Source organism: Nocardia sp. NPDC050175 (assembly GCF_044459885.1).
Taxonomy (GTDB): Bacteria; Actinomycetota; Actinomycetes; order Mycobacteriales; family Mycobacteriaceae; genus Nocardia.
The window spans coordinates 82,363-125,618 of the sequence record NZ_JBITJI010000022.1 but is presented as its reverse complement, the minus strand read 5'-3'; the positions used below and the strand labels follow the sequence as shown (position 1 = coordinate 125,618).

Genomic DNA, 43,256 nt, shown 5'->3' with positions numbered 1-43,256 from the left:
GTCAACGCCTTCGCGATCACCTTCGCTGACCGCTGGCCCAACGCCCAAACCTACTGAGAGAAACCGCCGGAAACACCGTTAGCGAGATAGTCCCGGACATCATGGCGGGCTCACTCGCGATCTGGCACCGCCATGTCCCCCGCTCGACGCAGGCGATGCGGGTTTGCGGCGAGTGCCAGGTCGGGAGGTGTTGGCGGGGTGGGGAATTCGTTGACCGACTACAGCGGGAAGGTGAGGCGGTCGGGGCGGATGTAGTCGGCCGGGTCGTGCAGAGAGCGGAGTTCCGGGCGGTGGAGGCTGGGGATGCGGGTGAGTTCGTCACGCAGGGGTGGGTCGTAGTTGGCGGCGCCTGCGGTGATGCCGGGGAGCCAATTGTCGTGGTGGGCGGGGACGAACAGAGCAGGGCCGATGGCTTCGATGTAGCGGCGGGGGTCGCGCAGACCGTTGGTGATTTGGTTGAAGCCCTGGACCGCGCCGATCTGGAGGTCGGTCGGAGGCAGCGCGGCGAAGATGTCGAAGACGTTCGGCGCCTTCTCGGTGAGCGGGCCGGTGGAGTCGTGCCAGACCAACGAGAAACCGGGGACGCGGAACTGGTAGAGCAGCGATCCACCCTCCGGGTCGTTCAAGCGCGGAACGCTTTGCAAGAAACCGGCCAGGGTCGGCGGATGTTGGACGAGGGCACAGAGCTCCGGCATCGGGAAGAACGGGGCCGAGCCGCCGGGTCGTTCCGGTGCGGTGGGCGCGGAGTGCACGTGCCGGATCGCGGTCACCTCGACCGCACCGACGGTGAAATCGTGTCGCTCCCCCGGCAGCGAGTTCGCGTCACCGAGGGCGACGGTCCGGAACTCCGGATCACTCACCTGCGCACGGATACTCACCCCATGATCGGCCGTCCCGTAGACCACCGCGCCGGACGCCTGCGCGATCCGCCCCGCATCACCGGCGTGATCGAAATGCCCGTGCCCGATGAAGATCGCCTCGGGCGCAAGGTCGGCCAGATCCTGCGGCGTAGCAGGAACATATCCGGTACTGGTGAGCCGAGGCACCCACGCGTCCAGCAGAAACACCGACCCGCCGATGGCCATCGCATACGTCGTACACCCCACCCACGCCAGCACCACCCGATCCGCCCGCACCGCACCGGTCGCCGCATCGACAGTCTCGACTCCGAAGAACCGCTGCCGAGCGGCGACAGTCTGCGGCGCGCCCGGCTCAGCTGCGGCCGTCAACCGCCCCGCCGCCAACAGCACCCCGGCACCGAGCACACCACCCAGCATCGTCCGCCGCCCGATCAAGCCCCGTCCAGGAATGTTGCACACCGCAGTACCACATCACGGAACCCCGAGCCCGGCAACCATTTCAGCCGATCCAGTCGGTGCCCTGGGTAACTACCGGCTGATGCCGAGGAGGGCGTCGATGGCGTCGGCGATTTCGGCGGGGGCTTCGGGGGCGGAGCCGCCGTAGTCGAGGGCCTGGCGGGCCCAATTGTCCAGCGCGTCCAGGGCTTTCGGGGTGTCCAGGTCGTCGGACAGGTGCTGGCGGAGGCGGGCGATGGTGTCGGTGGCGGTGGGGCCGGACGACAGGGCGGTGGCCCGGCGCCACAGCTCGAGGCGGGACTTGGCCTGTTCGAGGACCGCGTCGGTCCACATGCGGTCTTGGCGGTAGTGGCCGGACAGCAGGCCGAGGCGGATGGCGGCCGGGTCGACGCCGCTGCGGCGCAGGGTGGAGACCAGCACGAGGTTGCCTCTGGACTTCGACATTTTCTCGCCGTCCAGGCCGATCAGGCCGGCGTGCACGTAGTGGCGGGCGAAGCGGCGGCCCGCGATGATCGACTCGGCGTGTGCGGCGGAGTATTCGTGGTGCGGGTAGATCAGGTCGCTGCCGCCACCCTGGATATCGAACTCGGGGCCGATGCGGTTGAGCGCGATCGCCGAACACTCGATGTGCCAGCCGGGACGGCCGGCGCCGAACGGGGCGGGCCAGGACGGCTCGCCGGGACGCTCGGCGCGCCAGAGCAGCGCGTCGATGGCGTCACGCTTGCCGGGACGGTCGGGGTCGCCGCCGCGTTCGGCGAACAAGCGCTCCATGGTGGCGCGGTCGTAGCCGGATTCGTAGCCGAACTGCTCGGTGGCGTCGGCCCGGAAGTACACGTCGGGGAACTCGGCATCGTCGACAACGTACGCCGCACCCGACGCCAGCAGCTTCTGCACGAATTCGACGACCTCGTCGACGGATTCGATCGCGCCGACGTACTCGCGCGGCGGCACGATGCGCAGCGCCGTCATGTCCTCGCGGAACAGATTGATCTCACGGGTGCCCAGGTCGCGCCAATCCAGGCCGTCGCGCTCGGCCCGCTCGAACAGCGGGTCGTCCACGTCGGTCACGTTTTGCACGTAGTGCACCTCGTGCCCTGCGTCGCGCAGCACCCGGTTGACCAGATCGAAGGTCAGGTAGGTGGCGGCGTGACCGAGATGGGTCGCGTCATAGGGGGTGATCCCGCAGACGTACATGGTGGCGGTGGCACCGGGTGTCACCGGCCGCACCTGACGGTCGGCGGTGTCGTACAACCGCAACGGTGGCCCTGCTCCGGGGATGGTGGGTAGGGCGGTATCGGACCAGGACTGCATGATTCGAGGGTAAAGGTGTGGTCGAGATCATCGCCCCCCGCCCCGGTCCAGCGGGCGCCTTACGCCCCTGACCAGCCGCTCCCGACCTGCGATTTTCAGCAAATCATGGGATGTCAACATTTTCGCTCTCGCAGAATCAGCTGTCGGCGGATCCGCGCGCACGGACATCCGGACCCCCTGCTCCGGCACCGAGCGCCACCCGGCCAACCGCTGACGGTAGCGGCCGGGCCGCCCGAGGGCAACGAGAAATCCCGGCCCGATCAAGGGTGCCAACGCCCGCGATCGGCACAGTGTGCAGTCCTGCACTCGGTGCCGACTCGGCCGCGAGCGACCCAGTGAACCAGTACCGCAACGGCATTCGTCGACACCGTTCGTGGCGCTGTCTATGGCGTACGTCACGGAGGCGGGGTGTCACAAGGGCCGGGGTGTGGGCGTCTTATGCGGACCGGTTATCCGATCAGGACTACTTCTCGAGGAGAAATCATGAACATCACGCTGTGGATTGCTGCCGGACTGCTGGCGGTCGTCGCCTTGGCCGGAGGTATCAGCAAGACGTTCGTACCGAAGGAGAAACTGGCCGCAGTGCCTGGTGGGGAATGGACCGAACCGATCAGTGGTGGATTCATCAAGGCTCTTGGGGTGCTCGAGCTTCTCGCCGCGGTGGGCCTGATTTTGCCCGCAGCGCTCGATATCGTGCCGGTTCTGGTGCCGGTGACGGCCGCCTGCTGGGTTTTGTTGATGGTGGGCGCGATGATCACTCATCTCCGGGATGGTGGATACAAGTTCGTGGTGCTGAATGTCGCCTATCTCGCGTTGGCCGTCTTCATCGCCTGGGGACGCTTCGGCCCGCAGTCCTTCAGCTGACCTCGCCGGAGGGCCGACGGTGTCGGTACGGCAAGGGAATTCGCGAGGGTGGGTGATCGTCACACCGCACGTCTGGATAGTCGACATCGCGGGCGCAGCCGAATCGAGGTTGCGCCCCTCTCGAGTTATTGGAACTCGGCAGCGAATTGTGCCGAGCGACCCCTCAGTTCGGCACAGCACGCAGCTTCGCATTCACTGCCAAAACCCGCCCAACGCCAGCAGAATTCAGAACGCAGGCCACGGAATCGGCCGGGCCGTGCGCGGGATAGGCATCACCGGATCATCGACCAATTCCTGCGTACGGTCGACCAATGCCTCGATTTCGGCCTCGGTGATGTGCTCGGCGAGCTGATCGGCAACAGCACCCGGCAGTTCCTTCGCGAACGCGGTGATATCGGCAACGAGTGCATCACTGAGCGGTTGTCCGGCCCACCCCCACAGCACAGTGCGCAATTTATGCTCACTGTGCAAACAGATACCGTGGTCCACCCCGTATACCTGCCCGTCGGTTCCCTCCAACGCATGCCCACCCTTGCGGTCAGCGTTGTTCAGCAACACATCGAGCACCGCCATCCGCTGCAACCGCGGATCGTCGGCATGAATGAGCGACACCTCGTTCCCCGCCGGATCCTGCGCCCGCAGCACCTCGTAAAAACCATTCGGCACCGCACCGGCCGGACACAGATCGACCAGGTCGAGCCGATCCCCCTGCTCGGTGTGGTTGTCGACGCCCTCGACCCACCGCTGCACCATGCCGACCCCGTACGGCCCGTCGCGCAGGATCGTCTCGGGAATCACACCCCAGCCCACCGCAGCCGAAATCTGATACGACGCCACCTCGCGCCCAGCGAGCGTGCCGTCGGGAAAGTCCCACAGCGGCCGCTCACCACGCACCGGCTTATAGACCACCCGCAGCGGCGGTTCCGTCTCATCGAGAATGTCGCAAACCAGGGTCACGTTACTGGCAGTACTGATCCGCCCGATCACCGTCAGCTCGCCGCTGTGGAACCGGTCCCCGGCCCGCGTCACCGATCACTCCTCTAGTTCGGCCGCGCCGAAGATATCGCCGCGCTTGTACCCGTTGGTGCGCACGCACATGTGCCCTCGCGACGACAGCGGCTCCCCGCACAGCGGGCACGGCGGCCGACCCGCCGCGATCACCCTGGTGGACCGCAGCGCGAACTCCCGCGCCTGGATCGGGGTGAGAAACACCCGAACCGCGTCCGGCCCCTCCTCGGTGTCGTCGAGCACCACCGACTCGTCGACCTCGGTCTCGGTAATCGCCAGCAACTCGACCACCACGGCATTCGCATCGGCGTCCCAGCCGAGCCCCATGGTGCCGACCCGGAACTCCGCGTCGACCGGCGTCACCAGCGGCGCCGTGTCGCCGATGTCCTCGGCCTGCGGCGGCACCTCGGCGCCGAACCGGCGAGCTACCTCGTCCAACAGCAAACCCATCCGGTCGGCGAGCACCTTCACCTGCTGCTTCTCCAGCAGCACACTGACAACCCGCGGTTCCTCTATGGCCTGCAGATAGAACGAACGATCGCCCGGCTCACCGACGGTCCCGGCGACGAAACGATCGGGGGTGCGAAATACATGGATTGCGCGTGACACATGCACCTCCTGATACGTGACCCTGATCGACTACCCACGGCGCTGGGATACAACGCCCACTATCCGTGTACAAGGAATCTCAGCGCTCCGCATTCCCATTATCCCCACTCCCGGCACTACCTAGCTCACCGCCGGGAACGGGCCCGGAGGTATCGGGCGCGGCGTCTTGTTTATCGGCACCGGAATCGGGAACGGGGCGTGGCGGATTCGACAACGCGGACAGGTCGGTACCGGTGTCGTTGAGCCGCCACACATAGGGCGCGGTCGGCGTGTATCGGACGACGCTGATCGACGCGGGCTCCACCACGATCCGCTGGAATCCGTCCAAATGGATGCCCAACGCGTCGGCCAGCACGGATTTGATGACGTCACCGTGGGTGCAGGCCACCCACAGCACGTCGTGCCCGTGCTGTTCGGCCAGCGCCCGATCGTGCTCGCGCAGCGCGGCGACCGCGCGGGTCTGCACCTGCGCGAGCCCCTCGCCGCCCGGAAATACCGCGCCGGAAGCGTGCCGCTGCACCACTTTCCACAACGGTTCCTGCAGCAGTTCGCCGATCGGCCGCCCGGTCCATTCGCCGTAATCGACCTCGATCAGCCGGTCGTCGAAGACCGGTTCCAGCCCTAATTTCTCCGCAAGCGGCGCCACCGTTCGCTGACAGCGCAATAGCGGAGAGTGCACGATGCGTTCGATCGGCAGCCCGGCGAGCCGGTCGGCGACGGCCTTGGCTTGGTCGTTGCCGCGTTCGGTCAGCTCGACGCCGGTACTGCGACCGGCCAGCGTGTGGGCGGTGTTCGAGGTCGAGACTCCGTGTCGGAGCAGAATCACCGTCATACAGTCAGCCTAAGCCCGCCCGCCGCCCGGCCGCCGCCCCCCATGGAACCGCTACGCGATGCTGTATTCATGTGGCCGACACGACACCCGTCGCGAGCAGTCCCATAACGGTCAGCCCGAGCACAATGCGGTAGCCGACGAACCAGTCCAGCGAATGCTTCGCGACAAACTTCAACAGCCACGCCACCGACGCATATCCGACCACGAACGCCAGCAACGTCGCCACGATCAACTGCGCACCGCTGGCATTGAGTCCCTCACCGGCCGGCTTGAACGCATCCGGAATACTGAACAACCCCGACGCGGTCACCGCGGGAATCGCGAGCAGGAACGAAAACCGCACGGACGCTTCACGAGTCAGCCCGAGGAACAGACCCGCCGACGACGTGGCTCCCGAGCGCGACACACCGGGAATCAGCGCGAGGCACTGGGCGAAACCCATCACCAACCCGTCCCGGGTGGTCAGCTGCTCGATCGGACGCAGCTTGCGTCCGTAGTACTCGGCCGCCGCGATGACCAGCGCGAACGCGATCAGCATGAACGAGATCAGCCACAGATTGCGGGCCGCGGTGCGGATCACGTCCTTGAGCAGGTAACCGAGCACGCCGATCGGGATGGTGGCGATGATCACATACCAGCCGACCCGGTAGTCCAGCTCGCGCTGGCGCTCCGCGTCGAAGTAGCGGTCGGCCTGCCCCATGGTCACCACGGGCAGCCGCGTCGTCACCTGATCGGTGATCGGCACCGTCTCCCGCTGCGTCAGCTTGCGCGCCACCGTGCTGAACCACGCCTGCAGGATCCGCCAGATGTCCTTGGCGAAATACACCAGGACGGCGGCCTCGGTGCCGAGCTGGGTCACCGCGGTGAACGAGGCGCCAGCGTCGTCGCCGAAGAACACCCCCGACACGATCCGCAGATGCGCCGACGAGGAGATCGGCAGGAACTCCGTGAGGCCCTGCACCAGGCCGAGGACGAGCGCCTGTATCCAGGTCATCGATTCGCCCGTCACACGGTCTCCTGGTGTCTCATGCCGCCTCCATGTGTGCTTGCCCGAAAGAACTGTTCCGACTGGGCAATTGGTCAACAGATGGGTCGCACGCGAGCGAGGTCCGGCGCAATCCCGCAGCGACAGTACAGTGTCGCGGCCATCGTGGCATGCCCGCACCGCTATCGCGAACGACGCGCGAGCCACTGTGCGGGTAGGCGCCCGGACGACCCCACACGCTCTAGGCTTGGCGCCGTGACGATTGCGCGGACACGGTGATGGAGCAACGGACGGTTGGCCGCAGCGGCCTACGGGTGTCCCGGATAGGGCTTGCGACCCATACCTGGGGTTCGCATACGGATGCCGACGAGGCGGCCGTGCAGTTGGTGGCGTTCATCGAGGCGGGCGGCACGCTCGTCGACACCTCCCCCGCGTACGTCGGTGGTGGCGCGCAACGCATCCTGGCCGAGCTGCTCGGCGATCTCGTCTCGCGCGACGATCTGGTGCTCAGCGGGTGTGCGGGTCTCGCGCCGCGGGTCACGCCCGCGCCCGCCGGACCGGCCGTGCCGGACGCGACGACCAAGACCGCGGTCGATACCTCGCGTCGCGCGCTGCTGCGTCAGCTCGATCGGACGTTGCTCGAATTCGGCACCGATCACCTCGACATCTGGAATGTCGCGGTGTGGGATCCGCGGACCCCGCTCGACGAGGTCGCGGCCACCCTCGAACAGGTGGTGCGGGCCGGGAAGGTGCGGTACGCGGGTGTGCGTGGATTCGGCGCGTGGCAGGTGGCGAGTCTCGCCGCGGTCACCCCGATCAGCGTCGCGCAGACGCCGTACTCGCTGCTGGCCCGCGAGGCGGAAACCGATTTCGTGCCCGCCGCGCTGCATCACGGTGTCGGCGTGATCGCGTCCGCGCCGCTGGCCGGTGGGATTCTCACCGGTAAGTATCGGGACGGGGTTCCCGCGGACTCGCGCGGCGCGGACGAGGCCACCGCGGCCGATATCCGCAGCAGTCTCGACGAACGCGCGACCAGGGTGGTCGACGCGCTGGTCACCGCCGCGGACGGGTTGGGTACTTCACCGTTGGCCGTCGCGCTGGCCTGGATTCGGGACCGGCCCGGCATCGCGAGCATGATCGTCGGCGCCCGCGATATCGGACAGCTCACCGGCGTGCTCGCCGCGGAAACCCTGGAACTGCCGCGCGCCATCGCGGCCGCACTCGACGATGTCAGTGCTCGTACCGAGTGAGCGATGCCGCCGGTCGCAGCACCGGATGTTCCCTGCGGCCGGCACATCTGCGGGCACTCACGGGATCTCGCAGTCCGGCAAGTTCCCGGCGACCACCTGTTCGATCGGCACCGACCCGATGCCGGTCGTCTCGCGGCACGTCTTAGGCTTACCTACATGAGGCATGCGACGTCCGGCGACCCGTCCGTCCGAACCCAGCGGATCGCCGGTGTCCGGTCGGGCTGGTCGCGCTGTGTGCTCGCGGTGCTCGCGCTCACCCTGGTCGCCGCGTCCGCCGCATGCGGAACGGATACCTCGGCGACGAGTTCCGGACAGCGCGGACCAGCCACGGCGACGCTGACCGACCTCGATCCGGTGCCGATCGGACCGGAACCGACGCCGGTGCTCCCGGTCACCGTGCGCTCGTTCGACGGCGCGGACGTCACCGTCACCGATGCGAGCCGCATCATCGCGGTCGATCGCTACGGCACGCTCTCGCAGATCGTGTATGCGCTCGGCTTGGGCGGCAAGCTGATCGGCCGCAGCACCGTCGCGATACCCGCCATTCGCGATGTGCCGAACGTAGCGGGCGGCAACGGTTCACTGAACCTCGAAGCCCTTCTGGCGCTGCGTCCTTCGGTGTTCCTGACCGATGACGTGACGGTGACCCCGCAGTTGCGTGAGCAGTTGCGCGCGGCAGGCGTGAACGTCGTCTTCGCCGATCCGAAGCGCACCATGGACGGCGTCGTCCCCCAAATCGAGGCTGTGGCAAACGCTTTGGGCGTACCCGAGCAAGGGAAGGCGCTCGGGCAGCGCACCCGCGGCGAGATCGACGCCGCCATCGCCGCTGTGCCCAAGCAGGATCCGCAGCTGAAGATGGCGTTCCTGTATCTGCGCAGCACCGCCATCACCATGCTGGCCGGGCCGGGATCCGGTGCGGATTCGCTGATTGCCGCACTCGGCGGGCAAGACGCGGGTGCCGCCCTGTCCGAACCGTTCATCACGATCACCAGCGAGGCCATGATCGCCGCCGCGCCCGATCTGCTGCTCGTGATGTCGGACGGGTTGAAATCCGTTGGCGGAGTGGACGGACTGGAGAAGGTGCCGGGTATCGCGCAGACCCCGGCCGGGCGGAACAAGCGGGTCGTCGACATGTCGGACCAGGTGATCCTGAGCTACGGACCCAACACCGGCCGGGTCATCACCGCCCTCAGCGAGGCCGTGTACGGCACCAAGCCCGCATGACCGGGCGGCTCGCATGACCGAATCCGCCGTGGCCAAGACCGAACCAGCTGTCGAACCGGCTGTGCCACCCGCTCCGAAATCGCGCGGCCGTTCGCGCACCACGCTGGTGTTCGCGGTGGCGATCATCGGGCTGATCGCACTGGCCCTGGCCTCCGCCGCGATCGGACAGGTGCCGACCACACCCGCCGAGGTGGCCGGCAGCGTGCTGCACCGGATCGGACTCGACTGGGGGCCGATGCCCGCGCATCCCGCCGGTGAGGTGACGTTGTGGCAGGTGCGGTTCCCGCGGGTGTTGCTGGCCATGCTGGTCGGGGCGGCACTCGCGACGGCGGGCGGGTTGTTGCAGGGGGTGTTCGCGAATCCGCTTGCCGAGCCTGGTGTTATCGGTGTTTCCGCCGGTGCCGCGGTCGGTGCGGGCACCATGATCGTGGTCGGCGGCGCGTTCGTCGCCGCCTGGTCGGTGGCCGCGGCCGCGTTCGCCGCGGGGCTGGCCACCACACTGCTGGTGTATCTGCTCGCCCGCTCCAACGGGCGGACCGAGGTGGTCACCTTGGTGCTCACCGGAGTCGCGATCAATGCGTTCGCGGGCGGGTTGCTCGCGTTCCTGCTGTTCGTCGCCAACCCCGCCGCGCGCGATCAGATCGTGTTCTGGCAGTTGGGTTCGCTCAACGGCGCCACCTGGGATTCGGTCACCATCGTCGCCATCCTCACCGCCCTCGGTGTCACCGCCGCCATTCTCATCGCGCCGCGCCTGGACCTGCTCGCGCTCGGCGAAGCCTCCGCCCGCCACCTCGGCGTCGACGTGGAACGCTTGCGCCGCAACGTCATTCTGGTCGTCGCCATCCTCGCCACCGCGGGCGTCGCGTTCACCGGCATCGTGATGTTCGTCGGCCTGATCGTCCCCCACCTCGTCCGCATGCTCGTCGGCCCCGCCCACCGCGTGCTCATCCCGCTGAGCGCCATCCTCGGCGCCGTCGTCCTGCTCGCCGCCGACGTCGCCGCCCGCTCCCTGGTCCACAACGCCGACCTCCCCCTCGGCATGCTCACCTCCCTCATCGGCGGCCCCTTCTTCTTCTGGCTCCTCCGCCGCACCCGCGCCCGCGCGGGAGGATGGGCATGACGCGCCTCCGCAGCCAAAGGTCCTGGCGCTCTTCGAGTTTCGCCCACTGGCGCACCAGGCCTTCTGCGGCACATGGCGGCTCCGCGAGTACGGCCCGACCTGCGCGCCCCACGGGTGCCGACCGCGCTTGGGGTTCACCGAGTTTCAACCCGGCCGTTCGAAGCACCGACTCCCACGAGAACTCCCTGAGCCCCGCACCGAGGGCCGTCAGAACCAGCCAAGGTGCAGCCCGACCTACGAGTACGACGATGGCCGACCAAACTTGGAGCTCACCGAGTTTCAACCCGGCCGTTCGAAGCACCGACTCCCACGAGAACTCCCTGAGCCCCGCACCGAGGGCCGTCAGAACCAGCCAGGGTGCAGCTCGACCTACGAGTACGACGATGGCCGACCAAACTGGGAGCTCACCGAGTGTCGGCTGGGCCCGTCAATACATTCAGTCGCGGGGACTCTCGATGAGCCCGGTGCCAACGTGTGCCGAAAGGGGCCGGTGCACAGCTCTGCCTGCGTGCACGACCATTTCCGACCTGGCTTGGGGCTCACCTAGTTTCGTTGTGCTGGTCGACCTCCCGAGCTGCGGGGGTGGCGCGTGAGTGGGGTTCGGCAGGTGTTTGCGCGGACGCATGAGTTGCCTGTTGCGCCGGAGAAGGGGGCGGTTACGTTGCGGGCGCGGGGGGTGAGTGTGGATCGGCGGGGGGCGAAGAGTGCGCAGCGGCGGGTGCTCGAGGGGGTGGACTTCGATGTTGTCGGGGGTGAGGTTGTTGCGCTGGTCGGGCCCAATGGGGCAGGGAAGTCCACGTTGCTTGCTGCGCTGGCCGGGGAGTTGACGCCGAGCGAGGGGGCGGTCGAGCTCGAGGGGCAGGCGTTGACGCATTGGTCGCCGTTGGATATGGCGCGCCGTCGTGCTGTGCTCCCGCAAACCCATACCGTCGGTTTCCCGTTCACGGCTCGCGAGGTCGTGGCGATGGGTCGTGCGCCGTGGTTGCGGACCGAGCGGCGCGAACTCGATGACGAGCGCATCGCCGCCGCGATGACCGCCGCCGACGTGGAACACCTTGGCGCCCGGTCCTTTCCGACCCTCTCCGGCGGTGAACGCGCCCGCGTCGCCCTGGCCCGCGTGCTGGCCCAGGACACCGGCACCCTGCTCCTCGACGAGCCCACCGCCGCCCTCGACCTCGGCCACCAGGAAGCCGTCCTCCACCTGGCCACCGCCCGCGCCCAAGCGGGTGCCGCGGTCGTCGTCGTCCTGCACGACCTCGGCATCGCCGCCGCCTACGCCGACCGCGTCGCCGTCCTCGAGTCCGGCCGCATCGCCGCCGACGGCCCGCCCCGCGAAGTCCTCACCACCGACCTCCTCACCCGCGTCTACCAACACCCCATCGAAGTCCTGAACCACCCCCTCACCGGCGCCCAGCTAGTCCTCCCCGTCCGCCGCTGACCCTCCCCCGCGCACCTCCTCGCCCGCTGCGCCCAAAATAGCCAGCAATCCCATACGCACCACACTGATTCATGCGCAGCAAGCGGTCGGCGCAGCGCAGCCGCATCGGCAGGGCGCCCGCCGCCGATCTCGCCAGGAGCGCCGCCGCGCACCTCCTCGCGCGCCGCGTCCAGAATCGCCAGCAATCCCATACGCACCACACTGACTCATACGCGGCAGGCGGTCGACCGTAGCTCAGACACCTCGGCAGGGTGCCGCTGATCTCCATACCCGCCGCTGATCGCGACCAGACCGCGTGCCGCGCACCTCCTCGCGCACTGCGACCAAAATAGCCAGCAATCCCATACGCACCACACTGATTCATGCGCAGCAAGCGGTGCGACACGCCTCCGGCACCCCGGAGTATGCGTGCACCGGAGGTCCGCCCGGCCCCAACGACTGGACCACCGCTGATCGCGCAGGAGCGCCTCCCGCGCACCCTTTCGCCCGCCGCGGTCAGAATTGCCAGCAATTCCGTGCGCACCACGCTGATTCATACGCAGCAAGCGGTCCGCCCGAAGACTGGACCTCCACTCCGGGCACGACGGCACCCCTGAAGGTTGGCCGCCGCTGATCTCGCGCCGACCGCGTGCCGCGCATCTTTTCGCGCTCTGCGAGCAAGATTGCCTACAATTCCTTGCGCGCCAGGCTGATTCATGCGCGGCCAGCGGACGTGCGGGCGTCCAGTGACGGCGAGTGTCACTTGGTGGCGCGGTCGACAATTGCTACGACATGCCGCTCAACGCCATCGACCGAAGGTCAGAGGGGTTGGGGTGCGTCTGTTGGGGCGTTGTCGAGCAGCAGGCCACCTTGGAGAAGGACGCGTAGGAGGGCGTTGATTGCCCAGAGGGCGGAGAAGATCAGGCCGATGGGAGGGGTTGTGGCGGTGGACCAGGCTAGGGCGCCGCCGCCGAACCAGATGAGTTCCAGGGCGGCTCGCCATGGGCCGCGGAGAGGGAAGCGTGGGGTGGAGCCTGCGCCGAACAAGGCCCACATGAGGGCGAAGAGGGCGGGGGTGCCGACTCCGGCGATTATGCGCACGAGGACATCGGCGGGCAGGGTGAAGCCCCAGACTGCTGCTCCCGCGAGTACTCCCAGTTCCAGTAGGAATGTACCGAACAGGTTGGCGCCCTTGAGAATCTGCATGGTGAAGGCTCCTCAGCGCCAGATCAGCTTCAACACCGCTGGAGTCAGCAGCATGCGGATGACGGTGGCGTCGAGGATGAGAGCGGCGATCATTCCGTAGGCGATGTACTTCATCAGGACCAGGTCGGAGAAGCCGAAGGCGCCGGTGACGACTATCAGAATGGCTGCGGCGGAGGTGATTACGCCGCCGGTGTGGGCGATGCCGTAGCGGATCGCCTCGCGTGGTTCGGCCCCGTTCACCCGCGCCTCGGACACCCGGGACAGCAGGAACACCTCATAGTCGGTGGACAGCCCGAATACCACGGTCACGATCAACGCGAGTACCGCGAACATCAGTGGGCCGGGTGTGAAGTGGAAGAACCCCGCACCATGCCCCTCGACGAACACCCAGGTGAGCACGCCCAGCGTTGACACCAAACTCAGCGCGCTCATCGCAACAGCCTTGACCGCCAACACAATCGACCGGAATGCCGCATACATCAGCGTCAACGCCGCTGCCGCGAGAATCGCCACCAGCAGCGGCAACCCATGCAACAGTCCATTGATGCTGTCGCGTTCCAGCGCGGGCACCCCCGCCACCATCACATCCACACCGGGCGGTTCCGGAATCGCACGCAACGCCGAGATCACCCGATCGGAATCCTGCTTGTCCGTCAGCCCGGCCTGCAACACATTGATGCCGTCCTTGGTCGGCACCGACGGCTCGAATCGTCCAGTGAGCCCTGGAATTTGACTCGCCTCGTAACGAATATCACTGAGCTGCTGCGGATCCGCACCGCGGATAACAAGCTTCAGCGGCTCGGTACGGAAACTCGGGAACAGCTCATCGAACCGTTCCTGCGCCACCCTGGCCGGGTTCTCGGCACCGAGATATTTCTCACTGATCCCACCGAACTCGATGTGCCGGAACGGAATACTCAACGCGAGCAAAGCGAGCACGATCGGCACCGCCACCGCCCACGGCCGCCGCATCGACCACTGCGCGAGCCGCGAGAAGAATCCGGCATCGATCTGCGCCTCGGTCTTACTGCGCGAGAACCGTTTCCAGCCCAGCAGATCGATCCGCCGCCCAGCAATACTCAACGCCGCGGGCAACGCGGTCACCGACAGCAACGCGGCGAGCAGCACCGAACTGATGCCGCCGTACGGCACCGACCGCAGCACCCCGTTCGGAAAGATGAACAGCGCACCGAGACTGACCGCGATGATCGCCGCCGAGAACAGCACGGTGCGTCCCGCGGTCGCGACCGTGCGCGCGGTCGCCTCCTCCACACTGCGCCCCGCGGCAAGCTCCTCCCGGAACCGGGTGACGGTGAACAACCCATAGTCGATCGCCAACCCGAGACTCACCAAAGTCATGACGGTACTGGCGAATACGTTCACATCGATGAGCCCGGTGAGTACCCGCATGATGCCCGCGGTCCCCAAGATCGTCATCCCACCGATCAACACCGGAAGCAGCGCACCGATCACCCCGCCGAACACGAAGTACAGCAGAATCGCCACCAACGGCATGGCGATGAGCTCCGCCCGATGGATGTCGTTCTGCATCCCGGTATTGAGTCCGGCCAGCACCGGCTGCAAACCGGCCAACTGCACCGTGGTGCCACCGGGTCCACCGCCGGCACTCCCGGCACCGAGGTGATCCTTGATCGCGGAGTAGTTCTCGACAGTCGCGGTGCCCTCACCCCGCAAGCCGACGCTGGCGAACGCGTGCGTCCGGGAAGCGTCGGTGGCGTTCGCCGCGAACGGACTATCCCAGTAGCTGTCGATCTTCAGGATGTTCTCCGGATAACGCGCAAGCAATCCGTTCAACGCACCCGTCACCGCGGACCGCACCGCCGGATCGTCGACGGTCGCCCCCGCCGGCGCGGTGTACAGCAGGATCAGATCACTGTCGGTATCCCGCCCGAACGTCGCGTCCGCGATCTTCGACGCCGCCACCGACTCGCTGGACTCGTCGAACCACCCCTCCTGCGTCAACCGCCCGGCCAGATCGCGCCCGTAAAAACCGGACGCCAGCACCACCAGCACGAACACACCGAGCACCAGCACCCGATGCCGGTAGACGAACCGCCCCCACCACAACAACCCCGAATGCAACTTCGAATCGTCCTGCGGTGCCCGCGATCCGCGAACGCGCGTCATCCGCAAGTCCGACACGGTCAGCCGCAGGCCGGCGTGCGGTAATCGGCGGAACGCAGAATCCCGCAGAGGTCGGTCCGCGAGATCTTCCACTTACCGTCGAGCAGCACGAAATGCACGACGGTCGTGCGCACCGCGGTCCCGCTACCGTCCTTGTCCAGCCGCATCGTCGCGGTCAGCGTGCCGTCGTGATTGTCGAAGACCGGATCGGTGACCCCATAAACGGCGCGCGGATTGTCCTGCAGCGCCTTGTACATATCGGGAATCGCGGTCCGGAACGCGTCACCGTCCTCGATGAGGTCGGTGCGCTCGCTGTCCGGCAGCCCGGGATCCAGTGCCCGCTTGATCTGGGAGTCCAACTGCGCGGCCGACGGCAGCGGCGGATGCGCGGCGATCGAAGAAGTGGTGATCGAGGCGGACAGCGACGCGTTGGCCGACGAACGAGCGGCGTCGACGGCCGCCTCGTCCGATCCGGTGCTGCACGCCGCGGCGGCGGCCACCAGCAGGAGGCCGGACGCGGTCAGCACGGTGCGGGCGAGAAATGTGTATGGCATCACCATCTACATACCATCAATTACGGAGCTGATGCGTCCCAGCAGTGCCCGAACGGTCGTCACTTCCCGATCCGGCGCCGCGTCGACGGGCACCGCATCTGGAATCATGTCGCGCACCAACGCGACGACGCTGCGTTCGTCATCGAGGTCGATGTCGGTGACCCTGGCCTCGGCGACCGCGACCACGTCCTCCGGCCCTGGCACATCGCTGGCCAGATCGGCCCGGTAGATCTCCAGCGTCAAGCTGGCCCGGACCGTGCGAAACGCATACGGCCTGCCGTCGCCGGTCGTCCCGAACCCATGCGCGAACGGGCCAACGGTTATGTCATCGATGGCAAATCCCGACGAGTGGTCGGCTTTCAACCGGATCTCCCTGATTTGGACACTGTTTCAGCTCAACCGTAACCCGCATCACCGACATTCTCCCCCAGCCGCCACCCCGGTACGCCGTGATGTTGCGCCATCATGGTCAGATGGTGGAGTTGCGGTGAATCGTCGGTAGCAGTCGGTAGAAGGAGTTCGGTGGATGCGCCCTCGCGGCTGGGTTCGATTGGCGGCGTTCGCGGGTTCCGCTGTGGTTACGCCCCGCAACCAAAGATTCCGAGTCTCGACGGCGCTCGTCGGAGTCGCGGCACTGGCCCTGCTGACCGGCTGCTCCAACAGCCCCGACAGTGACAACCTGCCCACCAGAGATCCGGCCACCGCGGCGGTGTCACCCACCGACACGCCGCGTCCCGCGGGCGACGTCGCGAGACTGTCCAGCCCCGTCCGCGCACTGCTGACCGAGGCAAGCACCGGCGAGATCGCCGCCCTCGACGCCAGCACCGACACCAGCACGGTCCTGTTCCTCATCGACCCGACGACACTCGGCCACACCGACCCCAACGGCGTTCCGGACGCCGGCGTCCGCGCCCTGTCACTGTCCGCCCGCGGCGCGAGCCTCACCCAGGGCAAGCCAGGCGAACTGCTGGTCGCCGCGCCCAACCGGATCTTCCGCATCAACATCACGGCCCACTCGGTCAGCGAAATCCCGTTCGACGGCGACGCAAGGTCGGTGCAGCGACGCGACGACGGCACCCTGCTCGTCGGCACCGCCGACGGCAAGGTCCGCACCCTGGCAACCGACGGCAAAGTCACGCACACGATCACCGGCCTTGCCTCCGCCGACGCGCTCGCCCTCACCGAGGGTCACGTGTCCGTCCTGGACCGCCGGCAAACCTCCGTCACCGAGATCGAGCTGGGCAAAGACGACCTCGGCCTGGCCCTGCGCGCGGGCGACGGCGCCACCAACATGATCGCTGACCACTTCGGCCGGATCATCGTCACCGACAGCACCGGCGGCGAACTCTTGGTCTTCAGCGCCGGACCTCTCGTCCTGCGTCAGCGGTTCCCGGTAAACTCTTCGCCTTACGCGCTTGCCTACGATCAGCGGTCCGACACCGTGTGGGTGACGTGCACGCAGAGCAACGAAGTCGTCGGATTCGATCTGTCGACAGGTATACCGACAGAAGTGGGCCGCTACCCGACGGTGCGGCAGCCGAACTCGGTAACCATCGATCAGCGCACCGGGGACATGTTCGTAGGATCCGCGACCGGCGACGGCCTGCAGCGGATCCGCGCGGACGATCGGAAGAGAGGCCAATGATGACTCCGGCAACGCGCGCAGACGACGAACCCGCATCGCCACGCGAGCAGCGAGCGCGGCGCAACGCACTGCCCGCCGGGTGGGAAACCACCAGCGACGATTACGAATACGTGCCGCTGCGGCTGCCACCCGAGGTGACCAGGGTGACCGCGTCCATGCGGCTGGCCATCCAGGCCGAGTTCGGCGGCTGGGAACTGTCCCGCGTGCGGGCCTATACCGACGGTAGCCGCCGGGTGCTGCTGCGCCGCCGAAAAACCGCACTACCCCAGCCCGAACCGGGAATGTGAGCTGATGTACGCCCTGTTATTACGCCTGATGTTTCTGGTCCCGCCGGAACGCATCCACCACCTGGCCTTCGCGACGATGCGCTTGGCCGCTCGCTTCGCGCCCACCCGCTGGGTGATGACCAAGCTACTCGTCACCGACGACCCCATCCTGCGCAACACCGCGTTCGGCATCGACTTCCCGGCGCCGGTCGGCCTGGCCGCCGGTTTCGACAAGAACGCCGACGGCGTCGACGCCTGGGCGCCACTGGGTTTCGGTTTCGCCGAGATCGGCACCGTCACCGCCCAGGCCCAGCCCGGCAATCCCGCGCCGCGACTGTTCCGGCTGCCCGCCGACCACGCCCTGATCAACCGCATGGGCTTCAACAACTTCGGTGCCGCGGCCGCCGCCGAATATCTGCGCGATCGCCGCGGTGACGTGCCGATCGGCGCCAATATCGGCAAGACCAAAATCGTCGAACCCGCCGACGCCGCAGGCGATTACGCGATCAGCGCGGCCCTGCTCGGCCCGCTCGCCGACTTCGTCGTCGTCAACGTCAGCTCCCCCAACACCCCCGGCCTGCGCGACCTGCAGGCCGTCGAATCACTGCGCCCGCTGCTGCAGGCCGTGCTCGACAGCGTCCAGGTGCCCGTCCTGGTGAAGATCGCCCCCGACCTGTCCGACGACGATATCGACGCCGTCGCCGACCTCGCCGTCGAACTCGGCCTCGCCGGAATCGTCGCCACCAACACCACCATTCGCCGCGACGGCCTGCGCACGCCCGCCGACGAGGTCACCGCCATGGGTGCGGGCGGCCTCTCCGGCGCCCCCGTCGCCGACCGCTCCCTCGACGTGCTGCGCCGCCTCTACCGCCGCGTCGGCGACCGCCTCGTCCTCATCTCCGTCGGCGGCATCGAAACCGCCGACCAGGCCTGGGAACGCGTCCGCGCCGGCGCCACCCTGCTGCAGGGCTACACCGGCTTCATCTACGGCGGCCCCTTCTGGACCCGCAAGATCCACCGCGGCCTCGCACAACGCCTGCGCGCCAACGGATACCAGAGCATCGCCGACGCCATCGGCGCCGAGCACACCGCCAACGCCTGAGCCCGTGCTACCCCACCCGCGAATGCTGTAGTAACGCGGTCGAACTCGCGCACCGCGGCTTATTCTGATTGGGCACAACCACCCAACCCACGCGAGGGGGGCGGCGCATGGTCTCGCGGGATCACGGCGTGCTCACCATCGTGGGTGACGCCGTCATCGATCACATCTATCGCACCGACAAGCTGCCCGCCGAGGGTGACACGGTGCATGGACGTTACGAGGAACACTTCGGTGGCAAGGGTCTCAATCGTGCCGTCGCCGCCGCGCGGCTGGGATTGCGGGTGCGGTTGATCAGTGCGGTCGGTGGTGATATCGCGGGTCGGCGCATCATCCGATATCTGAAACGCCAAGGCGTCGACACCGAGCTGGTCAAGACGGTGGATGGCGAATCCACCCCGGTGGTTGCCGTTATCATCGCGAGCAGCGGTGCGACCGGCATCATCGGCGACAGCGATAACGCCGTGCGATTGAGCCGCGACGACCTGCGCACCGCCGCCGCCCGATCGGCGCTGACCTCGGCCGATGCGGTGCTGCTTACCTTCGAGCCACCGATCGCCGTCATCGATCAGGCATTGGGCGTGATCCGCAGAGGACGTACCCGTCCGCGTTTACTGGTGCACGCCACACCGCCGACGAACTCACCGCAGTACATCTCCAAGTACTTCGGCAGGATCGACTATCTGATCGGAAAACATAGAGAGCTGGCCGGATTGGTGGCCGATCCGGCGCGCACACCGCAAACACCGGCCACCGACCTCGACTTCGATGTCGACGTCGCGCCGCAGCTGCTCGCTCAGGGCGTCGGAAGTGTCTGCGCCGTCGAACGATTCGAATGCAGCGTCCGATCGGCGGCGCTGAATCTCGACGTGCCCCGTTCCTTCGCGGCAGTACTGGTGGACTCGCCAGGATCCTCTGCGGCGTTCAGCGCCGCCTTCGCCTACCGGCTCTTGACCGCCGGTCGCCCGGCCGACCGCGCGGACTTCGAATGGGCTACCGCCGCCATGGCGGCCACCCAGTCCTTCAGCGACGTGTCCGGCGCCATGCCGTCCGTCAGTGAAATCGATCGGATCGCCCGCCTCCCAACGTCATCCGACGACCACAGCTGATCCCGCCGATCGTCAGCTAAGCGCGTACGGCGGCTCGACGACGTGCCCCCGCATCGACTGCGAGCGGGGAGTCCGCCCCGGCGGCGCGGCCTCCCCCTCGGCGCGCTGGCCGCGCTGCAGTCGTTGCGCCATCCGATTGGCCAGCAGCAGCAGCGCCTCTTCCCAGGACACACCCAGCAGCTCGGCGCAGGTATCGGCACGGGCCTGAGCCCGTTGGTCGTACACGGCGTGCGGGTTGCTCAGCAACTCGTCGAGTTCCATGCCTAGCCGGGCCTGCGCCTGGCTCACCAGGCGATCCGGCAGCCAGCTCAACCGCCACGCATTCGTGTCTCCGGCTTCGCGGTATGCCGACTCCGGGGTGATATCGCTGGTCATCGTCCATGCGGTGGTGTGCACAGTCATAGCTGCCTCCGGTGCAACAGATGGAGCTTCGTCACGAATGCCGCCTGTCGTGCATTCGCTGGTGCAGTAGAAGGGTGGCCTGCTGCACCGTGGTTCCCAGGATGTCGGCCAGCGCTTCGGCCTGTTCCTGCGTCGTGGGGTCGGTGGCGAGATCTCGACGGCTCAGCAGCTCGTCCAATTCCATTCCCGCCCTGGCCTGTTCGCGGCTGAGCCGGTGCGGTAACCAACTCAGGCGCCATGCCGGTTCCTCGTGTCTCGCCACCCGCCATGCCCATTCCGGGGTGGTGCTACTCGTCATCGATCGGCTGTTCTCGTAGATCGTCACGGCTGTCTCCACCGGGGAGGAGTCGTCGCCGACCCGCATTCGGGTGTGCTGAGCTCGGCCGACCGGCGAAGCGCGGTCGGACCGGTGCGGCGCTTCCTCGGTGAAGCGGTGCGAGCGACGGCTGAGGCTGGCTTGGGGCGGAATGGCCGGCGAACGTACGGGTTCGCCTAGGCCGCAACCAAGTTCGGCTCGAGGTCGGCGTCAGATCCGATGTGCCGATGCGGCCTTCGCCGCCGGCCCTGCCTGATCAGGAGAACAACTTTCATCTCCGAGTCCCCTCCGAGGTGGCTGGGAGGCGGGTATCCCGCTGAACCCAGTGTGGCATTTGCCGTATCTGACCGTCAATTGCCGTTGTAGTTTGGTAATTGACAGTTCGTCGGCTGGCTAAACGCCGTTTTCGGCTATCGTCAGCGCGGCCCTCGATAACGACGATCAGAGAGGTTGACACCGGTCATGGTCCCGCAGGACTCGGGCGTGGTTGCCGTGCGCAATATCCTCACCCGACTGTGCAAGCGCTCCGGTCTCAGCTCGGATCGCCTGCGCACCACCGAGATCGACGTCGCGCCGCTGCTCGATCTGCTGGCCGTGCGCCAGCATGCGCGCCGCCATGGCATCGCACCGGAGGAGGCCGTCCTACCGGTGGTCAAGGAACTCGCGGCACAGCTGGAGCCGACCAACCGATTGATCGCCGACGCCGAGCTGTCACTAGGCCTGCTGCGCGAGAGCGCCACCGACGCACTGGATCTCGATCGCCTGTACGCCGCGGACCTCGGCGAACGACGGGAATACCTCACCGAGCACTGGCGGTTGCTGCACGAAACGCTACGCGCCGAACGGATCCCGATCACGCCCTCCGTCCGGTCGTTGCGGGCCACGCCCGAACGGCGCGCGTTCACCGCCCTGGCCGGCCTGCTGGTGAACGAGTCGGTCTACGACGCGGGATCGGTGCACCCGGCGACCACAATCGAGCCGAACTTGTCGGAACCCCGTGCCGTACCAACGGTTCCGGGTGTGGTGACGGTCTTCGGCGACGCCGTCATCGACCACATCTACTTCGTCGATCACATTCCCACGGCGGGCACCTCCACCCCGGGAAACAGCTTCGAAAAACATCCGGGTGGCAAGGGGCTCAACCGCGCGGTCGCCGCCGCCAGACTCGGACTGCAGGTCCGGCTGATCTCGGCGGTCGGCGACGACGACGAGGGCCGCCACGTCCTCGACTACCTGCGCTCGGAAAACGTCGACACCGACCTGGTCAAGGTCGTTCCCGAGGCACCAACCCCGGTGACCGCGGTGATGATCACCAGCACCGGCGCGGCCGGTCTCATCGGCTGCCGTGACGACCGAATCCGGTTGAGCGCGAGAGACTTACGCAGCGCGCCGATCCGCGCGTCCATCGCCGCCTCGGACGCCGTGCTGCTGACCTTCGAGCAGCCGATCACCGTCATCGAGCAAGTCATGGCCCTGGTCCGGCGACTGGATTCGCGGCCACTGCTCGTTGTCAATCCGTCACCGCCGATCGATCTGCCGCAATACCTGTATCAGTACCTCAACGTCGTCGACTACCTCGCGGGCACTAGCAAGAATCTCGCCGCCATGGTGCCCGAGGTCGCCGCCGCCTCCATCAGCGACACCGCGCAACGGTTACGCGCGCTCGGAGTGCGGTCGGTCTGCGCGACCGAGGACTTTCGATGCACGGTGTGGTCGGACCCGGTCAACACTCAGATCCCGGCCTTCCCCGCGGCGATGGAAGACTCCCCCGGTGCGCAAGCTGCCTTCGCGGCGGCCCTGGTATACCGTCTCGTCTCGACCCGCCGACCGGCCGACGAAGACGATTACATCTGGGCGACCGCGGCGATGGTGGCTACGCAATCGTTCGGGGACGTGCCCGGTGCTATGCCGCCGGTCAGTGAGATCGACCGCATCGTCAGACTTGCTTCGGAGGAGCATTGACCATATCCCTGGCCCACCTTGCCGACACCGATCACCGGTTCACGCGTAAGGCGAACGATCAGCGGGTCAGGGTGCTCGAGCTCGATGACGCAGACGAACGAGGCCACCTGTTGGTCTTCGGCGACATCACCGACGGCTGCCTGGTCCGGATCCATTCGCGGTGCCTCTACGGCGAGGTCCTCGGCTCCGACGATTGTGATTGCGGCCCTGAACTCGATGTCGCGCTCGATCGCATCCAGGCCGCGCGCTCCGGCATCCTGGTCTATCTCGAGCAGGAGGGCCGCGGCGCCGGGCTCATCGCGAAGGCGCGCGGCTATCGGCACAGCGAACTCTGCCGCACCGACAGCTTCACCAGCTACCGGGAATTGGGTTATCCCGTCGACGCCAGAACCTATGCGGTGGCGGCACGCGGGCTGCTCGGGCTCGGATTGCGGTCGGTCACCTTGCTCACCAACAACCCTGCCAAGGTCGAAGCGCTGCAAGACGCCGGCCTCACAGTCGTTGTCGCGCCGCTGATCACGCCGGTCCGCAGCGAACGGGCCAGAGCTTATTTGGAAGCCAAACGCGTGCACCGTGGGCATCTTCTGCCGAGTGCCGGCCTACCCTGGCTCGCCATACCAGAGCCTCCTGCCCTGCCGATATCGCGTTCCGTACGGCCGCTGCCGAGCCGCGGATTCGTCGCGGTGTCCACGATCGCTATGCTGCTCGTCGTGCTTGCCGTGGTCGGCCAAGCCGGGATCGCGGCAGTGGGCGCCCTTGTCGCGGTCGCGGTGGCGAGCGGTCGGGCGTTGCGAAATCGCCCGGACGTCAGGCAAGCAGTAGCGGCAGTCCCCGCAACGCTTTTCCCGTTACCGCCGCTGCAGCCCCGAAATGACCAGACGATCCAGGCCCCGGAGGAAGCACTTGACCACTGCTGAATGGGATCTCGCTGAAACCAGGCACCGTTTGCTGCGCAAGGGCCACGATCTGCGAGTCCGGGTCATCGAGTTGCCCGCCGAGCACGACGGCGGACATATGCTGATCTTCGGCGAGCCGACCGACGGCTGCCTCGTCCGCATCCATTCCCGCTGCCTGTACGGCGACGCGCTGCAGACCGACGACTGCGACTGCGGCCCCGCGCTCGAGAAAGCCATGGATTCCATTCAGGCGGCGGGCAGCGGGATTCTGATCTACCTGGAACAGGAGGGTCGCGGCGCCGGACTCGTCAACAAGGCGCGCGGCCTGCGGACAAGCCAGGTACATCAGGTGGATACGTTCAGCAGCTATGCCAAGCTCGGCCTGCCCCAGGACGGGCGACGCTATGAGCAGGCGGTCACGGCGCTCCAGCGGCTCGGACTGTCATCGATCCGGCTCATGACGAACAACCCCGACAAGGTTCGGGCCGTGCAGGCGGCCGGGATCAAGGTAACCGTGCGCTTGCTGCACACGCGGCCACGCAGCGTGCGGGCGGACGCTTACCTCGAGGCGAAGCGACTCGTCGGACATACGCTGCCCAAAAACGGTGGCCGCCGGGCCGAATTCGCCCCGGTTCGGCGCTGGCTGCGCAGCGGATGGTTCGCCATGCTCCGGCGGTGGCACGGCCGGTAGTTGCGGCTAACGACAGTCACGAGCCCGAACACCTGGTTACCATTAGTGAGCCGCGCCACTCCTGGCGCGCTTGGCCCCTTCGGGTCTCGAACCGCCCGCGTGCGGACGCCGTGAGGCGCGGTTCATTGCATGGATATCGGGAACAGGGATATGACGACAGACATCGGCTATTCGCACAAATCGGGCAAAACGGTCTACACGGTGCCGGAGGCGTTCCAGGAGACCGTGACGATCCGGCCGGAGCAGGTCGCGTTGCGGACCGTCGGCGGGACCCAGCAGATCACCTGGCGGCAGTTCGGCGAGCGGGTGCGCGCGATCGCGGCGGGCCTGGCCGCGCTCGGGGTCGGGCGCGGCGACACCGTCGGCATCATGCTGACCAATCGGCCCGAGTTCAACCTGGTCGACACCGCCGCACTGCACCTGGGCGCCACCCCGTTCTCGATCTACAACACCAGCTCATCGGAGCAGATCACCCACCTGTTCACCAACGCGGCCAACAAAGTCGTTGTGACAGAACAGGTTTTCCTGGACAAGGTCACCGGCGCGGGTGTCGAGCTCGCGCACATCATCCTGGTCGACGGACCGGCCGCAGGCACCAGCACCCTGGCCGAGGTCGAGGCGAACCCGGCCGCCGACTTCGACTTCGAGGCGGCCTGGCGCGCGGTCCAGCCCGACGATCTGGCCACCCTGATCTACACCTCGGGCACCACCGGCCCGTCCAAGGGCGTCGAGGTCACCCACCGCAACGTGCTCGCCCAAGTGATCGCACTGGTGAACGGCCCGCTGCCGGTCGGCCTCGATGATCGCGCCGTGTCCTACCTGCCCGCCGCGCACGTCGCCGACCGCATCTCCTGCCATGCCATGAACCTGACCACCGGCGTCCAGGTGACCACCGTGCCGGACCCGCGCGAGGTCGCCGCCGCCCTGCCCGACGCCCGTCCGACCACCTTCTTCGGCGTGCCGCGGGTGTGGCAGAAGATCAAGGTCGGCATCGAGGGCAAGCTCGCCGCCGAACCGAGCGGCGTGAAGAAGTCGCTCGCCAACTGGGCCATCGAGACCGGAATGGCCGCGGCCCGAGCCGATCTCGCGGGCCGGGGCCGCGGCCCGATCCTCGCGGTGCAGCACAAAGTGGCCGACGCGCTGGTGCTGTCGAAGCTGCGGCTTGCCATGGGCCTGGACGAGCTGTCCGTGCCCGCCTCCGGCGCCGCGCCGATCCCGGCGGAGACGCTGGAGTACTTCCTCGGCCTCGGCTTCCCGATGAGCGAGGTGTGGGGCATGTCGGAAACCACCGGCGTCGGCACCTTCACCGAGAAGGCCAAGCCGCGCCCCGGCTCGGTCGGCCGCCCGGTCGACGGCATGGAACTGCGCCTGGACGCCGACGGTGAGGTGCTGGTGCGCGGGCCCATCGTGACCCGCGGCTACCGCAACATGCCGGAGCGGACGGCCGAGGCGATCGACGACGACGGCTGGCTGCACACCGGCGACATCGGCACTCTCGACCCCGACGGCTACCTGCGCATCGTGGACCGCAAGAAGGAACTGATCATCAGCGAGGCGGGCAAGAACATCGCGCCGAGCAATGTCGAGAACGCGGTGAAGGCCGTCTCCTCGCTGGTCGGACAGGTCGTCGCGGTCGGCGACGCCAAGCCCTACATCGCCGCGCTGATCGTGCTCGACCCCGACGTTGCAGCCTTGCGCGCCAAGGAGTTCGACGCCACCGACGCCGATGTGGCGACGCTGGCCACCCGCCAGGAGATTGTGGACGAGGTGCTCGCCGCGGTGCAGGCGGGCAACGTCAAGCTGTCGCGGGTAGAGCAGATCAAGCGCTTCACCATCGTCGGCGCGGTCTGGGAGCCGGGTGGCGACGAGCTGACCCCGAAGATGTCCCTCAAGCGCAACCCGATCGCCGCCAAGTACGCGCCCGAGATCGCGTCGCTGTACGCAAAGGAACTGTCGGACAAGGTCATCACCGTCAAATAACGACCGAAGGCGACCTCCACCCCGTCTGAACGGATGAAGGTCGCCTTCGGTCGGCAAGCCCGAATCGAATGAAGGGCACCTTCGGTCGGTCTGGTGGGCTGAAGGTGGCCTTCGGTCGGGATGGGGTTATTTCTGCTCGTAGGTGCCCACGATGGTCGCGCGCGCGATGGCGTGCGAGAACAGGTTGAAACCGAGGTAGGCGGGCGTGGCGGAGCCATCGAGACCGAGGCTCTCCACGTCCACCGCGTGCACCACGATGAAGTAGCGGTGGTAGCCGTGTCCGGGCGGCGGTGCCGCGCCGACGAATCCGGCGAACCCACCGTCGTTACGCAACGAGACCGCCCCGCTCGGCAGCGCCCCGCCCTCTTCGCCGCTGCCCGCGCCGCTGGGCAGCGAGGTCACGCCGAGCGGGATATCGGCGACCGCCCAGTGCCAGAACCCGGCCGCCGTCGGCGCGTCCGGGTCGTACACGGTTACCGTGAAACTCTTTGTCTCCGCAGGGAATCCGGACCAGGAAAGTCGCGGCGAGACGTCCTTGCCGCCCGCGCCGAAGACGCCGCTGACCTGGTCGGTGCCGAGCGGCTGACCGTCGGTGACATCCGCCGAGGTCAGCGTGAACGACGGCAACTGCGGCAGCGCCTCGTAGGGATTGAAGGAGTAGTCGGGCACGGATTGTCCTTTCGTCAGCTGTTCAGCAGGAAGTGTTCCAGCACCCGGGTGCCGAATTCGAGGGCCTCCACCGGAACTCGTTCGTCGACACCGTGGAACAGCGCGGTGAAGTCGAGCTCCGGCGGCAGCTGCAGCGGCGCGAAGCCGAAGCAGCGAATACCCAAGCGGGCGAACGCCTTCGCGTCGGTACCGCCCGAAAGCATGTAGGGCACAGTACGACCCTGCGGATCGTGCGCGAGGATGGCGTCGTTCATCGCGTCGACCAGGTGACCGTCGAATGTTGTTTCGTACGAGTCGAGTTTGGTGATCCACTCGCGTTCGACGTCCGGGCCGATCAGCTCGTCCACCTCACGCTCGAACGCGGCCTGCCGTCCCGGCACCACGCGGCAGTCGATCACGGCCTCCGCGGTCTGCGGGATCACGTTCGCCTTGTACCCGGCCTGCAGCATGGTCGGGTTCGCCGTATCCCGCAGTGTCGCACCGATAATGCGGGAGATGGTGCCCAGCTTGGCCAGCTGGCCTTCGATGTCGGGGCTGGCCGGATCGAACTCCAGCCCGGTCTCCTCGGCCACGGCGGCCAGGAACTCGGTCACCGAATCCGACATCACCACGGGGAAGGTGTGCTTGCCCAGCCGCGCGACCGCGGCGGCCAGGATGGTGACCGCGTTGTCCTCGTGCAGGAACGAGCCGTGACCCGCTCGGGCCTTGGCGCGCAACCGCATCCAGCCGAGCCCCTTCTCGGCCGTCTCCACCAGGTACAGCCTGCGCTCGGTGCCGTCCGGGCGCGGCACGGTCAACGAGAAGCCGCCGACCTCGCCGACCGCCTCGGTGATCCCTTCGAACAGGTCGGGCCGGTTGTCCACCAGCCACTGGGATCCCCATTTGCCGCCGTTCTCCTCGTCTGCCAGGAAGGCGAACACGATATCGCGCGGCGGCACCGTCCCCTCGAGCTTGAACTGGCGGGCGATCGCCAGCATCATCCCGACCATGTCCTTCATATCGATGGCGCCGCGCCCCCACACGTAACCATCGCGCACCGCACCCGAGAACGGGTGCACACTCCAGTCGGCCGCCTCAGCGGGGACCACATCCAGGTGCCCGTGCATCATCAGCGCGCCCCGGCTGGAGTCCGCACCCTTCAGCCGCGCGAACACATTCCCGCGCCCCGGCGCGCCCGACTCCACATACTCGGTCGTATATCCGGCCTGGTGCAGTTGCTCGGCCACCCATTCCGCGCATTCGCGCTCCCCCTTGGTGGTTGCCAGCTCGCCGGTGTTGGAGGTATCGAACCGGATCAGCGCGCTGACCAGGTCCACCACCTCGTCGACCGCGCGAGAGCTGCTGTTGGGGACTGATCCTTCGACAGTTGTGGACACGTACCCTTTCCTACCACCTGTCCCGACCCGCGCCGTCCACTCCCTCCCGCCGCGCCAGCGCGGCGCCGCCGGACGACACAGCGTACGGTGCCGATCGCCGGGTCCGCAGGGGTCAGCATCATGCTGATCGGAACGCCCCGCCGTCAGCCGCACGCTCGACTACGCACGGGTCGAGACCGATTCGGCCCCAACGGAGTACCGGATCACGCTGGGTCGAAGGCGAGTTTCAGTCCGAGCGCGAGCAGGACAGAGCCGGTGAGGCCTTCCATCCACCGTTTCACCGAGCGACGATCGAGCCACGCCCTGGCGAACCGGACACCGCAGATCAGCACCGCGCACCACAGCAGACCCTCGACGAAATGCACCAGCGTCAGCGCAGTACCCATCAGCAGATGCGGTGCCTGCGGCGGGATGAACTGCGGCAACATCGCGATATAGAAGACACCGACCTTGGGGTTGAGCAGATTCGACGTCGCGCCGCGCACCCACGCCCGCAGCACACTGCCGTCCGGAACCGTCTCATCGGCGACATGGCTGCCACCGGAACGCCACAGCGCCACCAAGCTGGAGACACCGAGCCAGACCAGATAGATCGCGCCCGCGATCCGCAACACCGTGTACGCCACCTGCGAGGTGGTCAGCAACACCGACAGCCCGCAGGTGGCCGCGATCCCCCACACCAACAACCCACTGCCCACCCCGAGCGCGGTCGCGAACGCGATGCGCGTGCCTCGGACAATCGCGGAACGCAGCACCAGCGCGGTATCCAACCCCGGAACGATAGTCAGCAAACCCGCAACAACGGCGAACGACACCAACGCAGTCCATACACTCACCAGCCCCATCTAACTACCACCCAGCATCTTCCACCAGACTCTGTGGCCGAAAACCGGTGGCGCAACGGACGATTGGTTGGCACAGTCGAGGTGTGCCCGATACCGATGTCTTGATCGTCGGCGGCGGACCTACGGGTCTCCTGTTGGCGAATGAACTAGGTCTTGCCGGGGTGCGCGCCATCGTGGTGGAGCGCGACCTCACTCGAAGCCGTCAGTCCAAAGCGCTCAATCTGCAGCCGCGGTCCGCGGAAATCCTGGATTGGCGCGGCTGGCTCGGCCTGATAGACGAGTACGTCTTCGCCAAGCTGCCATGGGGCCATTTCGCTGGCATCCCACTGGATTACGGCAAGCTGGACAGCCGGTTCGCCCTGCAGACCGCCATTGTGCAGGCCGATGTGGAACGCGCGCTGGAGGGCAAGCTCGCCGACTTCGGCATCACGCGCCACCGCGGCCACGAGCTGGTACATATCGACTCCGGACTCGCACCGGGCGACGAGCAGGTCAGCGCGATCGTCGCCACCACGGAGGGCGAGCAGCGGATCACCGCGCACTACCTGGTCGGTGCCGACGGTGGACGCAGCACCGTGCGCAAGCTGACCGGCGTCGGGTTCCCTGGCCGCGAAGGGCATATGCCTGCCACGGTCTGCGACGTCACGCTGACCCGGAAACCGGCCGGACTCGCCGAACGCTGGTCGATACCCGAATTCGACCCCGCCCGTGCCGATTTCGCCTTCCTGCTGGCCTTGCCCGACGGGGTGCACCGATTCGTGTTCGGCGGTCCGGATCAGGCGGGCATCGACCGGGACACCGTGATCACCGCCGAAGAAGTGCAAGGTGCACTGACCCGCAGCTACGGATCGGAGATCGAACTCGGCGAGCTGCGCGCCGGCTCGCGGTTCGTCGATTCCGCCCGCCAGGTCACCGAATACCGAACGGGCCGAGTATTTCTCGCCGGTGACGCGGCGCACATCCACGCGCCACTCGGCGGTCAGGGCATGAGCCTCGGCCTGCAAGACGCGTTCAACCTCGGCTGGAAACTCGCCGCCGACATCAACGGCTGGGCGCCGCCGCAGCTACTCGACACCTATCACCGCGAACGGCACCCGGTGGCGGCCGCGGTACTGGCCAACACCCAGGTGCAAAGCGTCCTGACCACATCGCATCCGGACGCGCTCGCCGTCCGGGCGATGATGATCAGGATGCTGCAACTCCCCGAGGCGAATCGTCAGGTGGCCGAGGATATTTCCGGGCTCGGCATTCGCTACGACCTCGGTCCTGGCCTCGGCCACCGGATGCCGGATCTCGACCTCGGCGACGGCACCCGGCTCGCCGAGCACGCACGCGACGGGTCGGGGCTGCTGCTGGACAGCAGCCCCGACCGCCGGTTCACCGCGATCGCCGACGACTGGAAGGCTCGGGTGCGTTCTGTCGCCGTCGATCCCGGGGTATTGGCCGCGCCGGCGGTGCTCGTCCGGCCCGATGGGTATGTCTGTGCCGCGAGCCACGCCCCCTCGACGATCTCGGCGGCACTGACGTTCTGGTTCGGCACGCCGGAATGACCGGCGTGCTCGGTCAGCGGTTGAGGTGCTTCTGCACGGCGGTGTGCATGCGGCCGAGCATGTCCTCTAGAACCGGACGGTAGGTCGCGAAGTTCAATCGCGCGAATCCCGCACCGCCGGGCCCGAAGTCGGGCCCGGGCAACAGCCGGACCTTGGCGTGCTCCAGGAAGAAGGCCGCCGGATCCTGGTCGAGGTCGAGTGCACGGCAGTCGAGCCAAGCCAAGTAGCTGGCTTCGGGTCGGTGGAAACGGATTTCGGGTGGGAGTGCGTCGGCGACAAAATCGCGGTTGCTGGTCAGCGTCCGCCTGGTTTCCGCCGACCACGCGGCACCGTCGCGCCACGCGGTGCAGGTCGCGAGCACGCTCAGCGCGCTGACCTGCCCGTATATCAGCGGCGGTTGCGCGGCCAAGGCCGCACGGACCCGACTGTCACCGACGTGCGCGACGCAGCAGCGCAGGCCCGCCAGATTGAAGGCCTTGCTCGCGGAGTTGAGTGTCACTGTGCGCCCGGCGATTTCCGGGCCGAGCGTGGCGATCGGGATGTGCCTGCGCCGCTCGTGCACGAGCTCGGAATGGATTTCGTCGGAGATCACGAAAAGGTCGTGTCGACAGGCGATGTCCGCGATGGCCGACAGTTCGTCGCGATCGAACATGTGCCCGGTCGGGTTGTTCGGGTTCACCAGAATCACAGCGCGGCAATCGTTGCGGCGAACGTCCTCGGCCATCCGATCGGCATCGAAGGTCCAGCCCTGCTCCCCCGCGATCATCGGGATCGGCACCAGTCGCCGTCCCATCACCTCGATGGTCTGCAGGAACGGCGGGTAAGCGGGCGTGTGCACGGCGATGGCGTCGCCCGGCTTCGTCATCAGTTGCAGCACGATCTGCAGTACTTGAATGAGCTCGGTGAAGACGTACACGTCGTCCGGGTCGAGCGTGAAGTCGTACCGGTCGCGCATGCGATCCGCGAACGCCTCCTGCAAGGGGTTCCGATCGGGCCGGTCCTCCCACGCCGGGTAGCCGAGGTCACCGTCGGCGGCCCGCCGCAACACCGCGCGCACCGGATCCGGCACCGGAAAGTCCATGTCCGCGATCCAGCCGGGCAGCACGTCCGCCCCGGCTCGCGCCCACTTGATGCCCACCCGCTGCCGGAGCACCTCGATATCGGCAAGATCGTTCATGAGCAGAACCATAGAAGGAAGGCCGTCGAATGCGATTGACAGTTTTCCCGCTCTCACGCAAGAATCTTGCGTGAGCATTCTCCCGTTAGATGACATCGACCACCGGCTACTGGAGCTCGTGCAGGTCGATGCCACCCAGCCCCTGCACGAGCTCGGCGACCGAGTCGGCCTGTCCCCCAGCGCGGTTCAGCGCAGACTCACCAGGCTCCGCACCGGCGGGGTGATCACCGCGGAGGTCGCCGTGATCGATCCGCGCGCCGTCGGCATGGCACTGACCACCGTGGTGCTCGTCGAGCTGACCCAGGACAACACCGACCACTACATCGCCTTCTGTGACCGCATGCTGGCCGAGCCCGCCGTGCAGCAGTGTTATTCCGTTGTAGGCCAATGGGATTACGTCGTGGTCATGGTCACCGAAGACCTCGCCGCCTACCGCCACCTGTCGAACGAGCTGTTCGTCGGCGACAAGTCCGTGCACCGCTACGAGACGCTGCCCACCTACGAGCGAGTCAAAGCCCAACTCGCCGTACCGTTGTCGCCGTCGCGCCAAGAGACCAAACCGTAATGGGCTTCACAGGAACTGCACGGCAAACTGTTGCCGACGGCACGGATAAGCGCGGTTTACTGGAATAGTGCCGATCGGCACGCACAACGGTCCCGCCAAGGAGGTCAGGCCATGTGCTCGGCACCTGTCACCGACGGCCCCGACCCCGAAGTGGTCCGGCTCACCGGCACCACCTGGGAGTCGTTGAGCAGACGCGGTTCTCGCTCGCTGAACGCCGATGCCGCAGCGGCCGTGACCGACCCGGGCACCGGCCGCACCGCGTTCGTCGTCGCCGACGGCATCGGCGACCACCTGGCCGCCGCCAGGGCCTCGCGCACCGCCGCGGAGGTCGCCGCCCGCATCGGCGCTCGAAACGGCGCACACGCGGGAATCCTTGCCGCCCAGGCCGAATTGCTCCGCCAGTTCCCGCAATCGGAGGCGGACAGCGTCCTCGTGGTGGCCGTGCTGCCGTCCGCGGGCCAGCCCGACGGACCGGGCGATATCGCCTGGGTCGGCGACTGTCGCGCCTACCGCTGGAACGGGCGCGTGCTGCACCAGATCACCACCGACCACACCGTCGCCGAATACTGGCGCGCCCGCGGCCTCGGCCCGCCGCCCCGCCTGGACCACATCGTCTTCACCTCGGCGCGCACCGTGCGCCCCGCCGACATCGGCACCGCGACCACCGGCTCCAGCACCGGCAGGCTGCTGCTGAGCACCGACGGCGTGCACAAGCGCCTCGACATGGCGACGATCAAGGCGATCCTGGCCGAGGAGAAATCGCCCGCGATCGCGGTCGACACCCTGGTCGACGGCGCTTTGCGCGCGGGAGGAACCGACAACACCACCGCCCTGGTCGCCGACTGCCGCCCGATTACCTGATCGGCTGACGAACACCGGCGTGTCACCGCCCCCAAAGCCAGATCGGGCCGTAGTTCCTCGAAATAGATCGACTGAGAACTCGTATTTGCTGCAAATTCGCTCTGACTATTCGCCGATGATCACATTTCGGTAACGTCGCCAACTTTGGGCGGGTGACCAGGGCTAACCTTCGACGGTTGCTGTTCTAATATGCCAATGCCGGGGTTGCCTCGGCCGCTCAACCATGCACTCGGATATCAGTTGTATCGACTTTGCCCGGGAAAGTGGAGCGAGATGCAGGAATTAATCGTCGGGATCTGTGCCGCGGTGATCGCGGTGGGGGTTTTGGTTGTCGGGGACCGGGTTCGCCCGAAATCGTGGCGGCAGAACAGTGACGAATCGTCCAGCCACCTCGCGCTCGACCTGGCCAAGACCATCTTCACGGCGGTACTCGCCTTCGTCTTCGTGGCCTGCTGGAACCAGAACCAGAACGCGTACAACCACACCATCACCGAGTCCAAGGGGCTGGTCGATACCTACCTGGCCATCCACACCATGCCGGGACCGGATCAGCAGCGGATTCAGGAAAAGGTGCGGGCCTACACCGACGGGGTCCTCAAAGACGAGTGGCCGGTCATGGAACGCGAGAGCCGCCTCAACGAGGCCACCGGCAAGCTGCTCGACGACCTGCGCAACACCGTCGTGTCGATACGGTCGCAAGACCCGGCGGTCGTCGAGGCGCGCACCCGAGCACTGTCCGGCATCGACCGCGTGACGCAGGCCCGCCATGATCGCGCCATCGACGCGGCCCGCGCGATCCCCCAATTCCTTTACATAGCATTGTGTTTCGGTGCGGTCCTGGTGTTACTGAACCCGGTGCTGACCGGCATGCTGGTCACCCGGCGCAGCCTCGCGATGACCGCGCTGCTCGGCATCGTGATCGGCTCGTCCCTGCTGGCCATCCATGACCTGGAACGGCCGTTCTCCGGCGCGCTCGGCATTCCGGTCGACGCGTTCACCTACGCCCAGTCGCAGTACGAGCAGAGCAATACCGGACCGGTCACCCACAACGAATGAAACTTACCCGGATGAAGTTCGGCGCCGTCGCGCCGCGAATGACCAGGGGCGCACGCGGGTTGGTTGTCGTGAGCGCGTTTGTTCCGGCGGCCCTGTTGTTCGGCGGCCGGTCCGCCGCCGACGAGGTGATCCCGGACCCGCCGGCCGCCGCCGATGTCACGACCGAGAGCACGGCCGATGCGCCGAATGCGGCGCAGCCGGGCCTCTCGGCCGAAAGCGAAGCGGCGCAAGACGTTCCGGCCGGTAATGCGGCTCCACTCGGCATTCCGTACGGAAAGGCGCCCTCGTCGGACATCCCGGCGGGAAACACGCCGCCGCCAGATCCCGCGACCGGGAACTCGCCTCTCCCTGCTGGCGACACACCTCGATCAGACGTTCCGGCCGGAAACCCGCCACCATCAGACGTCCCGGGCGGTAACCCGCCTCCGCCAGCCGAAGACACGGCCACCCCGGACGTCTCCACCGGAAGCGCAGCGCCGCAAGACGTCTCGACCGGCAGCGCCACGCCGGACGCGGCGACCGGCAGCGCGGCCACGCCGGACATCGCCTCCGGCAGCGCATCCGAGGGCGGCCTACTGTCGCTGGACCCGCCGAAACCGTCCGCCAGCGGCATGCTCGACATCGGCAGTGCGGCCGACGACGAGACGGGCGAAACTCCCACAGCCGCAACACAAGCCGCCGTCGGTCCCGCCGCACTCGGCCTCGACAGCGGCAGTGTCCTCACCGCCTGCGCGGGCAGCGCCGTGGCGGGCGGCGCGCTGCTGTTCCTCGGCTCCGCCGCGGGCTCCGGCCTGATCGGACCGGGCATGCTGGCCCCACCCTGGTGGGCCGTGGTCGGCTCGGCGGGCTCGGTGGTGATCCCGCCCGGTTTCGGCTCGAGCGGCTCCGCGCTCGGCAGCGCCGCCGTCGGCAGCGCGGTCACCGGCAGCGCGGTACTCACCTGCCTCCTCGCGCTCTCCACCGCCCCTACCCCGCCCGTGCCGACCTTCCCGCTCTTGATCCCGCCCTCGATAGCGCCCGGTCCGCTCTTCCCTTTCCTGCCGGTGGCCGCACCCGTCGCCGCGGCGGACGCCGAATCACCCACCGTGCCAGGACGATTCGTGGTCGCGGCAGCACCCGCCGCAGCCGCCGGCGACGACGCGGCCGCCTCGGCCACCGACCCCTTCGCCTTCAATACCCTCGAAGTCGTCACCCTGATGGTCTTGCTCATCATCCTCGGCTACCAAGGGTCGACGGAAGCGACCAAGAAGCGACCGCCGCGCCCGTAGCGGCTAGACCGCCGGTTCGTGCGCGGCGGCGGCCATGGCGGCGCCGGTGAGTTCGACGGAGCGCACCCGGTCATCGATCTCCGCTGCGTGATGGGCCAAGATGAGCTCGTCGGCGTTGATGTCGGCCGCGAAATCCTCCAGGTACGCAACAACTTCGGCGGGCGTACCGACCGCGGTGTACTGGGTCATCGAGGCGAGCTGACGACCGTTGGGCGAGGCGAGGAACGCGTCGATCTCCGCGTCGGTGTAGTCGACATCGGCGGCACCACGCTTGATGAACATTCGGGTCCGGGTGCGGTAGGAGATCGTCTTCTGCGCCAACGCATCCTCGCGGTCCGCCGCGGCGAACACATTCACTCCGGCCATCACGTAAGGCTCGGCCAGCTGCTCCGACGGACGGAAGCTGTCGCGGTAGACGGCGACTGCCTGGTGCAACGCGTCCGGCGCGAAGTGCGACGCGAAGGCGTACGGCAGGCCGAGTTGCGCGGCGAGCTGGGCACCGAATAGCGAAGAGCCCAGGATGTACAGCGGCACAACCCCTTCCGCCCGCGGCACCGCCTGCACGCCGGAAATCCGCGAGTGCCCCGACAGGTAGCCCTGCAGTTCGAGCACGTCCTGCGGGAACGAGTCGGCAGACGACGGATTGCGGCGCAACGCGAGCATCGTCTTCTGGTCGCTGCCCGGCGCCCGCCCCAGCCCGAGGTCGATGCGCCCGGGGAACAGCGTCTCCAGCGTGCCGAACTGTTCCGCGATCACCAGCGGCGAGTGGTTGGGCAGCATGATGCCGCCGGAGCCGAGCCGAATGCTGTCGGTGTTCGCGGCGATGTGCCCGATGAGCACGCTCGTCGCGCTCGACGCGATCGAGCTCATGTTGTGGTGCTCGGCGTACCAGACGCGGCGGTAGCCGGACCGTTCGGCGGTCTGCGCCAGGGCGACGCTGTTGTCGAAGCTATCGCGCGCGGACTGGCCGGGTGCGATCACCGCCAGATCGAGGATGGACAGAGCAGTCGACATAGGACGTCGCCTTTCGTAGGTCAGAGAACGCGATGCAGTTGTTCGGTGAAGGCGCGGATGCGTGCGTCGTCGCGGCGGTAGTAGATCCACTGTCCGCGCCGGGTGCCGGTCAGGAACCCCGCGCGCTGCAGGATCGCCAGGTGCGCCGAGATGGTCGACGCCGAGGTCCCGGCCTTCTGCTGGATGAGACCAGCGCACACGCCGAGCTCAGCCGTCTCTCCCCGTTCGGGAAAGTGCACGTCCGGCTCCTTGAGCCACTCCAGGACGCGCAACCGAGTCTCGTTCGCCAGCGCCTTGCACTCTTCGAGCAACGTCCCACCACCCTTCGATATTTCGCTAATTAACGAACTTACGCCGCACACGACAACCCGGCACCATGACCCTGCTCACTAGCGCAAGGCGCCACCGCTCCGCGCACTCCATCCACCGGGCGGGTCCTCGCCGACGAGCCCGTCCACGGACTCACGCAGCAGATCGGCATGGCCGGTATGTCGGCCGTACTCCTCGATCAAGTCGCACACCAGGCGGCGCAGGCTGAGCCGACGGCCGTCGGGACATGACAGATAGACGAGCTGGTCAAGCCCGCCATCAGCATCACTCAGATGATCGGCCGCTCTCGGCCTGGTCGGGCGGAGCGAGGATCTTGCCGTCGACGTTCTTACGCGGTACCCCTTCGATCTCCGTGCACAGCCCGAAAACCCTTGCGGGACTGGTCCATCCGTTGATCCGGCCGCGGTTGTTCCCGATCTGCACCCGCCCACCGGCAATCGCGGTAACGAGGTGGAGGTAGACAGTTCCCGACACCCTGGCCAGCACAATGTCACCGACAGCCAGCTTCGCCGGATCGACCGGCGCGATCGTCACCAACTGCCGACTGCGAATCAACGGCACCATCGAGGAACCCGCGGGCCGGATTCGCACGGTAGCCCCACCGGCGACCCGCGCGGCGACCGCATCCAAAGCGCCCATCCCCGCAGTGTCGCGCTGAACCCATTGCTTCGCAACTCATTTTGACCAGTAAGCGAAGTGGTACAGGTTAGGCGGGCGGTCCGAGCGAGCTGCTGGGTAGACCGATGTCATCGGCGGTCGATACGGGGTGGATTTCGGGTATGCCTGCGGGTTTGCGGCGCAGGCGGGTGGGGGGTGGTTCGTCCTGGCCTGCGATCGCCACGGCGTTCCCACCTCGGCGCTTCGCCCGATACATCGCCGAATCGGAACGCCGCAGTAGGCGGCGGTAGGTGGCGACGTCGTAGGAGCTGGTTGTGCGCGTTCCCTCGAGCACCGCGATGCCGACGCTGGCGGTGATCGGCAGCGGCAGGTCGGGCATGGTTTCGATCGCGCTGCGCAGCCGTTCGCCGACGGCGGCGGCGTCTTCGCGCAGGCAGCCGACGATCACGAACTCCTCGCCGCCGGTGCGCGCGATGAGGGCGTCGGATTCGACCGCCTCGCGCAATCGCTGCGCCGTCCGGGTCAGCACCTCGTCGCCGAACGGATGGCCGAACGTGTCGTTGACGGCTTTGAATCGGTCCATGTCCAGCGTCGCGACGTAGGCCGACTCCTGACGGCAATGCATGAGGTGCGAGGACAGGTAGGAGTCGAGGCCGCGCCGGTTCAACAGCCCGGTCAACGGGTCGGATTGGGCGTCGGCCCGCAGCAGCCAGTGGCAGAACTGCACGAAGGGCAGCATCACGCCGACCACGACCAGCATGACGAGGACGACCGCGAGACCGAGGGCGAGGTCTTGCGGTTGGTGGCTCGCATTGTCCTGCGTACTCTGCGTGGAATCCGCCAGCTCACCGCGAAACATCAGGAATGCCAACACCACACTGGTCAGCATGGTCCACCCGACCTGCAATGCCAGGACCCGCGGACCGTGGAAAACGGTGACGTACGCGCCCATCGCCGTCAGCAGCACGACACCCAGAACTCCGACGACGCGATCGTGCACCAGCAAATCGTTGGCAGTGGTATCGATATCGAATATCACAATCCAGGCGAGCGATTCGACTTCGCGTGGCCACGGCAAAAACCACCAGCGCAACGTCCACAATCCGGCGACGGTCGCCTCGACGCCGCCCTGCACCTGCCCGACCCACCCCGCAACGTCACCCTGCGCCACCGAGGCAAGCACCGCGATCAGCAGCATGACCAGCCCACCGGCACCGAGCATGAACTTGAATCGACCGAGCGCACCGTGTGATTCGAATGTGTCGACCAGACCGCGGTAATCGACCGGGTCGCGCCACCATCTCCGAAACATCGATCGGTCGTCGGTCAATGAGTTACCGCCTTTGGTCGACAACGGACCGGGCATTCACCCGGAGGTCTCCAGCGTGGCGTGCAAATCGACAGTAAAACGAGTTTCAGGATCACGCAATGTGAGATCGGCACACTATCCAATATGGGACGAAACGCCTATCCTAGCGGTCCATTCGTCTGATTCGCGTGCTCATTTCCGTCGCGCCCGGTAGGCCGCAACGGCATTGCGGTTTCCGCAGGCGGTGCTGCAATAGCGACGCGAGCGGTTGCGCGACAGGTCCAGCACGATGCCCTCGCACGCACTGTCCGCGCACAGGGACAACCGGCTCAGCTCACCGGTGCGGATCAGATCGATCAGCGCGATCGCCGTCTCGACGGCGATCCGGACCGGCAACGGCGCCTCGGTCGGCACCGCGTGGATGTGATAATCGACGTCGCCGTGCCGGACGAGTTGCGGCACCGCGCGATGCTTCGCCAGGGTCTCGTTCACCAGCCGCACCGTCGTATCGCGGTCACTGGTCAGCAGCCGGCGCAGCGGCGCGCGCAGCGCACGGACCGCCGCGAGCTCGGCGGCGTCGCCGGCATGCGAGCCGGTATAGACGTGCCTATCGAAAAACGCTGCGAGCTGGTCGATTTCGGTCAGCGTATCCGGTTCCTCGGCCGAATTCACCAGTTCCACCGCAGCCACCAGCGACTCCTCGATGTCAGGAGCAAAATTCATGTTGACATATTACAACGCCGCCCATAGCGTCATTACCCATGGCTACGATGACTCATGACAGTGCCGTGCGGCGGCAGCTCAGATCCGGACTGACCCTCGCGATACTGTCCGCGTCATCGTTCGGACTCTCCGGTTCACTGGCCCGCGGCCTGATGAACGCGGGCTGGAGCGCCGCGTCGGTCGTCGCGGTCCGGGTACTGCTTGCGGCTGTCGTGGTCATGCCGATCGCGCTGCGGCAGCTGCACGGCGATTGGCAGTTGTTGCGCCGCAACGCCTCTCTGATCACCGCGTATGGGCTGGTCGCCGTCGCGGGCACGCAGCTGGCGTACTTCAACGCCGTCGCCCACATGACAGTCGGGGTCGCACTGCTCATCGAATACACCGCACCGATCGCCGTGGTCGGCTGGCTGTGGGTGCGCTACCGGGAACGCCCCGGAGCCGCGACGGTCGCCGGTGCCGCACTCGGGATCACCGGCTTGTTCCTGGTCATCGACCTGCGTTCCGGGATGACCACCAGCTGGGTCGGCATCGCGTGGGCGCTCGCCGCAATGGTCGGTGCCGCCGGGTACTTCGTTCTCTCGGCCCACGGCGACGGCACACTACCGGGCTCCGTCCTGGCTGCGGGCGGCCTCCTCATCGGCGGCCTCGCCCTCGTGGTCGCGGGCGCGGTCGGCATCGTCCCGCTGCACGCGACGACCAACCCTGTCGTCCTCCAGCATTTCACCGTCCCGTGGTGGCCCCCGGTCCTGGTGCTCGGCATCGTGACGGCCGCCCTCTCCTACGTCACCGGCATCGCCGCCACCCGCCTACTCGGCTCCCGGCTGGCGTCCTTCGTCGCCCTCTTCGAAGTTCTTGCCGCGCTCGTCTTCGCCTGGGCCCTGCTGGGCGAAGCACCCCGCGCCCTCCAATTACTCGGCGGCGCACTGATTCTCGGCGGCGTCATCGTCGTCCGGCGCGGCGAGACCGACCGAAGGCGCCCTTCAGCCGCCGACACCGACTCAATGTTCCCTTCGGTACAGCGTCCAGCACGAGCCAGCACCGACCGAAGGGGCCCTTCATCTGCTGAGACCAAGTGAAGGGCGCCCTCGGCCGACTGGGACTCAGGCGGATTCCCCGACGCGACCGGGCTTGGCCACCTTGCGGGCGCGTTGACCACGCGCGACCTCGGTCGCAAGGGCGTCGAGCGGCTGGGCGAACTGTGCCAGCGGATCGACCAACCCGGCCAGCCAGTGCTGGGCCGCCGCTACACCCGCGGAGTCGAGGGCATAAAGCCGTCGAGTCCCGTCAGCACGGACACTCACCAACCCGGCGTCGCGCAGCACTTTGAGATGCTGCGAAACGCCGGATTGCGAGATCCGCGTATGTTGTTGCACGGCAGCAACAATCGCGCCCGCGGTCTGCTCGTCGGCTGCCACCAGTTCGAGGATGTAGCGACGAACCGGATCGCCGAGCGCCTCGAAGATCTTCTCCCGGGAAAGCGTCATCAGGACTGCGAGCTGTCCTCGGGTTCGACCGTGTAGAAGGTGATCGTTCGCTGCGCGGCCGCCTGCGCGGCGGCCGGATCGTCACCGTCGGCGATGGCCGCGTCCGCCCAGCCGAGGGCCGCCACCCGGACGAACTCGAGCCCCTCGGGAGTCGTCGGAAATGCCAGACCCTCGCTCGGGTCCACTGCCGCGCCGCTGGCCAGGTGCAGGCCCAGGGCCATCAGCGAAAGATCCCAGCCGACGCCCACTGCGCCCGGACCGTACTGATCCCAGAATTCGGGCGCGACAGGCGCCTCGTGGGCCAACTCCAGCTGAGTGCCCTCGTCGTTGGCAGTCAAGGTAACCGCCACCCACGACACCTGCGGACCCATCTCCCAGGTGAGAGCGAACCGTCGCGGTTCCTCGCATTCCTCAACGACACCGCCCGCATTGCCCTCGGTCTGGTACCGCCCGCCGACCTTCAGCTCGCCGCTGACGGGCAGGAACCATCGCGGTATCCGCTCGGCATTGGTCAGCGCGTCCCAGAGATCAGCCTGGTCGGTTGTATAGGTGCGACGGGCGATCGCGATACGGGTCGGTGCGCCGTCGCGCGATCCGGTGCGGACCTCGCGAACGACGAGCCCGGCGATCGCGGCAGGGTCGGTGAGCAGGGGCATAACATCCTCCTTCTATAAGCTTGAGCTTATACTAGCTGACTCCGGCCGCGCCGCACAGGACGCACTTGTGATCGATCACAGCTACCAATGGGCCACACCCGGTTTTTTTCACAAGTTAGCTGGTGAATCGCGCAAACCGCTATTCAGCGGTTAGTGTTAACTCCTATATAGCTAATGCTGACAAAGGAGTTGTCATGGCTGTCGACAGTCCGATCCGGCCGAACCTGACGATCTCCGGGAAACCGATGTCCACTCCCTTACGCGACGTGAGAGCCCTCTCCCGGCAAATGGTCGGCCACTTCGTCGAGAACGTCGTGCCGTGTGGCACGTTGCCCGGCGAGGCGATCTACGGCGATGTCACCACCATCACCCGCGTCTGCCTCGAACTCGCCGCCAGCATGCTGGACGGGCAGAACATTCCGGCGAAGGTCGAACAGCTCGAGGAGGCCGCCGCCGGGTGGGCGCGCGAGGGCGTGCCGATCGACGCGATCCACAGCGCCATTCACGCGGGCTTCAAGATGGGCATGGACCTCGTCGTCTCGAACCTGACCGTCGAGGACTTCGAGAGCTTCGTCGACGCCTCCAAGATGAACATCGAGATACTGCACACGCTGACCTCGGCCATCTCCCGCGCCTACTTCCGGGAACTGCGCGCCGCGGTCAGCGAACACCACACCGCGGTGCACACCCTCACCTCCGCCCTGCTCGGCGGGCGGCCCACCTCGACGATGGCGCGCGAATGCGGCATTACCATCGCCGAGTCGTATGTTGTGCTGGCCGTGTCGATTCCGCGTCATCGCGACGAGCACAATCCGGCCCTCGACACCCAGGTCGTCGCGCGCCGCAAGCTGCGCCGCACCCAGGCCGAACTGGCCACCCGCTGCGGCGGCAACGCTTTGTCGCTACTCAGCATCGATGGCGGAACCATCCTCCTGCCCGCCGAACAGCTCCGGGACGACGAACTCGACGCGCTGATCAAGGGACTCTCCGATGCCGCGCAGGTCGGCATCACCGCCACCCTGATGGAAGCCACGCCCGAACAGATCCCCGGTGCCGTCGATCAAGCCCACGAACTCCTCGACATGGTGCACCGCCTGGACTGCGTCACCGGCCTGTACCGATTCGACGAACTCGCCCTCGAATACCAGCTCACCCGACCGGGTCCCGGCCGCGAATACCTCGGCAGCGTGCTCACGCCCCTCGACGAACACGCCGAACTGCTGGAAACCCTGCAACTGCACATCAGCAACAACCTCAATCGCCAACGCACCGCCCACGCCCTGCACGTGCACACCAACACCGTCGACTACCGACTCAAGCGCATCGGCCAGCTGACCGGCTTCGACCCGTCCCAACCCTCCGGCCTCTGGTATCTCCGGTCCGCCCTGATCGCCCGCTCCTACCACCCGACCGACGGCGGTCGCCAAGTCGGTTGAGCGACAGCGGTATTCGCTACAGTGGTGGGGGGGGGGGGGGGGGGCCCCCCCCCCCCCCCCCGGCGCCCCCCCCCCCCCCCCCCCCGCGCCCCCCCCCCCCCCCCCGCCCGCC

General features: G+C 67.2%; 44 protein-coding genes. 20 read left to right on the top strand and 24 right to left on the bottom strand.

Annotated elements, in window-relative coordinates:
• Nucleotides 1-218: 218 nt before the first annotated feature.
• Together ACIBK2_RS44315 and mshC are read right to left on the bottom strand one after the other, a co-directional pair.
• Entirely contained in the window at nt 219-1,319 is a 1,101-nt protein-coding gene (locus ACIBK2_RS44315) for an MBL fold metallo-hydrolase (protein WP_396977031.1), read from the bottom strand.
• A 69-nt stretch (nt 1,320-1,388) separates the two neighbouring features.
• On the bottom strand, nt 1,389-2,627 hold the full coding sequence (mshC, locus tag ACIBK2_RS44310) for a cysteine--1-D-myo-inosityl 2-amino-2-deoxy-alpha-D-glucopyranoside ligase (RefSeq protein ID WP_396977029.1): 1,239 nt from the start codon (nt 2,625-2,627) through the stop codon (nt 1,389-1,391).
• A gap of 483 nt (nt 2,628-3,110) precedes the next feature.
• On the opposite strand from mshC, the gene ACIBK2_RS44305 reads away from it, so the two are divergent.
• Complete coding sequence (locus tag ACIBK2_RS44305; RefSeq protein WP_396977028.1) at nt 3,111-3,491, top strand: DoxX family protein; 381 nt, start codon at nt 3,111-3,113, stop codon at nt 3,489-3,491.
• Between the two features lie 225 nt (nt 3,492-3,716).
• Here the strand turns inward: ACIBK2_RS44305 and ACIBK2_RS44300 are convergent, their stop codons facing one another.
• From ACIBK2_RS44300 to ACIBK2_RS44285, 4 genes are all read right to left on the bottom strand, one after another.
• On the bottom strand, nt 3,717-4,520 hold the full coding sequence (locus tag ACIBK2_RS44300) for an SCO1664 family protein (RefSeq protein ID WP_396977026.1): 804 nt from the start codon (nt 4,518-4,520) through the stop codon (nt 3,717-3,719).
• A gap of 3 nt (nt 4,521-4,523) precedes the next feature.
• Nucleotides 4,524-5,108, bottom strand: coding sequence for a DUF3090 domain-containing protein (locus ACIBK2_RS44295; RefSeq protein ID WP_040735411.1), 585 nt, complete (start codon nt 5,106-5,108; stop codon nt 4,524-4,526).
• A 79-nt stretch (nt 5,109-5,187) separates the two neighbouring features.
• Nucleotides 5,188-5,940, bottom strand: coding sequence for a histidine phosphatase family protein (locus tag ACIBK2_RS44290; RefSeq protein WP_396977023.1), 753 nt, complete (start codon nt 5,938-5,940; stop codon nt 5,188-5,190).
• 67 nt (nt 5,941-6,007) lie between these two features.
• Entirely contained in the window at nt 6,008-6,934 is a 927-nt protein-coding gene (locus ACIBK2_RS44285; RefSeq protein WP_396977041.1) for an undecaprenyl-diphosphate phosphatase, read from the bottom strand.
• A gap of 269 nt (nt 6,935-7,203) precedes the next feature.
• On the opposite strand from ACIBK2_RS44285, the gene ACIBK2_RS44280 reads away from it, so the two are divergent.
• From ACIBK2_RS44280 to ACIBK2_RS44265, 4 genes are all read left to right on the top strand, one after another.
• Entirely contained in the window at nt 7,204-8,175 is a 972-nt protein-coding gene (locus ACIBK2_RS44280; protein ID WP_396977021.1) for an aldo/keto reductase, read from the top strand.
• A 156-nt stretch (nt 8,176-8,331) separates the two neighbouring features.
• Nucleotides 8,332-9,399, top strand: a complete 1,068-nt coding sequence (locus ACIBK2_RS44275; RefSeq protein WP_396977020.1) for a hemin ABC transporter substrate-binding protein — start codon at nt 8,332-8,334, stop codon at nt 9,397-9,399.
• A gap of 13 nt (nt 9,400-9,412) precedes the next feature.
• Nucleotides 9,413-10,519, top strand: a complete 1,107-nt coding sequence (locus tag ACIBK2_RS44270) for a FecCD family ABC transporter permease (RefSeq protein ID WP_396977018.1) — start codon at nt 9,413-9,415, stop codon at nt 10,517-10,519.
• 589 nt (nt 10,520-11,108) lie between these two features.
• Nucleotides 11,109-11,957, top strand: a complete 849-nt coding sequence (locus ACIBK2_RS44265) for a heme ABC transporter ATP-binding protein (RefSeq protein ID WP_396977016.1) — start codon at nt 11,109-11,111, stop codon at nt 11,955-11,957.
• A gap of 798 nt (nt 11,958-12,755) precedes the next feature.
• On the opposite strand, the gene ACIBK2_RS44260 is transcribed toward ACIBK2_RS44265, so the two are convergent.
• The 4 genes from ACIBK2_RS44260 to ACIBK2_RS44245 are packed head-to-tail and all read right to left on the bottom strand — an operon-like array spanning nt 12,756 to nt 16,204.
• Nucleotides 12,756-13,142, bottom strand: coding sequence for a YrdB family protein (locus ACIBK2_RS44260; protein ID WP_396977014.1), 387 nt, complete (start codon nt 13,140-13,142; stop codon nt 12,756-12,758).
• A gap of 12 nt (nt 13,143-13,154) precedes the next feature.
• Complete coding sequence (locus tag ACIBK2_RS44255) at nt 13,155-15,290, bottom strand: MMPL family transporter (protein ID WP_396977012.1); 2,136 nt, start codon at nt 15,288-15,290, stop codon at nt 13,155-13,157.
• Nucleotides 15,291-15,307: 17 nt separating this feature from the next.
• The gene (locus tag ACIBK2_RS44250) at nt 15,308-15,847 is read right to left on the bottom strand and encodes a hypothetical protein (RefSeq protein WP_396977010.1); all 540 of its coding nucleotides are present in this window, start codon (nt 15,845-15,847) and stop codon (nt 15,308-15,310) included.
• On the bottom strand, nt 15,848-16,204 hold the full coding sequence (locus ACIBK2_RS44245) for a hypothetical protein (RefSeq protein WP_396977008.1): 357 nt from the start codon (nt 16,202-16,204) through the stop codon (nt 15,848-15,850).
• Nucleotides 16,205-16,367: 163 nt separating this feature from the next.
• Here ACIBK2_RS44245 and ACIBK2_RS44240 point away from each other — a divergent pair, with 163 nt between their 5' ends.
• From ACIBK2_RS44240 to ACIBK2_RS44225, 4 genes are all read left to right on the top strand, one after another.
• Nucleotides 16,368-17,486, top strand: coding sequence for a YncE family protein (locus ACIBK2_RS44240; RefSeq protein WP_396977007.1), 1,119 nt, complete (start codon nt 16,368-16,370; stop codon nt 17,484-17,486).
• Nucleotides 17,486-17,773 carry a DUF5703 family protein gene (locus tag ACIBK2_RS44235; protein ID WP_379281793.1) on the top strand — a complete coding sequence of 96 codons (288 nt, stop codon included), beginning with the start codon at nt 17,486-17,488 and terminating at the stop codon, nt 17,771-17,773. Before ACIBK2_RS44240 ends, ACIBK2_RS44235 begins: the two co-directional genes overlap by 1 nt.
• A 4-nt stretch (nt 17,774-17,777) precedes the next feature.
• Complete coding sequence (locus ACIBK2_RS44230; protein ID WP_396977005.1) at nt 17,778-18,854, top strand: quinone-dependent dihydroorotate dehydrogenase; 1,077 nt, start codon at nt 17,778-17,780, stop codon at nt 18,852-18,854.
• Between the two features lie 107 nt (nt 18,855-18,961).
• Nucleotides 18,962-19,960 (top strand): PfkB family carbohydrate kinase, encoded by a 999-nt coding sequence (locus ACIBK2_RS44225; protein WP_396977003.1) that lies wholly within the window; start codon nt 18,962-18,964, stop codon nt 19,958-19,960.
• A 12-nt stretch (nt 19,961-19,972) separates the two neighbouring features.
• Here the strand turns inward: ACIBK2_RS44225 and ACIBK2_RS44220 are convergent, their stop codons facing one another.
• Both ACIBK2_RS44220 and ACIBK2_RS44215 read right to left on the bottom strand, forming a co-directional pair.
• Nucleotides 19,973-20,362, bottom strand: a complete 390-nt coding sequence (locus tag ACIBK2_RS44220; RefSeq protein WP_396977001.1) for a hypothetical protein — start codon at nt 20,360-20,362, stop codon at nt 19,973-19,975.
• Nucleotides 20,363-20,393: 31 nt separating this feature from the next.
• Nucleotides 20,394-20,687: a hypothetical protein gene (locus ACIBK2_RS44215; RefSeq protein WP_396976999.1), complete on the bottom strand. Its 294-nt coding sequence runs from the start codon at nt 20,685-20,687 to the stop codon at nt 20,394-20,396.
• 453 nt (nt 20,688-21,140) lie between these two features.
• On the opposite strand from ACIBK2_RS44215, the gene ACIBK2_RS44210 reads away from it, so the two are divergent.
• The 4 genes from ACIBK2_RS44210 to ACIBK2_RS44195 all read left to right on the top strand — a co-directional run bounded on the left by ACIBK2_RS44210 (nt 21,141) and on the right by ACIBK2_RS44195 (nt 26,207).
• Complete coding sequence (locus ACIBK2_RS44210) at nt 21,141-22,640, top strand: PfkB family carbohydrate kinase (protein WP_396976997.1); 1,500 nt, start codon at nt 21,141-21,143, stop codon at nt 22,638-22,640.
• Complete coding sequence (locus ACIBK2_RS44205; RefSeq protein ID WP_396976995.1) at nt 22,637-23,557, top strand: GTP cyclohydrolase II; 921 nt, start codon at nt 22,637-22,639, stop codon at nt 23,555-23,557. The genes ACIBK2_RS44210 and ACIBK2_RS44205 overlap by 4 nt, the downstream gene beginning before the upstream one ends.
• Nucleotides 23,544-24,227, top strand: a complete 684-nt coding sequence (locus ACIBK2_RS44200) for a GTP cyclohydrolase (protein WP_396976994.1) — start codon at nt 23,544-23,546, stop codon at nt 24,225-24,227. Before ACIBK2_RS44205 ends, ACIBK2_RS44200 begins: the two co-directional genes overlap by 14 nt.
• 150 nt (nt 24,228-24,377) lie before the next feature.
• Nucleotides 24,378-26,207: an AMP-dependent synthetase/ligase gene (locus ACIBK2_RS44195; RefSeq protein WP_396976992.1), complete on the top strand. Its 1,830-nt coding sequence runs from the start codon at nt 24,378-24,380 to the stop codon at nt 26,205-26,207.
• Between the two features lie 126 nt (nt 26,208-26,333).
• Here the strand turns inward: ACIBK2_RS44195 and ACIBK2_RS44190 are convergent, their stop codons facing one another.
• The 3 genes from ACIBK2_RS44190 to ACIBK2_RS44180 form a co-directional block, all read right to left on the bottom strand.
• Entirely contained in the window at nt 26,334-26,876 is a 543-nt protein-coding gene (locus ACIBK2_RS44190) for a YbhB/YbcL family Raf kinase inhibitor-like protein (RefSeq protein ID WP_396976991.1), read from the bottom strand.
• 14 nt (nt 26,877-26,890) lie between these two features.
• Entirely contained in the window at nt 26,891-28,252 is a 1,362-nt protein-coding gene (locus ACIBK2_RS44185) for a M20/M25/M40 family metallo-hydrolase (protein ID WP_357387854.1), read from the bottom strand.
• Nucleotides 28,253-28,455: 203 nt separating this feature from the next.
• Nucleotides 28,456-29,088, bottom strand: coding sequence for a LysE family translocator (locus tag ACIBK2_RS44180; protein WP_396976989.1), 633 nt, complete (start codon nt 29,086-29,088; stop codon nt 28,456-28,458).
• A gap of 92 nt (nt 29,089-29,180) precedes the next feature.
• On the opposite strand from ACIBK2_RS44180, the gene ACIBK2_RS44175 reads away from it, so the two are divergent.
• Nucleotides 29,181-30,647: an FAD-dependent monooxygenase gene (locus tag ACIBK2_RS44175; protein ID WP_396976987.1), complete on the top strand. Its 1,467-nt coding sequence runs from the start codon at nt 29,181-29,183 to the stop codon at nt 30,645-30,647.
• Between the two features lie 13 nt (nt 30,648-30,660).
• Here the strand turns inward: ACIBK2_RS44175 and ACIBK2_RS44170 are convergent, their stop codons facing one another.
• Nucleotides 30,661-31,824, bottom strand: a complete 1,164-nt coding sequence (locus tag ACIBK2_RS44170; RefSeq protein WP_396976985.1) for a MalY/PatB family protein — start codon at nt 31,822-31,824, stop codon at nt 30,661-30,663.
• Between the two features lie 70 nt (nt 31,825-31,894).
• Here ACIBK2_RS44170 and ACIBK2_RS44165 point away from each other — a divergent pair, with 70 nt between their 5' ends.
• The 4 genes from ACIBK2_RS44165 to ACIBK2_RS44150 all read left to right on the top strand — a co-directional run bounded on the left by ACIBK2_RS44165 (nt 31,895) and on the right by ACIBK2_RS44150 (nt 35,574).
• Entirely contained in the window at nt 31,895-32,389 is a 495-nt protein-coding gene (locus ACIBK2_RS44165; protein WP_396976983.1) for an Lrp/AsnC family transcriptional regulator, read from the top strand.
• A gap of 111 nt (nt 32,390-32,500) precedes the next feature.
• The gene (locus ACIBK2_RS44160) at nt 32,501-33,250 is read left to right on the top strand and encodes a PP2C family protein-serine/threonine phosphatase (RefSeq protein WP_396976982.1); all 750 of its coding nucleotides are present in this window, start codon (nt 32,501-32,503) and stop codon (nt 33,248-33,250) included.
• A 273-nt stretch (nt 33,251-33,523) separates the two neighbouring features.
• Nucleotides 33,524-34,306 carry a hypothetical protein gene (locus ACIBK2_RS44155; protein WP_396976980.1) on the top strand — a complete coding sequence of 261 codons (783 nt, stop codon included), beginning with the start codon at nt 33,524-33,526 and terminating at the stop codon, nt 34,304-34,306.
• A gap of 11 nt (nt 34,307-34,317) precedes the next feature.
• Nucleotides 34,318-35,574 carry a hypothetical protein gene (locus ACIBK2_RS44150; protein WP_396976978.1) on the top strand — a complete coding sequence of 419 codons (1,257 nt, stop codon included), beginning with the start codon at nt 34,318-34,320 and terminating at the stop codon, nt 35,572-35,574.
• A gap of 3 nt (nt 35,575-35,577) precedes the next feature.
• Here ACIBK2_RS44150 and ACIBK2_RS44145 read toward each other — a convergent pair whose 3' ends face one another.
• The 6 genes from ACIBK2_RS44145 to ACIBK2_RS44120 form a co-directional block, all read right to left on the bottom strand.
• Nucleotides 35,578-36,588 carry an LLM class flavin-dependent oxidoreductase gene (locus ACIBK2_RS44145; protein WP_396976976.1) on the bottom strand — a complete coding sequence of 337 codons (1,011 nt, stop codon included), beginning with the start codon at nt 36,586-36,588 and terminating at the stop codon, nt 35,578-35,580.
• A gap of 20 nt (nt 36,589-36,608) precedes the next feature.
• Nucleotides 36,609-36,899, bottom strand: coding sequence for an ArsR/SmtB family transcription factor (locus tag ACIBK2_RS44140; RefSeq protein WP_396976974.1), 291 nt, complete (start codon nt 36,897-36,899; stop codon nt 36,609-36,611).
• A 78-nt stretch (nt 36,900-36,977) separates the two neighbouring features.
• Entirely contained in the window at nt 36,978-37,190 is a 213-nt protein-coding gene (locus ACIBK2_RS44135; protein ID WP_396977038.1) for a DUF664 domain-containing protein, read from the bottom strand.
• Nucleotides 37,183-37,557 (bottom strand): S26 family signal peptidase, encoded by a 375-nt coding sequence (locus tag ACIBK2_RS44130; protein ID WP_396976972.1) that lies wholly within the window; start codon nt 37,555-37,557, stop codon nt 37,183-37,185. The genes ACIBK2_RS44135 and ACIBK2_RS44130 overlap by 8 nt, the downstream gene beginning before the upstream one ends.
• A 67-nt stretch (nt 37,558-37,624) precedes the next feature.
• Nucleotides 37,625-38,866: a diguanylate cyclase domain-containing protein gene (locus tag ACIBK2_RS44125; protein ID WP_396976970.1), complete on the bottom strand. Its 1,242-nt coding sequence runs from the start codon at nt 38,864-38,866 to the stop codon at nt 37,625-37,627.
• A gap of 171 nt (nt 38,867-39,037) precedes the next feature.
• Nucleotides 39,038-39,568: a CGNR zinc finger domain-containing protein gene (locus tag ACIBK2_RS44120; protein WP_396976968.1), complete on the bottom strand. Its 531-nt coding sequence runs from the start codon at nt 39,566-39,568 to the stop codon at nt 39,038-39,040.
• 38 nt (nt 39,569-39,606) lie between these two features.
• Here ACIBK2_RS44120 and ACIBK2_RS44115 point away from each other — a divergent pair, with 38 nt between their 5' ends.
• Entirely contained in the window at nt 39,607-40,644 is a 1,038-nt protein-coding gene (locus ACIBK2_RS44115) for an EamA family transporter (RefSeq protein WP_396976967.1), read from the top strand.
• A 24-nt stretch (nt 40,645-40,668) separates the two neighbouring features.
• Here the strand turns inward: ACIBK2_RS44115 and ACIBK2_RS44110 are convergent, their stop codons facing one another.
• Together ACIBK2_RS44110 and ACIBK2_RS44105 are read right to left on the bottom strand one after the other, a co-directional pair.
• Nucleotides 40,669-41,052 (bottom strand): ArsR/SmtB family transcription factor, encoded by a 384-nt coding sequence (locus ACIBK2_RS44110; protein ID WP_396976965.1) that lies wholly within the window; start codon nt 41,050-41,052, stop codon nt 40,669-40,671.
• The gene (locus ACIBK2_RS44105) at nt 41,052-41,708 is read right to left on the bottom strand and encodes an SRPBCC family protein (RefSeq protein ID WP_396976964.1); all 657 of its coding nucleotides are present in this window, start codon (nt 41,706-41,708) and stop codon (nt 41,052-41,054) included. The genes ACIBK2_RS44110 and ACIBK2_RS44105 overlap by 1 nt, the downstream gene beginning before the upstream one ends.
• A gap of 194 nt (nt 41,709-41,902) precedes the next feature.
• On the opposite strand from ACIBK2_RS44105, the gene ACIBK2_RS44100 reads away from it, so the two are divergent.
• Complete coding sequence (locus tag ACIBK2_RS44100) at nt 41,903-43,144, top strand: PucR family transcriptional regulator (protein ID WP_396976962.1); 1,242 nt, start codon at nt 41,903-41,905, stop codon at nt 43,142-43,144.
• Nucleotides 43,145-43,256 lie beyond the last annotated feature (112 nt).

Excerpts from the sequence above, each read along its gene's own strand:
- ACIBK2_RS44115 (WP_396976967.1), top strand. The coding sequence starts at position 39,607 with ATGGCTACGATGACTCATGACAGTGCCGTGCGGCGGCAGCTCAGATCC.
- ACIBK2_RS44105 (WP_396976964.1), bottom strand. The coding sequence starts at position 41,708 with ATGCCCCTGCTCACCGACCCTGCCGCGATCGCCGGGCTCGTCGTTCGC.
- ACIBK2_RS44150 (WP_396976978.1), top strand. The coding sequence starts at position 34,318 with ATGAAGTTCGGCGCCGTCGCGCCGCGAATGACCAGGGGCGCACGCGGG.
- ACIBK2_RS44275 (WP_396977020.1), top strand. The coding sequence starts at position 8,332 with ATGAGGCATGCGACGTCCGGCGACCCGTCCGTCCGAACCCAGCGGATC.
- ACIBK2_RS44195 (WP_396976992.1), top strand. The coding sequence starts at position 24,378 with ATGACGACAGACATCGGCTATTCGCACAAATCGGGCAAAACGGTCTAC.
- ACIBK2_RS44240 (WP_396977007.1), top strand. The coding sequence starts at position 16,368 with ATGCGCCCTCGCGGCTGGGTTCGATTGGCGGCGTTCGCGGGTTCCGCT.
- ACIBK2_RS44305 (WP_396977028.1), top strand. The coding sequence starts at position 3,111 with ATGAACATCACGCTGTGGATTGCTGCCGGACTGCTGGCGGTCGTCGCC.
- ACIBK2_RS44285 (WP_396977041.1), bottom strand. The coding sequence starts at position 6,934 with ATGACCTGGATACAGGCGCTCGTCCTCGGCCTGGTGCAGGGCCTCACG.
- ACIBK2_RS44260 (WP_396977014.1), bottom strand. The coding sequence starts at position 13,142 with ATGCAGATTCTCAAGGGCGCCAACCTGTTCGGTACATTCCTACTGGAA.
- ACIBK2_RS44280 (WP_396977021.1), top strand. The coding sequence starts at position 7,204 with ATGGAGCAACGGACGGTTGGCCGCAGCGGCCTACGGGTGTCCCGGATA.
- ACIBK2_RS44270 (WP_396977018.1), top strand. The coding sequence starts at position 9,413 with ATGACCGAATCCGCCGTGGCCAAGACCGAACCAGCTGTCGAACCGGCT.
- ACIBK2_RS44225 (WP_396977003.1), top strand. The coding sequence starts at position 18,962 with ATGGTCTCGCGGGATCACGGCGTGCTCACCATCGTGGGTGACGCCGTC.
- ACIBK2_RS44250 (WP_396977010.1), bottom strand. The coding sequence starts at position 15,847 with ATGGTGATGCCATACACATTTCTCGCCCGCACCGTGCTGACCGCGTCC.
- ACIBK2_RS44110 (WP_396976965.1), bottom strand. The coding sequence starts at position 41,052 with ATGACGCTTTCCCGGGAGAAGATCTTCGAGGCGCTCGGCGATCCGGTT.
- ACIBK2_RS44100 (WP_396976962.1), top strand. The coding sequence starts at position 41,903 with ATGGCTGTCGACAGTCCGATCCGGCCGAACCTGACGATCTCCGGGAAA.
- ACIBK2_RS44230 (WP_396977005.1), top strand. The coding sequence starts at position 17,778 with ATGTACGCCCTGTTATTACGCCTGATGTTTCTGGTCCCGCCGGAACGC.
- ACIBK2_RS44255 (WP_396977012.1), bottom strand. The coding sequence starts at position 15,290 with ATGACGCGCGTTCGCGGATCGCGGGCACCGCAGGACGATTCGAAGTTG.
- ACIBK2_RS44120 (WP_396976968.1), bottom strand. The coding sequence starts at position 39,568 with ATGAATTTTGCTCCTGACATCGAGGAGTCGCTGGTGGCTGCGGTGGAA.
- ACIBK2_RS44220 (WP_396977001.1), bottom strand. The coding sequence starts at position 20,362 with ATGACTGTGCACACCACCGCATGGACGATGACCAGCGATATCACCCCG.
- ACIBK2_RS44210 (WP_396976997.1), top strand. The coding sequence starts at position 21,141 with ATGGTCCCGCAGGACTCGGGCGTGGTTGCCGTGCGCAATATCCTCACC.
- ACIBK2_RS44235 (WP_379281793.1), top strand. The coding sequence starts at position 17,486 with ATGACTCCGGCAACGCGCGCAGACGACGAACCCGCATCGCCACGCGAG.
- ACIBK2_RS44130 (WP_396976972.1), bottom strand. The coding sequence starts at position 37,557 with ATGGGCGCTTTGGATGCGGTCGCCGCGCGGGTCGCCGGTGGGGCTACC.
- ACIBK2_RS44155 (WP_396976980.1), top strand. The coding sequence starts at position 33,524 with ATGCAGGAATTAATCGTCGGGATCTGTGCCGCGGTGATCGCGGTGGGG.
- ACIBK2_RS44145 (WP_396976976.1), bottom strand. The coding sequence starts at position 36,588 with ATGTCGACTGCTCTGTCCATCCTCGATCTGGCGGTGATCGCACCCGGC.
- ACIBK2_RS44170 (WP_396976985.1), bottom strand. The coding sequence starts at position 31,824 with ATGAACGATCTTGCCGATATCGAGGTGCTCCGGCAGCGGGTGGGCATC.
- ACIBK2_RS44290 (WP_396977023.1), bottom strand. The coding sequence starts at position 5,940 with ATGACGGTGATTCTGCTCCGACACGGAGTCTCGACCTCGAACACCGCC.
- mshC (WP_396977029.1), bottom strand. The coding sequence starts at position 2,627 with ATGCAGTCCTGGTCCGATACCGCCCTACCCACCATCCCCGGAGCAGGG.
- ACIBK2_RS44160 (WP_396976982.1), top strand. The coding sequence starts at position 32,501 with ATGTGCTCGGCACCTGTCACCGACGGCCCCGACCCCGAAGTGGTCCGG.